Genomic DNA, 55,972 nt, shown 5'->3' with positions numbered 1-55,972 from the left:
TGCCACGCCTATTTATTGGTATGGAATGTCAGGATTACTCAAGAACTTCATTGATCGTTGGTCGGAAAGTCTCGCAACCCATCCACATTTCAAAGAACAAATTGCTGGTAAACAGTTGGTTTTATTGGTAGTGGGTAGCGATAACCCACGGCTGAAAGGCAAGTTAATCGTTTCTGAGTTTGGTTATATTTGTGATTTCTTGAATTGGAAATTAACTGCGGCGGTCATTGCTGAAGGGCACCGACCACGAGATGTGATGGCTGATCAAAAGGCAATGGCGATGTTGAGCCGAATTAACCGACAATTAGTTGGTCTGGTAAAGAAGAAGTGAGGTAATGGGATGAAGGCGTTATTTTTCACTGAGTTTGGCAATAGTTCCGTCTTAAAGTATGGGGAAGTGGCTGATCCAAAAATTTCCCAATCTGAATTATTAGTCAAACCAGATTATATTGGCTTAAACTTTGCTGATATTTATCGTCGGCGAGGGAACTATCATATTGAGCAGCATGATCCATACATAAATGGCTATGAAGCCGCGGGAACGGTTGTCGAGATTGGTAACCAGGTTAAAAATTGGCAGGTTGGCGACCGCGTTTTATTCGTCGATGTGCCGCTGGCTAATGCCGAATTAGTTGCCGTTCCGGTTGATAATGCGATTAAACTTCCGGCAAAAATTTCCACCAAATTAGCGGCAACCATTGGCCTCCAGGGGTTGACCGCTGACTTTTTGGCTCATGATTTAGCCTTAAATAAATCAGGCGATCAAGTTTTTATCCATGGAATTAGTGGTGGCGTTGGTCAGCTACTATCTCAGATCTTAACGGCTGATGGCATTCAAGTATCCGGTTCCGTTTCAACCGAAACGAAACAGCAGTTGGCAATGAAGCAGGGAGCCGATCATGTTTATCTAAGAAAACCGGGTTGGCAACGTGGGTTGAAGGCAACCTTTGATACAGTCTTTGATGGGGTTGGCAGCACCTTGCAACTAAGCCTAAAGATCGCCAAGCGCAAGGGAAAAGTCGTTTTCTTTGGAATGGCTGGAGGCAACCCGCCACGAATTGATTTGCTCGATGTGTTAGGTCAGTCACAGACGATTGCGACTGGTGATTTATGGGATTATTTGACGAGCGCTCAGGAACGAAACCAGCGCAGTACCCGTCTATTTGATTACATTAGCCGTGGAGTGGTTCAGCCGAGCGAGCCAACAATTTTTCCGCTATCTCAAGGCAAACGGGCTCATGATTTTCTTGAATCTGGCCAAAGTATGGGTAAGATTTTATTAGTTCCCAATGAAAATAGTTAATATTTAACTAATGAAAGAAGGATCACAATGGATGACATCATTACCTACCTGTGTTGGACGCTTACCACGGAGGGCTTTGATCTAAAACCGGAACAGTTTGAGATTATAGATTCTGACTTCGGTCAACCCTACATCTGGATCAGTATGCCATTTAGCGTCGAGGCGGTTGTGATTGCGGATCATTTGGGTAAAATGGGCGCCCATTTTGAAATGATCCGGGGATACGACGGCGAGGATCCCGATATGACCAAGTTACCAGATGTGGTTGATTTTCAGATCTTTGGGATTAATGAAGAACTGTTTGGTAAATTTCGGCCGGGGATGAAACAAATTCGCCAGCGAATGGACGATCAATCGAAAAATAAGAAGCATTAAGCCGGCGTCAGCAACATATAAATGAAAAAGCCAAATAGGGTGACTTCAAGGACCAGCCAAATAAGGAAGCCTAAAGGATGATTAGGATTAATGGTGATCCCAACGCCCATCGATTTGGGGACAAATAGATCCTTTGAGTCCCCCTGATAGAATGACTTGAGCTTGAGATAACTTAACGGCATTAAGATTAAGGCAGAAATCATGGCGATAATGCCAATCCAGCGAGCTTGACTGTCGGTTTGAACAAACGGCGTGAACGCGACCGGTAAGAGCGTGAGGGCAAGAACAATTGCCAGAGCGCGGTTCAGCCAGCGACTGTCTTTCTTCTGGTTAATGAGCTGATAGTCTTTCCTGACCTGCTTGATGTAGCGTTCGTCGCCTTTAAGCATGTAGTCCAATGATAAATTGTAGAGTTTGCTGATAGCGACCAAAGTTGGAATATCTGGATAACTCTTCCCAGTTTCCCAATTGGAAATGGTTTGCCGGCGGACATGGAGTTTCTGGGCGACAGCACTTTGGGTGAGTCCTAGTTCAGTTCGTTTTTGTCTTAAAGTATTGGCTAACATGATCTGACCTCTTCTGCATCACAAGTAATGAGCAATTTAATTACCAGTAGTATGACGCTGAAATCTCCGGTCGGCAAGCAATTATTGATTGCTTGCCAAGTTATATCAATGTAAAAATCGCAAACCAATCGATTTCGGTTTGCGCTTGTCGATGGTCATCATCTGATTTGGTATGAGTAACGAAATTTGCAACTACCATCATCATCGGTGTGATTGCCCAAGGGGCTTTACATGGCGCATTTCTGGCTTCAAGATAAGCTAATTTGGCAGAAATAAGCTTCTTAATCAGGTATGATTGAGATACGAGGAGTTGATGAGATGAACATTGGGAATAAAATCAAAACTTATCGAAAAGTTCGGGGCCTTTCCCAGGAAGCTTTAGCAAAGAAAGTCTACGTTTCAAGACAAACTATTTCTAACTGGGAAACCAACAAAGGTTATCCGGACATTCAAAATATTTTACTGCTGAGTGTTCTTTTTGATGTTTCTGTAGACGAACTGGTTAAAGGAGACTTGGATGCCATGAAAGAAAAACTCGCTAATAAGAAAGTCAACGCCCAAATGTCCTTGTACACTTGGATGATGCTAATTGCGGCTGTTCTGGGAGCAATTTCAATCGGCCTGGTATTTTTCTTTGAAGGATCAATGGTCGTCGTGCTCATCCCAATCATTTGTTTTACGATCATGTTTTTTAGCGCAAATCAGGTTGAACGACTCAAAAGCAACCAGAATCTCAAAACGTATGCGGAAATTCTGGCCTTCACAGAGGGACGGGACGTTGATGAACAACGACAAAAGCGGAATAAAGCCAAGGACAAGTGGGAAAAAGGAATGATCGTTGGTGGATTTACCGGGGCTTTTTTATTTATTGTCTTAATTTCGATTGGGATGGCAGCCATTCTTAAGTAAAGGCACATTGAATGATCATACGTAGCTAAAAAAACACCCTAATCGGTTTGCTTAACCTCAAGCACGATTAGGGTATTTTATGTTGCGTCATTATTGATTACTGATCATAGTCAAGCTAAATGCTCAAGAAATCCTTTTGTTTGAACTCTGGATTTGGATAATGATAGAAGCCTTCACCTGATTCTACTCCTAACTTACCTTGGTCAAGGAGGCCCTTTAACGCATCTGCAAGAGGTTGTGTATTTGCCTCAGGGTGAGCTTGAGCCTCTGCTAAAGTAATGTTGTAAGCAGTTCGGATGCCAACAACGTCTAAGATTGCGAATGGTCCCATTGGCGCACCAGTTGCTGCCATCCATGTTCGATCAATCATTTGTGGATCCGCTACGCCTTTTACCCAGAGGTCTTCACCGGCACTGAGAAGTGGAATTAAAAGTGAGTTCAAAATATAACCGGGTTGCTCTTTCTTCAACTGAATTGGAATCATCCCAATATCCCGGGCAAATTGAACAATTTCCTTATAAATTGCTGGATCAGTCTTTGGTGAGCCCATGATTTCTGCCGTGTTGTTCAACCAAACTTGGTTTGCAAAGTGCATGTTTAGGAATTGAGATGGCCGACCGGTATCTTCCATGAACATGCTTGGAACCAATGTTGAAGAATTACTGGTAAAGATCGCACTCTTTGGCGCCATTTTAGCTATTTTTGAATAGAAGTCCTTCTTGATATCTGGACGTTCAGGAATCGCTTCAATAACCAAGTCAGCATTAGCAACTGCTTTTTCCAAATCCCAACTGTAGCTAATATTAGCGAGACCTTTTTCAAAATCTGCATCGGTTGCCGCAATATCGTGTTTATACGAATGCCGCAAGCCCTTGATTCGATCCTTTGCTTTGTTAATTGCATCTTCATTAATGTCATAAACTGTGACGTTAAATCCTTTGAAAGCAGCCTGGAAAGCAATTTGACTGCCTAAAACACCACTACCTGCAACCGTTACGTTTTTAATTGCCATAACGAAAATCCCCCTTAGAATATCAAGACAATACATATATAAAGAAAATAACCACTTGGAACTATAAGAATACGTCCTGCCACTCCTAAAATGTTTTCTCACCGGTTGTGTTAACCATTTCGAAACGCAGCCGTTAATACTAGTGATATGACGAAAAGAATCAAAACAGACGAAATATTTACTTTTCCAAAAATAAAAGTAATAAAGAGAATGATGGTTACCAACCAAATAATTACTAACAAGATTGACATAGACCTTGACATAGATTTTTTCATTCATATCACCCTCAAGCGTATTGAAAGCGCTTGCGCTTACACCATAATTATAAATTAGCTAGGAACAAAAGCAATCAAAGTGATTATTAATTATCCCAATTTATTTAACTAAGTGAGAACCAGATCGGAAACTTTTCCGCAACCATTAGTTGCATCCCCATGCGCCAATGATTCGCGTGCATTTTGATGACAATTAGGTAATGATAAATTGTATCAGATGCCCAATTACTGATTGGCAGTTTAGCCTACACCGCCCTCTTCTTGGCGATCGGATTAGTGTCATTCCGTAGGCAAAATGTGTAGCCAATTGCTTGAATATTGAGGGAATCCATTTGGTTGCTTTTACCCATTATTCGGGTTATATTGACCGCAAATAAGGGGTGATAATTATGTTTAATTGGGAAACATTTGAGCCAGCCGAATACAGTCGCGATGAGAAGCCAAGCTTTGTGGAGTTGACCAAGCGCAGCTACGTGACCGCCGAAGGAGATGCTGATGACCATTCTGCAGATCCTAACTTTTTAAGGTTAGCAGCCGCTGCCGCTCGAATTGCTAAGATAATTAGTGGTGGACCCGACAAAGGGATTCCAGTTTCTGGATTTAAAGAATATGTGCTATATCCAGTTCAAGCGGTCTGGACAGCCCAGGGGAACAATGAACATTTTAAAATTTGGATTAAACAGCCATTATTCATTGATGAAGCTGATTTTTCAGCTGCGATGACCCAAATTGATTTCGATAACTTTGATGAAGATGAGGTTCACTTTGAACATCTGGCAGAAGGAACCGAGATTCAGACGATTAACTATGGTGCAGTCACAGCTGATGCACCAGCGTTCCAAGTCCTAGACGAAGCCATTAAGAGCAGTGACTATCAGCGCCTCCATGCAGATCAACATCGGGAAGTCTACATTGACGGCCTACCAGTTGATGCGGATAAAGTAGTCTTGGTTAGGTTTGAAATCGATCCCAATGGCCACTCACTACCGGGATTGGTTCATAATTAAATAGGAAATTAATTGAGATTCGTTTTGGTAATCCGCTGAAACGGATCTTTTTTTGACGAATTCGTCGCAATTTTAAAAGAGACATGTTATAGTGTAACAGTAAAATATAACACTAGGGAGGTGGCACAATGAAATTCGACGATAAGATCCCGATTTATTATCAAATTAAGAATTACATTTATGGTCAGATTATTACCGGTAAACTGACTCCCGGCGAAAAGATCCCGGCAGTCAGACAACTAGCCATTGATTTGACGGTTAATGTCAATACAGTGCAAAGAGCGTTAGGGGAGCTGATTTCTGAAGGTATTCTGGAATCCAGACGCGGTTTAGGGAACTTTGTAACCGAAGATCAGGCCACTATTGAAGAAATGAAACATAAACTGATTATGGAACGGTTGCATGAGATGTACGAGAATTTACATGACTTAAACGTCACGGATGATGAAATTGTTCAGTATCTTAGACAGTATATAAAGGATAGGAGGACCACTAAAGATGGCCAATACAATTGAGATTGAGAATTTAACGTATCACAAGAATTACCGCCGTATTTTGGAAAATATCAACTTACAGATTGAGCAAGGTAAGACGGTTGGTCTCCTTGGTGAAAATGGGGCTGGGAAAACGACCTTGATGCGATTGATTGCTGGCGTTGCCAAAGGTGCTCATGGAACGGTTAAGATTGACGGTGAAGATCAAGTGGCCGCCAAGAAAGCGGAAGTGAGCTTTAGCGGCCAGCTGGACGGCTTTAACCCAAGCATGCGAATTGACAAAATCATCCGATTCTATGAAGACGTTTATCCAGACTTTTCAACTGACCGATATAATCAAATTGCTGGTTTCCTGCAGATTGATGAGGGGTTGCGGTTATCGGCTTTGTCCAAAGGGATGAAGGAAAAGTTAGTCATTGGCTTGACCTTATCTCGAGATACCAAGGTTTACTTGCTGGATGAGCCCTTTGGCGGCATCGACAGTATGAGCCGCAAGAAGATTATCCAAAGTATCATCAAATGGAAATCCCCGGATTCCGTGATTGTGGTTTCCGATCACTATGTTTCCGAAATTGCCAGTATCCTAGATGAAGTGGTGATTATTAAAGATAAGACGATTTACACTAAGAAAAGCGCTGAAGAAATTCGCGCTCAATACGCAGAAGGCATTGAACAGTATTACGAGAGTATTTATGAAGGGAATGATCTGAATGACTAGTTTTACCAGTATAACCAAAGCACTGGCGCGACCCAAAATTTCAATTATCAATCGGATTTTGGTCGTCGATGTTTTGGCGATTGTGTTGACAATTCTGTTTGAGGTTTACAAAGGGACGTTGAGCGGGATCGATCCCTTACAAATTTCCTTGGCCTATTCAATGATTGCCTACTTTGCGGCATTTGTGCTGCTATCAAGAAATATGGAACATGTTTACATCAGCAGTGCTTATCGACTGATTCCCGTCAGTGATACCAAGTTATATTCCGCTAACCTCTTATCAGGCCTAATTGGAATGCTTTACTTAGGATTAACCCAAGCTGGGTTGGCATTGATTACCTCAGCCCTGAACTTTCCAGAAATTGTGAAGCAAACTCGGCAAATGATTTCTGACACTTATCAACATTCCGACAAAGCCCACTTTGGGGAAAATTTAACTTTCATGATTATCGGGGGCATCCTATTGGCAATCGCGATGGTCTTGCTTCTCTGGGCCACAATCAGTCTAATCCATTTGATTGGTAATTCATTGACGAGTTTCTTGCCAGATGGCCGGCAAAAATTCTTTAAATTTATCCTGTATGTCGTCGTGATTGTTGGCTTCCTGTATTTGTCCTCTTATATTCTTGGCCTGATCGGGTTCTTTACCAACTACTATAAGTTGTTTAACTTTAATAATTTCTATCTGCAATTTTTCCTTGGGATTGGTTACTTTTATGTCATGGCATTAGTGGAGTCAGCGGCCAGTGTTTATCTGTTGAAGCATTGGGTGGAAACTGAAAATTAGGATGATAAAACAACAACCCCGAACGTCTACAAAGTAGAGGTTGGGGGTTGAATCCATAGTAGATGAATATTATATTGTCTTAGCCAACAGGTGTAATTTAGACAATAGATTCAGTATTGGCTTAAGATCGATATTGTAAGACAATTGAGCCAAGAGGATGAAGGTAAGGATCACTCGATGATGTGCAAATCACTTAATAAAAATATGCAAACTACTAGTTTTCGATTTCCGAAAACAGGTTACCTAAATACTTACAAATGTTGATATAGCAACGTTGCTCTAAAGGAAAGCTAGCCAAATGAGGATTTTAGACTTACGTTTAGGGGGATCAAGATGATCGATAGTCATTTTGCTCAAAAACTGAAGAAAACAAGAAGGGATTTGGCGATCACCCAGCAGCAATTGGCCGACCGACTCCATGTCTCCAGAAAAACCGTTTCGGGTTGGGAGACTGGCCGGAATCGACCAGATATTGATATGCTGCGGCAGATGGCCAGAATTTATCATCTGTCCCTCGATGAGTTGGTATCTGGTGCGCAGGTGTCTGAATGGCAAAAGGTTGTAAACAGAGCGCCAATCTCATCAGTTAATCGGCTAACGACCACCTTGCTTGATATTATGCTGGCAATTCTGCTAATTGAGCGGTTCACCCAAGACACAACTCATTATAATGTTTTCATTTTGATTGACTGGATATTTGTCTTTGGCGTGATACTGAGACTGTTGGTCAGTCAGTGGGGGCTAAAATTGATTCACTCTGTCCATTCACCGGTGTTTTTAATTGGGTATGCGCTGTTAATTGCGGTGCTGCTCTATAGCGCCCTTACTAATCTATTTACGATGGGGTTTGTATTTCAGTTTGTGTTCGTGGTCGTTAGCTTGGTGGGAATCATCAATTTCGTGATTATTGGCCGAGATGTGATCATCCACCGCAAATTACAATGAATCCGTCGTGATGTTGAGCAGGTTAAATCGATCACTCTTGTTTTCTTTAGTTAACTGATCCTTAAATTCCAGAATTAGGGATTGGATACTTTAATGAACATGGGGACGATTTTATGCTTAGAGTTCGTCATATCAATACCTTTATTGGTAGAAAGAAAATTATCAAAGACGTTTCGTTTCAAGTAAACCCTGGCTCAATTGTCGGCTTGATTGGACCAAATGGCGCTGGAAAAACAACGATTATGAAGACGATCCTTGGATTAACCAAGTTTACCGGGAACATTTCGGTCGAAGATAAAAATGTCACCGAAAATAACCACGCCGCGCTAACCAGAGTGGGGGCGTTAATTGAACATCCAGCCATCTACCCGTTTTTAACGGGCCTGGAAAACTTAAAGCTGTATTCTTTGGACGAAGCCGATATGAACAACATCGTTTCAATGCTCAAGATGGATACTTATATCAATACCAAGTCGAAGGGGTATTCAATGGGGATGAAGCAAAAATTGGGCATTGCGATTGCCTTGCTTAACAAGCCCCAGCTGGTTATTTTGGATGAACAGATGAATGGCCTCGATATTGAAGCCACCATTTTAATTCGCCAGATTATCAAGCAATATGCAGCTCAGGGATCGGCGTTTCTAATTTCGAGCCACGTCCTCGGTGAATTGCAAAAAGTGATGACTAATGTTCTGCTGATTACCGAGGGAAAAATTATTGTCGATGAACCAATCGATGAATTTAACCGGGTCAGCCGGCAGCAGTACCACTTGTTAACTGAAGATATGCCAGCGACTGAGAAGTTGTTTGCTGAAAATCAAATTCCAGTTACCAAATCAGATGACTATCTGGTAATTCCTCACGAGCTTTCGTATTAAGTTCAAGATCTGCTCTATTCTCACCACATTCGCTTAGTGGAGCTGTCGCCTCAGGGATTGAGTTTCGAGCAAACGGTTGTTAGTTTGCTTCAGCAGCAAAGAAGGCAAAACCATGAAAAATAGTCTAAAGCAGGAACTTTATAAATTTAGGCACCAACGAATTCCGTTGTATGGCGGAATTGCATTGGTCGTTTTGATGTTGTACAGTGCTGTATCATCGTCTAACCCCAGCCGAATGCTGATTGCCCAAGGCTTTGGTGCCGGCCAGTGGCTCACGATTATTATGATTGCAATTGCATCAACCTTTGTGGCGATGGAGTATCAGAACCGCACGATTATGACGTTGTTTTATAAGAACTCTAATAAATCAGCAATTTACTTTGCTAAATTCATTGTAATGCTGATTTACGGCGCCTTAATGTCACTTTTAGGATTGGTTTTGACCTTTGTCTTAAAGGCAGTTATGGTGGGTAGCAAGTATTCGTGGGGCGCAATGTATGGTCAGCATAGTTTGCTGATTGATCTACTTCTGAATACTGCCGGATTTTATATTTATCTGTTATTTATTATTGCCGTCGCCTTTCTCTTAATCACATTGATTCGCGTCAATGCGGCCGTCGTTGGTATTGGGCTCGTAATTATCTTCATGGGCGCTGAATTTTCTTCGCTCGTCATGAGTGCTTTGCCGCATTTTAGCGCAATCATCAAATGGAATCCGCTCAATTTGGTTTTTGTGATTAACCAGTTCGCTAACAGTAGTTATGAGAAATATTCCAACCTCAGTTTGCCACAGATTATCATTGGTAATTTGATTTATGCAGTTATCTTCATTGCCATTGGGGATGTTCTGTTTAAAAGCAGACGGGTTTAGTTGAGGAAGGTGAATATCATGAGTAAAAGTTTATATCGCGAATTTTACAAATTTGGTCATAAGAAGCTGACGTGGTTTGCCCCTTTGTTATTATTAGTGTTCATGATTTTGATCAGCGATTATCCGTCTAACCGCTTGTTGGCCATGTTGACCTACGATTCTCCGGATGCAATTATGATCATTCTGGTGATCGTCGGGACCACTATGTTTTCGATGGAATTTCAGAACAATGCGATTTTAACGTTGCTCTATAAATCACCCAGGATGTTGTCTGTCTATTTAGACAAGTTCATTACGATTTTTATCTATAACTTGATCTTGCACGCCCTGGCAATTATCTTCACCTTTGCCCTCGCCGCAACGATCAACCCAGTTTCCTGGTTTGCGGTTTATCAGTATCATCAGCCGCTAATCGTGAACATGTTTTTGGCAACTGGCGTGGACATTTTAACAACGACACTGATCATTAGTGTGGTATTTTTGATTTCCACCTTGATCAACTCAAATGCGGTGGTGGTAACCGCTGGCTTAGCAGTCATGTTCTTTGGTGAGGCAATCTCAAGCGATTTAACGCGCGGATCTTCTGCGTTGACGCCATTAGCTAAATGGAATCCGTTTAATATGACGATGCTTACTCATCAATATGTTAATTATGCTGGGTATTACGACACCACACTATTATCAAATGCTCAATTAGCAACCGGTGCCCTGGCTTATATTCTCGTATTCTTTGCCTGTGGGTATCTCATATTTAGGAAGAAGCGCTTTTAGAAACCGAAACGGAAACCAAGCTAAAGGTTTGCAAATAATCACTAACCAATAAAGAGATCGTCACTGTTCAGTCAAGTTACTGAGCAGTTTTTTGTCTCTAAAAGTGGCGCCGTTATGCTCAAATTAGCCACGATCAAATAAATTGTTAGTAATTCATCCCAGTTAGTGGTTAAGTAAAGGTGAAACCAGATGAGGAGGCGAATGATCATGGCAGAAACAATTGGGCAACGAATCAAATCTAAACGGATGGAACTGGGGTTAACCCAAAGCGAAGTGGCCGAGAAATTATTTGTGACCCAACAGACGGTTGCCCGTTGGGAAGGTGACAAGCACTTGCCACCCATCACCGCTTTGGAAGATCTGGCGAAGCTCTTTGATGTCGATGTGGCTGACTTCTTTGGGGGTGAAAAAGTCGTGATGCACAAATTTAATTTCTTTGCCTTCTTTGGCAGTATGGTCTTTAATCTGTTGTTCTTCTGGTTGGTAGCCGTTTCGCTTGTCACGATCTTCTTGACCAATTGGGGGATGATCAGCGGCTGCATCATTTCACCGTTAGTCGTCATTTATCAAGCAGTTGCCGATATTCGACCGTTTGAATGGCTGCGGTTTGGGAGCGCCAGTCTCTTAGCTGTTATCGCTGTGGCTGTTCTGCCAATCTGATGGAAACTGAACACCTACATCTGGCGCGTCTTAAAAGCTTACTACCGTTATAACGTCAATTCGATCTTTTATGAGATGACGCCGGTCAAGCGGGCAAAAAAATGACGGTAGATCGAACTGCTGATGAAAGGGATGGTTACCGTGCTCAGGATTACTTGGTTGCAATTTAAACACTCATTTAAAGTGTGGCTGTTAACGTTGCTGCTGTTTGTTGTCACGGGAATTCTGGTTGGGGCTTGTTTAAACGCAGTCTTTGCGATTGCGGACTACTACCCCAACCTGCCTAAAGCCCATAATCCAACCGACTTGTTTTTGTACCCCTTGGTTTTTGGCTTGATTACGGTTTTGCTTGTCTCCAGTGGCGTTGTGAAGCTGGTCATCAATAGCTTGAGTCAAGAGTACGCTTTGTGGACCATTCTGGGGGCCAATCCCCGTCAGCTTGCCGGATTAATTGGCGGGCAAATGGCGCTAATCGCCGCGCTTGGCAGCCTGGTTGGCTTTATCTTATCAGTGCCATTTATGGTGCCAGTTGATCAGTGGTTTGTCGTTACATTGCTCGGCAGCGAGTGGACGTCCAAAATCCCTCAGATACCGCAATCATTCTCGCTGACAGCTTGTCTATTAACCGTTTTGTTTACTGTCGGCGTATCTGGGCTGGCCGGTTATTTACATGCTCATAAGCTATTTGTGAATTCCCAAGATGATTTATTAACCTTTAAGAAGAGCCGGTCTGCTTTTCAGCGCCTTAGCCAAGCATTGTTGATTGTTGCCAGTGCAGCCGGGTTGGCATTTTGCTATTGGAATTCATTGAGCATCACCCCGCAAGCTCAAGCCTATCTTGAAAAGCGTCATTTTTATGAAGCTGGCAAAACCTATATTCCCAATTTAATGTTGATTTTATTGTTTTCAATTATCTTATTCGCCTTGATTGCAAAAATTGTTTTACCTTGGGTGATTCAATTATGGACGTGGCTGCTGCCAAGAAAATCATCGGCAACGGTCAATGATGCATTTTGGAGTACCGTTTTTGACAGGGAATATTTGACTTCCTTGATCTCTCCACTGGTTGCTGGCTCATTTATGTTGACCGGGATTACTTGCATTGCTGGAGAGATCAGTAATGGTGGCCCCAATGCGGCTGCTGCAGCTAATACCCGTGAATCTGTCATTGGTTTTGTTGGGGTGCCCTTATTAATCATCCTCGCTAACGTTTTAACCATTACGATTCTCACCAGTGCCCAAAAACGGGCTGGGATAAGGCAACTCTCTCGATTGGGCTTTGCCCGAAGGAATTTAGTTGTAGAAAAGGTTCAAGAAGCGTTGATTTATGCCACAACATTTTTCATTTGTGCCGTACTGGGAATTTTACCATTTAACCTACTGACGAATCATATTGTGTTGATGACCCATCGGACAATTGCCTTATCAGAGTGGTCGATTTTTACCTGGCCGCTTTGGTTGTGGCTGATTATGATAATTTTTATTGCACTGGTTGGTAGTTGGCAAGTTAGAGTTGTTTCTAACAGATTAATGGATAATTAACCTGGTAATGGAATTCTTGAATAGTTATGCGTTAAGCAACTTAATTGTTATTTCACTGAATAGATGATAGACCAAAAGTGGCCTAATTGATGTCGAATTTAAGCGCAGATTAATAGAAAGGGTGAGCAACATGAACCAACAAGTCATTAGCATTCAAAATATCACGAAAACAGTTACAACTGGTGGCAAGGAGAAAAATTTAGAAATTCTTCATGGTGTTTCGTTAACAGCTAATCAAGGGGAATTTCTAAGTATTGTAGGGCCCTCCGGATCTGGAAAATCGACGCTGTTACATTGTATGTCGGGATTGTCCAAGCCGACTTCTGGTTCGGTGACTATTCTCGGGGTGGATCCTTATAAGCTGCGCCCCGCTAAGTCGGCAATTTTTCGCCGAACCCAAGTTGGTTTTATCTTTCAGTCGTACAATTTAATTCCAGCCCTACCGGCGTTCGACAATATTGTGTTGCCATTAAGACTCTCCCGAAAAAAGGTTGATGAACAAAAGATTGATCAATTATTGAAAGACATTAATTTTAACGCGGATCCAGCCAACTTTGTCACCGCGCTGTCTGGTGGTGAACGACAAAAGGTGGCCATTGCCCGGGTACTGGTTTCCAACTGTCGGGTGATCTTCGCTGATGAACCAACTGGCGCACTGGATTCAGTTTCTGGCAAGATTATCTTCGGATTATTGCGAGATCTGACCAAGCAAGGGGTTTGTGTCGTCATGGTGACCCATGATATTGAAATGGCTGCCCACACGGATCGAGCAATTACCTTACGGGATGGTCAGCTGCGCCAGATACTGGATAAGCCAAACGCGCAAGAGCTGTTTGAAGCATTGAACGCTGAAAAGAAGTGATCGTCATGATTAAGATGATTTGGTTGCAATTTAAATATTCTTGGAGAGCCTGGTTAGGTGCAGGAGTTGTGTTTGTGATCGCCAGTATTTTGATGGGGATGAGCCTGACCGGATTGATTACGTTTGCGATGATGAATCAAGCGGTATTAGGGCCACACAACCCAACACCAGTCTTTATTTTCCCGGCAATCTTTGGGTTGATGACGTTATTTATGGCATTAAGCGGCGTGGTCCGGTTGGTAGTTCAAAGCCTGAGTCGCGAGTACGTTCAGTGGGAAATTCTGGGGACTAACCCACGGCAATTATCGATGATTATTGGTGGCCAGGTTGGCATTGTTGGTGCCATTAGCGGCGTCGTTGGTTATCTGATTTCGGTTCCCGCAATTCAGTCGTTTTACGCTTGGGCGCAAGGGCTGACCGGCAAAGCTTGGTTTCCAGATGGACATCTTACATTCTCGTGGTTAGCGTTTTTGGCCACTGTATTATCAATTGCCATTATTAGTGGTGGGGCGGGGTTTGCCCATTCCCACAAATTATTTGCGAATGCCCGTAATGAGATTCTTAAGTTCAAACAAAGCAGTAATCGACCTTACTCGTGGCTTCGATTGGCAGTTGTGATCATTTCTGGTGTCTTTCTGCTATTAGGATTTCGAAGTTCCTTAACCATCACCCCTTTAATCCGCACCACAATTCGGCACGGGTATCATCTAGAAGCGGTTGCCCAATACGTTGGTCCAGTCATGGAAATCATGTTTTGGGGGATTGTCTTCTTCGTTGCAATTACGCCAATTATCCTGCCTTGGGTAATTAAAGGCTGGACAACTTTACTGCCAAGGAAACGAGTCGCCACCACGAATTTGGCTTATCGCAACACGCTGTTAAATCGGTCTTATGCAGCGTCACTGATTGGTCCACTGTTCGGTGGCTCATTTCTGTTAACGGGGATGACTTACCTGACGATGACTTTTCCGGGAAACGGGAATAAAAACCAATTTATTGATGCGATTCTCTCATTTGCCTTTTATTTAGGGGCGCCAATGATTATTATTTTGGCCAATGTGCTCACCATCACCATGATTGTCAGTAAGCAACAAGCTAATGACTTAGATTTAATGTCATTATTGGGATTCACTCCAGCCGGTCTATTCGTCGAGCGCGTTTGGGAAAGCGTGATCTATTCAGGCACTTTCCTAATTTGTGCCGTGGTGGGCAATTTGCCATTGTATTTAACTGTGAAACAAATTGTGATCAATACCCAAAACACCCGCCAGTTATCGATCGCTTCCACGTGGTATTGGCCAATGTGGTTATTTATTGCGATGCTCGTTTTCATTGTGGCAGTGAATGCTTGGCAAGTGAGGCGGTTTGCTAGGAGAAGTCGCCGCATTGTGGCATAGTTAATGCTGAGGTGAAATTATGAATTTAGGAGAACCGTCTATGAAGTCAGATATCGTGATTTATCCCGTCGTGTTAGTCGAAGATGCAAGCCATTATTTTGTTGAAGCTCCCGATTTTCCTAATGGCTTTACCCAAGGAGATAACATGATCGATGCAATTAAAATGGCGATGGACCTAATCGGTAACTTATTACAAGATAAAATAAACTACCCGAAGCCTTCAGAAATTAGGACTATTAGGCTGAAAGCTAATGAGCAGGTTGTTTATGTTTCAGTTGATCTTACGGAATTTAGAATGCAACATCCAGAAGTGACGAAGATTACTGTTAAGATTCCAGCATACTTGGATCAGTTGGCTCGTGAGCATGAGCTGAATCTGTCACAAGTAACAACAAGTGTTTTGAAAGCTAAGTTTGGTTGTTAAAGAAGGGTTCTTGAGCAGAGTTTTGTTCAAGAACCGTTTTAAAGTCGATAATTTAATTAAAATAATTTTGTGCGTTCGTGCCATTCTGTCCTCAAAACGCCGTACTTCACTGAATCGTAATACCGCCCCTGCCAGAACCTGACCTGACGAATGCGACCCTCGAGCTTCATGCCTACCTTATCACCAAGGGCGATCATCCGTTGATTGCCAGACCAAGTGGTAAAGCCGAGATGTGGTAAGTTGGTGACCTGATTAAAAAGGTGGCTGATCCAGAGTTGGAGGGCGATTTGACCAATGTGTTTGCCCCATAAGTCATCTCGATAAATAACAATGCCCACTTCCAGCCATCGTTTTAAGCGACCGTCTTCAAAATAAGCTGAAACAGAGCCAACTATTTCATCATTAAATGTAATTACCCAGTGAAAATCATTATGAAGCCATTTTTTAGGGCCAATGGTCGTGATAAATTTAGCTTGAGAAGGCAGTTGATCATGAAAGTAGGGTCCATTCCACTTGGTCCATTCAGCATGGGGATTGCTAAAAGCCAATTGCCAAAAGGACTGCAATTCATTAGATTGTAAAGGACGGATTTTAATTTCACTAGTTTCCATGAGGTCACCTTCAAATTTTTCCTTTAGTATAGTGTATCGGTTATCGGATGGCAAAACGAAAACTTAGGTTGTTTAATAACTTTGGGACAAAGCAGAAATGTTTTGTCCTATTTTTTATCTAAATGCCCTTGACATAAATTCTGATCGTGGCATAATTGTAAAACGTAATGATTACTGTTTAAACAAAAATGTAAAAATGGAAGGAGAGGTGGTTGGCATGAGAAAAAATATTGTTCTGGAATGCGTTGAGACCAAAGAGCGAATTTACTTGACCAGCAAGAACCTAACTAACAATCCAGATCGACTCGAACTCAAGAAGTATTCACCAAAATTACGCCGAAAGGCACTTTTTCGAGAAGTTAAATAATTAGGAGGAATGAGTAGTGGCAAAAAAGTCTAAAATTGCAAAAGCAGAAAAACAAAAGCAGTTGATTGCCAAGTACGCGGTATTGAGACGTGAATTAAAGGCAAAGGGCGACTATGAAGCCTTGCGCAAGTTACCTAAGGATTCCAACCCGAACCGGCTTCGCAACCGAGATCATCTAGATGGTCGTCCCCGAGGTTACATGCGCAAGTTTGATATGTCGCGATTGAACTTTAGAAAGTATGCCCACCTTGGTCAAATTCCTGGCGTTCACAAGGCCAGCTGGTAATCGACGACAATCTAATTCATAAGGAGAAAGCAATGGAAAAGCAAGATTTAGCAAGTGCCTACCGGCGACTAAAAAGTCCGAACATCAAGACTCGCAAACGGGCATTGAAGATCATTAAGGAAGTTAAAACGCAAAAGCGCCGTTCCAACCTTGATTAATGGCGGTTTAGAACTAAATAGTGATGACAACTGGGTTAGACAAATGAGCGGTCATTTGTTATTAACCCAGTTTTTGTCGAAATATGTTTAAGCAATAGCTAGTTGAACGCACAAAAAATAATCAAAAGCCCAATTGCTTGACTTGATATAAGATAATTCATAAACTGACATCAAATTATACTTATCGGAAACTAGGATTTTCGTCATGTAAACCAGAAATTGGATAACGTAAACTAATGGTTTCTTGGCTTGAAACCGACAGGTGATACGATAGAAGTAAAGTTTGTTAAGCGATAATGTTTCACAATTAGCTAACACCATTGCTTATTGACGTTACATGCTTAAAGAAGGGTGATTGCCATGAATTTGAAACGAATTTTCTTTTCAATTATATTCGGAATTTTGAACATTACGGCACTCCTACTTTTAATGAGTCCAATCATGGCAATTTTTAATCGTCAGTTCCAAGAGAGCGATTTGTATCAGATTATTCTGGTGGTGACCATCACGTTGGTTCTTGATGTCGGAACGTTTCAACAGATTCAAAACTGAGTCAGTTTGCGCAAACTGGTTAATTGCGGTATCTTTAAAGGCAACAATTAGATTGAGGAGATGGATCACATTAAAAAGCTGATTATTGCCGCAGGCTGCTTTATGTTAGTGATGTGTGCAGAGCTTCACGTCAATGCGGCGACCTATCGAGTTTCGCACGTATCCGCCCTGTCTTGGGAAGCCAAGTATGACGTTACCACTCACGGCAATCGGATTACGGATGTTTCTCATGTGAAGGCGAAAGGGTTAGTGGGGTCAATCGTCAAAAAGTACGTTTCCCAACCCGCCAACAATAAAGTGACGTTACATATGACAAGAAAAGTCGGCAACGTTGTCTATCGCACATACTTGAAGACGAAGGTTGCCGACCATAAAATTCACGTGACCGCTAATTAATTTTGTATATTTTCGTTCCAGATGGATGAATCCAATTATCACTGATAATCACGTAAACGCTAATTAAACTAATTAAGATGACAACAGCCGAAACCACAATAATTGTTTTGTGGAGGCTGTTGTATTTGTTATTCCGCCAAAGCACGTACATTGGCAGAAAAATCCCTACTATTGGTACCAGTGCGGACACCAACGAGAGGATGAGGAGGATAATGCCCTCATCGTTATTTTGATAAAGTTCCATTGATACCGGTTTAGGTTTGTCGTCTCCCATGGGGATGGTTTGCTGTTCCTGAATTTCCTGTTTAAGTTGGTTATTTTTTTGGAGCAGCTGATCCGTTGAAGTTTGATAGATTCGACTTAATGAGACGAGGTTGTCAATGTCTGGGTAGCCACGGCCATTTTCCCATTTAGAGATTGACTGACGGGAGATATGTAGGATGGTTGCGACTTCGTTTTGCGATAACCCGCGATTGATGCGGGCTTTTTTGAGTTGTCTGGCTAAATCCTCCATGTAAATCCCACCTTTCTAAATTCTTCTATATACAATATAGCATTTATTAATAAGTTTTCGAAGAAAAAATTAGATCGCAAACGTAAACCGGATGTAAACCAAGAAGTTCTTTTGTTGGGTTTCCGATTATGATAAGGTTAAAACATTAATTGAATAGAGAAGGGAGGCTAATTTGGTGCTTTGGCTGTTGGTGATTGTGACCCTTGTTGCCGCATTGGTTGGTTTACTGGTAAAGGTGCGTTTTAAGCTTAATCAATTGTCAGTTAAGGGATACTTGCCGTTTTTAATTCTGTCTTCGTCGATTTGTTTAACAATATATATCATCTCGATTCTTCAGCAAAATACATATTGAAGAGGTGGTTTGGATGTTTCCAAAAATTAAGATGACAAAGGGGATCATGATTAGCCTGATTGCCTATGGCATGTTTGTAATCTTGTTATTGATGAGTGCGGTTGGGAAATAGTTCTTTCAACCGCCCATTCATTTAACGTTTAGCGTCTCGCTTGGTTCGTTGATCGACCCAGTCGTGGTTTTGGGCAAGTTGGTCCTCGTTTATTTAGTGGTCTCGCTTATCCCCATAAGATGGATCCTGGTGGTGCCGACATTCTTATTCTATCCAGTTGTTTTGATGGACTTACTGGGGTCAATCATCTTTTTAATAAATGGTAATATTGGCGGCTTGCTGGCAGGACTGTTGCAAATGATCACATTTGCCATGATTCTGTACTTCCTATCGAAGATAACCCTGCGAACCATTCACAATAATCAGTACAGCAAAAGTAGTCATTACGTGATCAGGTGGGTTCGAGCATTAAAGATGTCAATTCCTGAATATTCGCAGCCACTGCTGTTTTGGATGGTTATCCACTAGCTGGCTTTAGCATTTGTTCAAACTAAATAGCCTTAAAAGGACCAACCGAGCAGATAGATCCCGATTAATAGGGTTAGGATAAGTCCAACGACAGCACCAAGCAGCGCCGAGAAAATGATGACAACGGTGCGTTGCTTGGTGCCTGTTTGATTCGGAGCAACCTCACCGGTCTTTAAGTAGTGTAGGATTTGCTGGTAAGTGTTGAGCTCAAAATTTCTGGTTTTGGTGGTTAAGGTAATCGACAGGACAACCCCCAACGGCGCAAAAACAGCGACCAACATCATTGCAATGCCAGCTGGCAACCACCGCATACTTATTAACGAAAGATAGGTGAACAGGACACAAATCAGGATACCGAAAATTTGCCACTGGATGCCACGTTTCAAGAGCTTGCCCCGCATGGATTGAATGTCCCCATTTACTAGATCATCTAATGACACCCCATATAAGTCACAAAGTAATTGGAGACTTTGAATGTCGGGATAGGTGCGCCCATTTTCCCAGTGGGAGACGGTTTGCCTTGAAACGTGGATTTTGTTAGCAACATCAGTTTGGGTGAAACCAAATTGTTTCCGCAAATGAATTAATTGGTTTGTGACATACATGCAAACCTCAGCTCCTTAGTTTCTGGTTGGTTCTCGATTCGAATTATTCGGGTGGTAAAAGCCGTTTACAATTCTCATATCGTTAGTCGGACCACTTCTAATCCTTATCTTATCATGATATCTTGGTGACAAGCATGGATAGGTAGGATGAGGAGTGATCTTATGCAGGAAGATGAAGACTTTTTAACTCGACAAATTCGGGCAATTGGACAGGGACTGGGCGTGGCCATTAGTGGTAAGAATGGTGGGCCAAACCAGATTGTGTTTCCAAAAAAGCAGGCCGAACAATTACCTCATCAGGCTGATTTAAAAAAGCTGATTGCTGACCACCAGTATGGAGAAGCTGCGGAACGCTTATCCCGATTAGAATTTGCGATTCCTCACGAAAGCTACTTTAAGCTTAGTTTGTGGTTTTTCACCCAGCTTAATCAACTAAGTGATGATCAACTGCGACAAGGTGGTTATTCGAAGACGCTGATTTTAATCCACTTGCAATCCATAAAGCGGCAAGGGCAATAAAACGGCAAGGACAATAAAACGGCAAGGACAATAAAACAATCTAAGGATAGCTCTGGCTGAACGTTTACACGTTGCCAGTCGAAGTTACCCTTAGATTGTTTTTAGACCCAGGCATTTTCAAAGCGGCCTTCTTTTCGTAAGGCGTCGATTAATTGGCTTGCCATGTCCTCTGCCTGATCCTCACCCAAATTGGGTTTAATACTGATTAATTCTTGGGAAAGTTCGAAGGCTTCGACGGTGAGTGCTAATGAGTCCTTCAAAGTTAGGTATTGATAAAGGTCTCGGATTTGTTCGTTTGTAAATTCGTAGTTCAAAAAGATGAGGGAACTCACTTTAATGTTGAGTTGACCACAAACTTCGTTAAGGACATCTAGCAGTAAAGACTTTTTTGTATAGCTTTCCATAAGGAAATCCTCCGTTAAAGGTGAAAGAGTGCGCTGACGACAAACAGGGCAATGGTGCATAGAATAAATATCGTAAAAGTACTCAGTAAAACACTGACGATGATCCCCACCCGATGGTTGACCAACCAGGCATTTAGCACATCAATAAAACCTATAAATGCGATTCCGGCAACTGAGAAACCCAAGTTCCGCGTTTGAGAGAATATGATCAAAATTAATGCGATAATGATTAGCGACCAGCAAAGTACCGATAGTCGAAGCGAAAGGGGGCCAATTTTGATGCTTTGTTGGTTAAGCACGGCTTGACGATAATTATCGGCGTGCTGCCTTAGAGAACGATTTACTTTCATCAGTGTGGCCTCCTTATTTAAGAAACCGGTTAACAATCCGCCAACCAATGTAGCCACCAGCTAGCGCTTCACAACCGACTTCAACGAACGTTAATAAATAAAATAACGGTGTTTGCCGAACGGTTCCTTTGTAGTAATCACAAAAGAAGGCGATTGTTAGCAATAAGATGACGAGAAAAACAACCAAGAAGCGATGGGACTTTTCAGCTGCGCGATGGCGACGACTATTTGCTCTTTTCATCCCGTTGGGACCTCCAGAATTCGTAAAAGATAAACAACCAGTAAAGCACTGGCAGAGAAATAACGATCCAACTGACCACGTTGTTGGCAGAAATAGTCCAATTCAAGGCGACAATCCAAGCAATTAAGGCCAAGGTACCGATTGGATGGGTTTTAAATTCAATTAGGAAACGACGCAGTTTAGTCATGATACCGCCTTATTTATGATAATAGTCCTTTTTGCCGATTTCGTAATTTAGCCAGTAAAAAAATAACGCGACCAAAAAGATTACCAACCAACAGGCTAATAGGGTGAGCAAAATGACGCCAAAAATCATGAAGTGATGGTTGCGAACAGCCTGGATGATCATTTGGATAAAGCCAACTAAACTGTTTGATTTATGGAATAGCCAATCAATTGGCATAAAGATAATATTGACAGCAACCACAACTGCAAACCACGTATTAGCGGCTCGGGTGCTTTTCCTGGCTACTTGTTTCATGATGGGGATCCTCCTTAGCGGCCTTTTTGTGACGCTGCCATAGATCTAGGAATATACAAACACTATCAGCAATGGCAGCAAGCCCACAGATGAAGCTCAAAATAATTGACAGTGGGGCGATATGAAGATAGGTGCTGACTAATACAATTGGAATGCAGCTTAACCAGATCCAGCCGAAGATTCCGCTAATCTTGGTGTATTTGGTTGGGCGTTTGGTGATGGGATCTTCCCAGAGTTTCATACGACAGCTCCAATAATGCTAACTGTTTTCGAATGAATCGGTAATATGAATCGCAATCAGTGAAAATATGATAATGGTGGTGGCGGTTAGAAGTGGCGCTTCTGCTGGAAATAAATGAAGCCAAACTTGGCTGAGCCCCCAACTCATAATTGCGAAAACAAACGAAATGGCAAATATGATCCAAAATAGGTGCTTCTTCAAGATGTGAAATGCTCCTTTGAGGTCAAGAAATAATCATAGTATATTTTGACGATAGCATATCAACGATTACTGAACAAGAAGCCAGTAGTTTACATAGGAGAAATCGGAAACCAGTTGCCCCGGTTTCCAATTAGAGGTTATCGATTCAGAAGCTGATAGTCATTCTGCAACCCCTTCTTCGGTTAAAGATAATTACTAACAGCATATCCCATTTTAGGTAATTGGCAATACCTGCTGACGAAAAGAGTATAATTAAGAAAAAGCGATTGCTGTTGGAGGGTATATGAAACTCACTTTAGCAAAATTTAAGGCTAACTATTATTACAAAACTGACTTAATCAAGTTATGTCGAAAATATGGACTGCCCACTTATGGGACTAAAGCAGAATTAAATCACTATATCCTGCAGTACTTATCTGGAATCCCCAAGCGCGATATTCACCAAATTCGGAAACACAACCAACGGCAGCACTTGACCCAAGCAGACATTTCACTGGCGACACCGCTTGTCGGTTCAGGGTTTGTGTTTGATGATGAGGCAAGAAAGTTCTTCGCTAACTATTTTGGGGTGGCAAAGTTCTCGTTTAAAAAGAAGATGGCCGTGATCAAACGTCAGGCTGAAGCAGAGAATGATTTGACAATGACGGTTGGCGATCTTATTCGAGAATATCAGCGAAACGATGATCTGGTCAATCAGACAAAGGAAGAAAAGACCTATCAGTGGAATAACTTTGTGAAGGATTTTTGCGCGGATCCCGCCAGTCAGCAATTCCCAAATAAAATGAAAGTTGCTGCGATTCTCTGGGGTCGGGTTAAGCGGTCAATGGGGCCGAAAGAATATCACCATCAACTGCTCAGTGAGTATGTAAGTGATAATCGGTCATAAGTAGCGCTTAATATTGGCTGAGTGTTCAAGTTTACATTTCAAGATTTCCATGATATATTGATGTTGCAAAGAAATCATGTCAATAAGAACACCAAAGCCCTTAACAGTGACTGGCCAGTTAACTGTTAAGGGCTTTTTTGTGGGCTGATTATCGCCTATTCGCTTTACTTGCGATGCTTGTGACTCAGCCAGTCAACAAACCACGCGGTGATCAATGCTACCGCAAGTGGGGCAAGGAAATCATGAATCAATAAGAACACCTCCTAACTGACGCTAGGTAGGCGACCTTAATAGTATACCAAGTTTATAAAATTGAATGTATGAAAATAATGAACTTAGAAGATGTATAGTCTATATCAGAACCATTATAACTTTAGCATGGGTCAGACCTACAAAGCCAAGCTCACCTTCTGCCAATAACGATAGTAATGCCACAACATAGCAACTGATGGGATAGCAATCACGATCAACGCCACGGCATTGATAATCATTGGTGCGTAAGCGTGAACCAGCAAAATGTAGGCGGCAATTAAACTAGCGCCGACGACGATCGAGCCAAAGGTCACCAAGCCAATTAGCATATTGCCAACGCCTCGGTTAAATAATTGGGTCGCATTGGTCCATGTTAAGTCCAGCAAGCGCCAGTCGCGGGTAAAGTTGTACGAACTTGCCAGAATATTACCAAGAATGACGCCGAGGGCGAGTGTCAAAATATCAAGCCAGGCCAATTTGGTTAAAAGGCCAAGTCCCACTGATAGAACAACCAAGACGGCTCCTTGGAGGCAGGTAATCAGCTTAAATTTCAACCAAAGATAGCTTTTAAACTCGATGGGCAATGATTTAATGAATGCCAAATTTTGGCGGTCTAGGGAAATGAAAATGCCAGCTAACGAACCTTGATTGATAGCCATAATGGCGACAACAATTCCGGCTAAGAAGGTTACGCCAGCATCTTGAGCCGTTAATTCTGACAAATTCAATCCATCTTGAAAGACAAAAATCAGGGTAAAGATACAAACTGGGAAAATGGTCATCGAAAACGACTGCATGAGCAAGGTTGGATTCCCTAAGAGGCCCAAATTATAACGAATGAATTGGCGGTTCATACCAGTTCCCTGATGAGATTTTCGTTTTGGTTTGCGAACCTGTTGAACATTTTCCCCGCTGAGCACTTTTGGTAACAGCACCTTTTGCATAAACAAGCCCAATATCACAACGATTACGAGCATAATTGCAATGGTGATGAGACTTTCCATCCTCAATGGGTCGGCAACTGTTTGGTGAAGTTGCGCGAATCCGGGGATGATGAATGAATTGGTTGATCGGCTGTCATCACCAGTGTTCATGACGAAGATGGCCGCAAACATCGCAATCATTGATAAGCCAGTCATCAAAAAAGTCATTAATTTTTGGTGGCTTCGATAGACTTTGGTTTGCGCAAAACTGAAAATCCCAACGGAACAAATTAAGAACAGGCAAAGATAAAACAGGATGAATATGAAGGTGCCGACTAGGATACTAATGCCGATAAAGCGGCCTGAATGAACACCACCCATCACAAAGAGGATCCACGTTGGCAGTTCCATTGGCAAAATGATCAAAACGACAATCGAAAACTTGGCAATGAACACTGCCCATTGATTTAACGGTAATGGTAGATAATCTTTGAGATCCTTACTTTCAAAGAAGACGTTATCAAGCGCTGTGATGGTTTGTCCCAAGCCAAGAACCGTAAACAAGGCAAGTAGATTAGTGAAAATACCCACATTTTGATACAAATTGGCAACGAGCATGGTGCTGCCAAAAATCAGTATGAAAAGGACACCAATTAAGCCATATTGCAACATCAGCGAGCGGTATAGGGTACCACCGCTCTTGCCCTTCTCCCGTTGGCGCCGAGTAAGCTGGGGATTTGCGTATAGCAGGTTGACCTTCATGAGCTGCCATAACTGGTGATTAATCATTGTGATCGCTCCCCTCAAGATCGTTAACCGTCTGCTGGTCAGCGGCCCTGCCAGCCATCTTGAGGTAAATGGTTTCAAGGGTGGCATTTGGCATCGTACTGAGCAGGTGCTTAACCGAGCCATTATAAATGAGGTCACCGTGGCGAAGAATTGCTAAGTCGTCACAAAGTTCCTGAGCGGTTGCCAAAACGTGGGTTGAAAAGACCACGGTCTTGCCTTTAGCAGCGTGTTTTCGCATGAGTTGTTTGAGGCCGTAAATGGCTTGAGGATCCAAACCGGTCATGGGTTCGTCCAACACCCAAATGTCTGGGTCGGGAAGTAGGGCGCCAATGACGATGGCCTTTTGACGCATGCCATGGGAAAAATCACCGATTGGCGAATCAGCGTGGGCAGTCATGTCAAATAGATCAGTCAGCTCGGATTGTCGTTTGGCCCGCAACTCTTTTGGAATTTGGTAAGCTGATGCGATCAGGTCCCAATAATCGTTAGCAGTGAGTTCCAGAAAAATATCAGGGGAGTCTGGGACGTAACCGATTCGTTTCTTAATTGCCAAGCGGTGGTCGGCCAAACTGATTCCATCAACATTAATGGTGCCTGAAGTTGGTTCGATAACACTAACCAAGCTTTTGAGCGTTGTCGATTTACCAGCACCGTTATGGCCAAGAAAGCCGAAAATTTTGCCATCGGGAATTGTTAAGGATAAATCTCTTAGGGCTACGGTTGAATTGTAAACTTTTTGCAGGTGGTTAAATTCGATCATGGGTGAGTCTCCTTTTCAACAACGAGTGGTTTCTAAAACAGGATACTGTCCCCCGAATAATGATCATTAGCTCCTCAGAATTTTGCTGGTGGATCTCTGGATGGTTTAGAAATCAGTAATAATACTATCAGACGATTGTGTGGTTTGTCGAATCCAATCTGGTAGGAAAGTCCTTCTTGCTAAGCAGAATGTACACCGAAAGTTCCCCGAATACAATGAGTTTGTGGGCTAAGATTTTGAGACAACTGTTAAAGATGGGCTGTGAGACTAAATTTGGTTATCAATAAAGTGTAAATTCAAGATACTAAAAGAAGAAATCAAAATGACTTATTTCGGCTGAGCAAGCACTAGCGCGTAATTATTCTGGATAGTCGTATAGCTGATCGTACTTGGGTAACCAGACTTATCAACTGAAGTTGCAGCGCCGTCATTGATGTAAATACCAACATGGTAGCCCTGACTTATTAAGTTACCTAATTTTTTGCTTGTATATCCTTTAGCTGCAAGCATTCTTTTGACGATAGCTGCTTTACTGGCGTTACTTGCTGCTGGTGACATTAAATAATCATGAACCGTCGTTTTATGAGTAATTAAGCCTTCGGTTGCAGTTCCCTGAATTTTCCCTAAGTCAATGACGTTTTTATAATCGTTGATTTGATTGTTGGCAGCTTGTTGAGATAATCGCAAACTAACTTGTGCATCGGGAATTAGCTTAAGTAATGCTCTAGTTAACTTTTGTGATTTATCGGTGTTTAAATAGTTTGTGTAGTCTTTATTGGAACTAAACCCGTTGATATCTTTGACAACTGCCGGGGTAAGATAACGATTCCAGACATAACCTTGAGCCTTACCGCCGAAGTTACTAATTTTATAATAGACCCGGCTTTTATGAACGAAAGACCGGGTTACATACCAAGTTGTGTATTGATAATGCTTTAAATTATGCAACTTTTTAGTGAAATGATAATTCCAAATATAAGCATTCTTCTTGGTGTTTGTATAGTAGATTGCTGCATCGGACTTTCCAGAACTCCAAGTGTATTTGTTAGTTGATGACCAAGCGTGTGATGTGACTTGTTGCGATCCTAGGCCAATGCCAAAGGCCAGTAAAATAATCGATAAAATTTTAATTTTTCTATTATGCATGATTAGGTCTCCCTTCAATGCGTATATTAATAATCTTTCAGTAACCAATCAACAATATTGATGATTGGGATGCCATCGATTTCCTTAAATTCGTAGTAGTGCTGGGTGATAACCAGTTTGCGGTAATTATCTTTAATATTAAGAAGGTTATCAGTTTCGTGGGTATTGTGCGGGATCTCATAAGTCACTTGGATATACAAGACTTCATCTATTTTTCTAGCAACAAAATCAACTTCTTTGGTGTTCAGTTTGCCAACGTTCACAGTGTAACCCCGACGAATTAATTCCAGATATACGATATTTTCCAACTGACCGCCATAATTTCCAGGGCGCCGGCCGGTCGCATTCCGCCTTAATCCCGCATCCACAATATAGTACTTTCCACTTGTTCTTAGATACTCACGCCCACGAATATCATATTGACGGGCGCGGTAAAAGAGAAAGGCGTTTTCCAGTAGTGATAAATAGCGTTCGACGGTGTGATTACTTGTCTTAATACCCTTGCTAGAAAGCGTTCTGGCAACTTTAGCCGGTTGAATAAGCTGACCAACATTATCTGAGAGGAACGCTACTAACGATTTTAGGATATCGGTGTCTCGGACGTTAGCTCGCATTGAAACATCGTTCAAAATAATGGTGTCGTATATTCCTGATAAAATTGTATCTTTAATTTGGTTATCTGCTAATACGACTGAGGGAAAACCGCCATACTGTTCATATTCATTAAAGGCTGAATCAACTTTTCGGGAGTCGGGGTCGATCTCCTTGGCCTGCAAGAATTCTTTAAAAGAAAATGGGTAAATTGGAATTTCTACATAACGGCCACTGAGGAGGGTTGCTAGTTCCCCAGAAAGCATATGGGCATTTGACCCTGTTAACACGATGTCACTGTTATAGCTTACCCGGACGGCATTGATGACGCGTTGCCAGCCGTCCACCATTTGGATTTCATCTAAAAGCAGATAGGTGCGAACGTTTTTATCTAATCGATTTGCGAGTAACGTTTGCAGTTGATCAGCTGTTTGAACTTTTAGTAGAGAAAAATCTTCAAAATTGAAATAGACGATATTTTTTCCGGAATTCCCTGTGATATGAGATAATCCCGGTAAAGCATCAAAAGGACGGATTTACCAGCACGACGAACACCAGTGATTATTTTAATGTTTTCGTTATCTTTGAACTGAATCAATTTTTTTAAGTAGGTTGGGCGTTGAATCATACGAAATCATCTCCTGTGGAAATATAGTTCTATTATAGATGGGTTGGTAAAAATATGGAAGTATACTTCCATATAATATAAATTTGGTGATAAAAGGAAGCATACTTCTATTTCTGAAATCACATGTGCAAAGAATGCGTAACCGTGTGTAAAGAATGTGTAAATAGTGGCTAAAATCCAGTATTGGCTTGAAGTAGCTGATAATTACGTGTATAAAATATTTTAGAGGTCAGATCGATAACTACCAGTTTTCGGTTTTCAATCATCTTAAATCATACATATATTTCAATTTATAATCACTGAATTCACTAGCCATTGTGTTGATGCTAGCATGAATAGCTTGCCGTCCGGACGGGTTAGCATTACCTTAAGGAGGATCACGATGATCGAACCGTATTTTGCACAACAATTAAAAGTCAGAAGGAGTGAGGCCGCTCTTACACAACAAGAACTGGCAGACAAATTACATGTTTCACGGAAAACAATCTCCAGTTGGGAAACTGGCCGGAATCGACCAGATATTGACACATTAAAACAATTGGCGGCCATTTTTCAAATCTCACTGGATGATTTGTTGGGCAATAATGGCGTTGTAAAGGTACCTGTCAAGCCTAAGGCGATAGGTCAGCACAGGTCGTCAGTGATGATTATTAATGCTTTGATTTTGGTAATTATTGTGGAACGAATTACGCAGCTTTCAACCACCCAAGGCTTAATGTGGATGAATTTGCTGTTGCTGGCAACGATTGGCTTGCGGGTGTTGATCTCTAAGCGCGGCGGGTGGATTGTCAAATCTCAATTAGCTTTTATTATGGCTGAAATGACGATTGGATTTTTGGCACTGATTAGTGGCTGGCTGCATGCCTTTCACATGGGCTTTGGCTTTTACACGACCTGTTGCGTTGTTGGTTGGGTCATGTTGATTGACGTTGCTATTCAACTGAAATGCCGGGTTCGTAATCGGTCCTGGTCGAATGATAATGAGACTGTTTCCAGGGAAAAGTGATTTTGCCAACGATAGATATTTCTATCAAAACCTTTAAAAAGCTTCCACAGATGTTAAAGTGTGATTGATCTATTAATTTGGAAGAAGGAACAATCATGCTATTTTTAAAATTCAAACAGATTTCAACCGCTGAATTGCAGAAAGAATCACCGACGGCGCCAACGATTGTCGATGTTCGTGAAGAAAACGAATTTCAAACCGGGCACATTCCAGGCGCCAAGAACTGGCCGTTATCCCAAATTACCCGTGGCATCGATGAACCAGACTATCCCCAACCTTGGTACCTCATCTGCCATTCAGGCCGTAGAAGTAAAATGGCTGCTAAAATTTTGAGTAAATCCGGCTATCACGTTATTAACGTCAAAGGTGGGATGAACGCTTGGCAGGGTGCGGTTACGAAAGCCAATTAGCCAGGTGTAGCTAAAATGAGATTAATTTGAGGTCTCAAGCGGTCTGGTCATTTGGGCCGGTTTTAGTTTGGTCGGGGCTATTCTTCAGTTGGAATTCGGCAAACATCATCCAAAGAAATTGAGGAACCCATTATGAAACAGAAATCGCTTTTATTGATCTTTAAGGCGGAGTGCCTATTGATCGCAGTCATTGTTACGACGTTATATTTACTGAAACTAGATTATTTAACACTTCACGCTAGTACGCTAATTCCTGTTGGCATCAACTTGTTGGCAGGTAGCTTGTTGATGGGGGCCGATCATAATCAATGGTTGACGTTCATTAATAACGTGTTAAAGCTATTATTAGTTTGCTTGTTTCCCTTTTCGTTAGGCCTCGCCCTTTGTCTGCTGGGATCACCATTAGTTATTAAGCTGGCAGTTTCTAACTGGTTGGTCGTGGTAATTGGGCTGATCTTATTTGGCATCATGTTGTCTCCTTTCTTGAAGGTCGTTTTGTATTCACTTCGGAGAATTGGCTGGCAAATCGCTGGGATGGTTATCTTGATGGTCACGTTTTATTTGGCCGCGTTTAATTCGCAATTTTTAAACTTTCCGGTTAATCAAGGTAATCCCGTTTTATGGTTATCATATTTTGGCTCCTTTGGCATTGCGATTGATGGGATGAATCGATGGGACTACCGGTTCCCTCGATTCCGAATTAATTCAACCGTCAATTATTGGTGGCTGGGATTGGCAGTGGCAACTGCCCTTTTAAATCTAGGGATGACGGCTGGCAGTTGGGTACGATTGTTTACGAAGTTCCAACTCGTTTTGAGCTCCCATTCACTCATCTTTATTGCCGCAACCATTATTTGGGTTGGCATTAAAGAAGAACTTATCTTTAGGTACCTATTTCTCTGGCCATTGTTGACTGTTAAAGGTCAATCGAATCGAAGAAGGATTGTGTGGGCCACTTTAATAAGTTCCGGCGCATTTGGCTTGTTTCATGCCTCAAACCTATTGAGTGGTCAGGGGTTGCTTCCAACCTTGTTGCAAATCTTTGCCGCCTTTGGGATTGGGATGCTGTTTAGCGTTATTACGTTATATACTGGCACAATTTGGATTGGCATCACGCTACATGCCATGATTGATTTAATTGGGTATCCGATGACGAGCGCCGGCGTGTTTGCTGGGGGGATGTCACCATATATGGTCGAATTTATTATCATCACCCGAATCATCGAGCTTATCGTTGTCTTTCTTATTTTGAAGAATCAAAAGAATCAGGCGGCATTTGCACAAACCCTGCAACGGATTCGCAAATAGACGCACCAAGAGAATTGACTTAAATATATTTATGTAATTGAAAACCGCAATCGTTTCCTTAATTAGGAATGATTGCGGTTTTCGTTTGCTCATAAAATCAAATTATTATGAATCTTTTCGATCAATATTCGTCATATCAAGTGGCTTCATCCAGTCATCAAAATCACTTGCATTCACATAGCCTAATTTGATGGCAGCCGTTTTCAGTTTGGTGCCATCTTGGTGAGCCAACTGAGCGATTTCAGCGGCCTTGTGATAGCCAATGTGTGGCGATAATGCGGTGACGGTCATCAATGAATTGTCGACCAAGTCTTGCATGCGATCGGCGTTAACGGTAATACCGGCTACCAACTTATCCGTGAAGTTGTGAATAATGCCGGTTAATAGCGTGGTTGATTCAAGAAAGCTAAAGATAATCACTGGTTTGTAGACATTCATTTCAAAATTCCCCTGACTGGCTGCAACTTCGATTGTCGTGTCGTTACCCATCACCCGGGTGGCGGCCATCGTAATGGCTTCAGCTTGGGTCGGATTAACCTTGCCGGGCATAATCGAGGAACCGGGTTCGTTGGCAGGGATGGTCAACTCACCATAGCCGGCTCGCGGACCACTGGCTAAGAAGCGGATATCGTTGGCGATTTTTAATAGGTCAGCCGCGAGGGTTCGAATGGCGCCGTGAGTAACCGACAACCCAGAATGACTGCTCAACCCGAAGAACTTGTTTTGCGTTCTAAATGGCAGTGAATATTCAGCTGTTAAAGTTTTGACCATTTCGATGTCAAAGCCGGGTAAGGTATTCAAACCAGTTCCCACCGCAGTACCACCGATTGGCAATTCCAACAAGGTATCACTGGTTTCTTGAATATAATGAAGATCGTGTTTCAGGGCACTCACCCAGCCGCTGATTTCTTGGCCAAACGTCAACGGCGTGGCATCTTGAAGATGTGTCCGCCCAATTTTGACGACCTGCCAGTATTGTTTTTGTTTCTGTTGCAAAGTCGCAATCAGGTGTTCGACTTCCGGCTTCAACTTGGTTAGCGCCTGGCTGGCAGAAATATTCATAGCTGTTGGGAAAGTGTCATTGGAACTCTGGGAATGGTTAACGTCATCGTTGGGCAGAATTTCAATATCCGAATTAAGCTGTTTACACAGGTTCGCGATGACTTCATTAACGTTCATGTTGGTTTGCGTTCCAGACCCCGTTTGAAAAACGTGCAACGGAAAATCGGCCATGAGGTCATGATCAGCCAACGAGAGCAATTGGCGGCAAGCTTGTTCAATCAAGGCAGTCTTTTGGGTTGGCAGACCATTCTGCTTTTCGTTTACAGTTGCGGCGGCCAGCTTGATATTAATCAGTGAACGAATTAATTGAACTGGCATGATGGGCCCAGTTGGAAAGTTATTTCGGCTCCGTTCGGTTTGCGGTCCCCATAATGCATCTTTGGGGACTTTTACTTGTCCCAAGGTATCTGCTTCAATTCGATATTCAGTCATGACGAATGCTCCTTATTAGTAGGTTGGTTCCCATTTTACCTCATTGATTGCCGCTGTGACTGACCCAATTGGTTTTTGATTCAATTTTTGACCAACTGCACTTTGCGCCACGGCAGCCGCAACCGTATCCGAAAATTGGTTGAGCTTGGTGACTGGTGGCAAAACAGCAGCTCCGGGTTGGCTAACATCGACAATCCCACCAAGGGAATGGGCGGCCGCCGAAATCATTTGGTCGTTGAGGACTGAAGCCCGAGCGGCGATTGCCCCCAGTCCGAGTCCTGGATAGATTAGGGCATTGTTGGCCTGGCCAATTTGGTAAGTCACACCGCTATAGTCAACGTTAGCCGATGGAATTCCAGTGGCCACTAATGCCTGGCCATTTGTCCACTTGATGAGATCTTCTGCGCTGGCTTCAATTAGCTTAGTGGGATTCGAAATTGGGAAGATGATTGGCCGCTTAGTGTGAGCTGCCATTTCCCTCACAACCGCTTCGGTGAAGGCACCCGGTTGAGTAGAAGTTCCGACCATAATGGTTGGGTGAACGGCTTTGACCACCGCCAGCAAGTTGGTTAACTCATCGGCGTTGGCAAATTCCGTTCGTGAACGGGCGAAGGGCTTCTGCTCAGGGGTGAGATTAGTCATATCGTCAAATAACAATCCCTGTTTATCAACCAAATAGAAGTGTTTTTTGGCTTCTGCAGGGCTTAACCCCGCACTGACCATTTCATCGTAAACCTTGCGGGTGATACCAGCCCCGGCTGTGCCCGCGCCAAAGCAAAGATAGCGCTGATCGGTTAATTGTTGCTTGGAAATATTGAGCGCGCCAATGATCCCAGCCAAGACAATGATTCCAGTTCCTTGGATGTCATCGTTAAAGACCAGGTTGCGTTCTTTGTACTGATTCAAAATTGTTGCTGCGTTGGAACGGCCAAAGTCCTCAAAATGGAGATAGACGTCGGGAAATGTTTTTTCAACGGCGGCCACAAACCGATCGATAAAATCATAATAGCGTTTCCCACGGACTCGTTTAAATTGATTTCCCAGATAAAGGGGATCGTTCAGGAGTTTCTCGTTATTGGTGCCAGCGTCGATCACGACGGGCAATACAGAACTGGGATCGATGCCGGCAGCAGCAGTATAGACCATCAGCTTGCCGACAGTGATATCAACGCCTTGGGTGCCCCAATCGCCGATTCCTAAAATGCCCTCGCCATCGGTCACACAGAGGAGACTAATTTTGCGGCCATTTGCGGCATTTTTGAGGGACGTTTCAATTGAATCGGGGTCGTCGATTGATAAAAAGGCGGCTCCTTGTGGCTGGACGAACAACCGACTGTAATTTTCGACCGTCGTTGCAATGGTTGGATCGTAAACAATTGGCATCAATTCGGCAACGTGCTGGCTGAAGACTTTAAAAAAGAGGACTCGGTTCTCATTAAAGATGGTCATTAAAAACAACCGCTTTTCCAAAGCAGTCGAGCGTTGCTGGTATTGGCGATAGACTTCATCTGCTTGCTCTGCTAAGCTCTGAATCCTCGGTGGCAGCATGCCCACCAAGCCAAATTGTTTGCGTTCGGCTGCTGTAAAGGCGGTACCCTTATTGGTAAATGGATCGGTTAATTTTTCATTTGTCATCTCATCGCACCCTTTGACTTTTCTTAAGGATAATCTTGCCAACTTTGTATAGTCAAAACGCTTATAATTTATTATGATTAGTAATAGTAACTAACAAATATCCGATAAAAGCAGGGTGAATTACGTGAATATTAACGATCTTCAATATTATGTCTCATTATCACAAGAAAAAAACTTTTCAAAAGTTGCTCAGCAATATCATGTTAGCCAGCCAACCGTTTCGGCCGCGATTAAACGTCTTGAAACGCAATTTGCCAGTCAATTGCTGGTTAGAGGTAATCCCCACCAGTCGATCACCTTGACCACAGCTGGGAGACAACTCTTGGCCCACGCTAATGAGATGCTTTATCACTATCGGTTGGCGACCGTTGAGATCCAAAATAGTCACCGGCAGCATTTGGTCATGGGGATGCCACCCATCATTGAGACTAACTATTTTCCCCAGATTGCCAAGCGGCTCCCAAGTCATTATTTAGAGAACTTAGCTACGGTGGAAGAAGGATCGTTATCGGCCTTGAAGGACCTCAAATATGGTAAACTCGATCTTTCCTTTTTGGGATATGTTGGTGAAATTAACGATCCGGAAATCGTGATTGACGAGTTTGACCGCCAACCATTTTCAATCTTGGTGGCTAAACAAAATCCATTGGCAAGGCGTACCACCATTGCCTTTCGAGAACTAAAGGGGCAGCCATTTATTTTGTTTAAAAATAGTTTTGTTCACGATCAGGTATTCCGCACGCTGGCGCAAACAAACCATATGCGGCCACAAGTGATATTTCGGTCAATCGAGACCCAAAGCATTGTTAATTTGGTGGCTCAAAACGTCGGCATTGGTCTGCTCAGCAATGCCGTAAGAGCGACGAATCCCAATGTTGTTCTACTTGAACTGACGGATATCCCTCAACCAACGTTCAAGCTTGGATTAGCGACTCGGAAAAATACCGTTTTTAGTCCTTCCCAAGCAAAAATTATTAAGCAGATTCGAGAAGTGACGTTTAAATTATCGGAAAATTAACTATTTTGTTATAGTAAAATATCTCCGCGTAAATTGACTGTAATGATTGCTATCACGGCGTTTGTAGTAAGTCAAATTATTGGCATTCCTCCTTTGTAAGCGCTACCATTAATGCGTAAACTTATTGCCTTGGATTCGAGGGGGGAGACAATGATGAAAACACATTGGCGAATGTATAAAGATGGCAAGAGGTGGGTTTTCGCTGCAGCGACGATGACTGCGTTAACCCTTGGTCTTGGGACGCTAAATGTTCGTGCTGATGAGCAGCAGGGCCAAATTTCAACGGTAGCGGTACAAGAAAATCAGTCTGGAGATTCTCAGGGGGAACCTTCCTCAGCTGATCAAGATGCTGGTGTGGCGAATGAGCAATCAGTTGAGCAGACGAAGACAACGGACCAAACGGCAGCGACTGTAACCAGTGAGCAATCATCAGCGGTACAGGAGCAAGCAACCAGTCAAAGTCAAACACCTGACCAGCGGCCGGCCGAAACTCAGCCGAGTGCTGGTCAACAAGTGATTGCAGATGAACCGGCAAGCACACAATCAACCCAATCGGCTTCTAGACACGTGCAACAGCCAGCTTCCCAGGCTGCTCAACAGGCACCCGCTCAACCAGAACGGGCGACGACAGCTCAACAGCCACAAGCAAGTGACGTTGAAGAAGCGACTGCCACCAATTCAAATCAGGCAAGTCAATCCAGCAACCAGGCGACTGAGCCGGTACCGGCCAAATCTCAGCCAGAGGATCAGTCTGTTATCGGCCAGTCAGTTGACCAAACGCCAGTTGCCAAATCAGCAACGGCACTAAAAAAGACCAATTCTTCAATGGCAGCAGTTGACATTAATAGCTGGATGCCTGACAAAAATATGCAATCACAGATATTGGCATTGTTGATTTCCGAAAACATTTTGGCAAGCAATGCCACTGTCAATGATATCACCCAGGAAAATGTGGCCCAGATTGTCGGATTACAGTTAGGGGCTCATAAAACAGCGACCTATCATAATCCTTATACGGGTCAAAGTGCCGAATCACCTGATGTTTATACGGCTGATGAGACTCATTCAGTTGCTGACCTGACAGGGATTGGCTATTTTACCGGCCTTAAAGATTTGATCTTGACCGATAATTCGTTTACAACGATTCCTGACGAAATTACCCAGCTCACCAATTTGGAATCGCTGGAAATTACGAGAAACACGAAACTAACTTCAATTGGCGACTTGAGCGGCCTTACCAAATTAACAACGCTCAAAATTACCAACAACCCATTCTTGTCTGCCTTACCTAGTTCAATTAATCAGTTAACGAACCTCAAGGGCACCTTAGCTTTAAATGGTAACAATTTTACCACGTTACCTGACATGTCGGCCCTTCAAGGGATTACGACCCTGGACCTGAACAATAACCGGTTAACCGATGTGAGCCAGGCAGGAATTGAAAAATTGGTTAACCTGACAACGCTGAATGTTGGGAGTTACGACGGCCTTAATTATGCAGAATGGATTAATGGCTTTGGGGCAGATTTGAATACTGGCAATAACCCAGAACAATATGACCCTTATGATCTTGTCCCACAAGGGGAGAATAACGTTCATTTAAATTATGACCCAACCGCAAAAGTCAATAACTTCACCTTGATTGATAACACCGGCAATGGTTTTTATGCTTATGCGGATGTCTTTAACTGGAAAGATATTGAACATTATAATCATTTGACGGCCGTGCCGGACGCTTGGAGCCAGCTGGTTAATTTGACTCATTTGAATTTGATTGGTAATGATTTGGTCGATTTGCCCGCAAGTTATGCGGCCTTAACCAAATTAACTGATCTTCGGCTTGGAAATAACAAATTTAAGATTATTCCAGCAGCCATTGGCGACTTGGTCAAGAACCCAAACTTCTCGGTTAACTTTAATAATTACCTGTCCAACTATCCTTCCTATGGGACTTACCGTAACCAAAATTCAATTCCACAAAACGAGATTTGGGATTCGGTTAATAAAGCGTATGTCTTACCAGGCTGGAATCCAGCTAAGGATCAGGTGCTTAGTCAGGTGATTAAGTTCCCAGATCATTACGTGGTTACGTATAATTCTAATAAGTTCAATATCACTGGCGGCCAACTGGTAAATCCGCTCGATGACCAGAAGATTAACGATTCCCAATTCATTACCTTAAATGATTATTATTACACCGGACCAGGTCATCTTTCAAATGGGCAAACTGATCCAGATGGGATTATTGTGCAACAATTTGTTCATTATCCAACTAATTGGCCTGATGGAACTGATCATACCGGCAAATATACGGCACCAAGTAAAAATTCCTGGAATTATGGGAATGGTTATTGGGGCGGAATGTATGGTGCAACCAATGATGTCTTAACTGTCGGCTATATCACGACTCGTGGACCTGATGGTAAGCCAATGAACGAATATCCCTATCTGGATCCTTATGGTGTTGTTCAAAACGATAGTTATTTAGATCAAGCAACAGTTGCCCGAATGAATGATGGTAGGGGAAATTACTATTATGTTATCCTGCTACCAAGAGAGTGGTCTCCTGATGGCAGTAATCTTGGCAAGACTTATAGTTTGAATTTCAGTGTCGGTGGTCGTTACAATCAAAACGCACCTGATGGGGGCTCAAGTAATGGGACTGGGTCAATGGGTGGCTTCGTTAATCCAGATCAGACCGGTTATTCGATGGTGGCCTCAACCGATGTGACTTTTGTTAATGATGGGATTATTTCAATCTCGGCCAAGAATTCCGAAGTTTTCCAAGGCCATGTTTGGGATCCGAGTTCCGGATTTGATGGGGCAACCATTAACGATGCCAATCAAACGAAGATTACCAGTTATTACGGTCAGAATGGTCAACCTGTTCCAGGACTTGGGGTAACGATACAAGAAGTTACGCTGGTTTATGATAATAATGGCGAAGTAGTTGCGGCGCGACCAATTAGAACGTTTAGAGATGCCGATGATTTCAATAATAATGCCACCACCTGGACTTATACTGATGCAACCAACACAGAATTTGCTAGGGACACGAATGGTAGCAAAATCCCTCGTTATTTTGCGGCCACTTACCACTATGGTGATGCTAGTTCTAATTTGGCATTTATTTACGTTGACGATAACTCTTCAATGACCATTAAGGATGCGACAGTAACGGCCAACGGAACGTGGACAATCTCCGGTTCAGGGGATAATAGTTCCCAGTTAACTGCCAAAGATGCGGATGGCGTGACGGTGGTTAGTGACTCTGATCCCCTGACAAATAAGGATCAAATTCAAGTTGCAATTACAGATGACGCCGATCCAACCAAGGTATTTACTTCCGAAGCTGATTTTAATGCCAATAAGGTCGCCGGGCATACCTATACGGTGAGTGTCATTGAATACGACAAACGATCCGAAGAAGGGTTAACCGGATTGCAGTTTGTCCTCCAAAAGAGCCAGGCAAAAATTACGGTCGCTGACGCCGTGAAAGCCGGCCAAATTAAAGTTGCTTACGTTGATGAACAGGGAAACAACATCGCTCCAAGCGGTACCCCAAATGAAGCAACTTATCCGGACGGCCAATACGATGGCAAAACTTATGAGGCTGATCAATTGACGATTCCTGGATATACGTTCAAAGTGGTGAACGGCAGTGATGGACTTAGCTTCAGTATGAGTGGCAATCAAGTGGTTGGAACCCTCAAAAATGAGGTGACTGGGACGATCACCTTCGTTTATTATCAAAATTCAGCTGGCGTGAAAGTCAATTATGTTGATGAACAACATAACCCGATTGCCCCAGCTGGCAATGCAACTTATCCAGATGGTCAATATACGGGTCATCAATATGAAACCAACCCAATGACAGTTGCCGGCTACACATTTGACAAAATTTCGACTGCTGGATTAGCAGCTAATGGCACTTTGACCAAGGATGGCGGGACGGTTATCTACGTTTATAAGAAGACTGTGACACCGCCAACCCCACCGACTCCTGATACGCCGGTGACGCCAAGCACGCCAGTTAGTCCAACCGTTCCTGACAACCAGACTGTGGCGGTTGAACCCGCAGCAACCATTAAAAAGAAGATCGTGAAATTAGTTTATGCTAAGCAGGCGATCAGGGTTCACAAGAATGCGACTTTCAAGAAAGGTGAGGGCACCTTCTATCAAAAGAAGCCAAGAATTTACGCGCCAGTCTTCAAAGTTACCGGGGTGGCTTACTCGAAGAATGGCCTGCTGCGGTACAAGGTAAAAGGCGGCTACATTACCGCTAATCCGGATTTCGTTGCCCCAGTATATTACAGTGGCAAGCAACGGAAGGTGACCGTTATCAGTCCGAAGGGCATCTACCTACACAAGGGACCGGGTTTTAAGCAAAGTGACCGGAAGAAAGCAACCTTCTTGAAACAAGGAACGACGGTGAAAAATATTGTCAGAGTGGTTCGTCATGGTCAGTTTGCTACCCGGTTCTATTTGGCAAATGGGTCCTATATCACTGGCAATAAGCTATTTGTTTCAACTAAAGCACCATATACGCCTTACAAAGTTTACAATATTAAGGCAATCAATCAATACAAGACTGTTAACTTGAACGGTAAGCTTGGCCATTATGCGAATAAGCCACGAACCCAGCGATGTCAATAAGTGGGATTACTCGCGTGGGGATGTTCGAACTATGCATGGGGTTAAACGGTACAAGGTGAAAGGTGGTTACATTACCGCAAATCCTAAGTATGTTCGGTCACTCTATTACCTGACTAAGCCTAAGACCGTGAAAGTGATTAACAATAAAGGCATTTATTATCACGTTAACAAGAAGTTCGCCAATCGCCAAAAGACAATGCATGTCAAAAAGGGAACCCGAATTAAGATTAAGGCAATCAAGAAGTATGGGAAGATCACTAGATTCTATACTCCTAGTGGTCATTGGATTACCAGTAATAAGAAATTTGTGATTGGAAAGTATTGAGATTGGATGAAAGGCAATTTGATCCCAGGATTTAATTAAGAAATGCCCTGCACGCTGGTTTTTGGAATGCAGGGCATTTCTTTGTCTGAATGGTCGGGATCAGTGGCTGGTCAACCTAAATGGGGACTCAAGTGTTTTTGACATCCAACGATAAATGAGGTATATTGTTGACAAATTCTCATCATTTTATAATTTATTAAAAAACAACCAAATGAAATGACGAAAAAATACATTGATGTGGGTGAAATGATGAAGAAAATATTAGCTTTTAATATTTTGGATTACGAAAAAGAATTCGTTGGTCAATGGGCAGCCGAACATCCCGACGTTCAGGTTGACTTTAACCAAATTGAACTGCACGATGACACGGTTCACCTCGCGGAAGGCTATGATGGGATTGATTACCGTCAGCGCAGCAAGCTCAGTGAGACGCCGGATCTATACCAAAAGTTACATGATTATGGCATTAAGCAGTTGGCATTGCGATCAGCTGGAGTGGATTCCTGCAATTTGAAATGGGCCAAACAATATGGACTGACCATTACCAACGTGCCATCATATTCGCCTGAAGCTGTCGCCGAAATGACGCTCACTCACGCAATGAATTTAGTCCGTCACATCCCCCAGTTCCAAGCGAGAATACATAAAAATGATTATATTGTTGAAGGCTTGAGATCCCGTGAAATGTCTGAAATGACGATTGGAATTATCGGTGTCGGCCGCATCGGCAGTACGGTTGCCAGAATCTTTAGCCGGTTTGGGGCAACCGTGCTTGGCAACGATTTTAAGCAGAATCCTGATTTGAAAGGGATCGTTAAATACACCACTAAGGAAGATATTTATCAGCACGCAGACATTGTGACGATGCATGTGTATATGAGCGAAGACAATTACCATATGGTCAGCACGCATCAGTTCGCGCTGATGAAGCCTTCCGCATTTCTAATCAACTGTTCAAGAGGGCCAGTCGTTGACACAGATGCACTGATTACGGCGTTGAAAAATAAGCAAATTGCCGGTGCCGGTATCGACGTGATCGAAGATGAAACCAAGATTTTCAACCAAACGTTTGAAGGACAGGCTGGCATTCCGTTGAAGGCTTATGAAACTTTAAAGTCATTCGATAACGTCTTCTTGACGCCCCACGTGGCTTTTTATACGGACATTGCGGTTGAAAATATGGTCAAACAGTCGCTGGATGACACGCTGAAACTTATTTCTGGCGAACCCAGTGATCATGTCATTAATGCCGTTTAGTGGATTGAAAAAATTGGGACGAAAAGCGATTTAATCCCAGAGTTTAATGAAAAGGATCAATTATTCCTGATTTTGGAATAGTTGGTCCTTTTGTTAAATGGCCGAGATCAGCCGTTTACTGTAAGCCTTGTTAAACTGTAGCAACTGGTGATGGTCCGCTAGAGATTAATTGTCATTATCTTGATTGGCGGCTTCTTTCTGGTGATGATCAACTCGCTGCAGGAAGTCGCGGAACAGGGCGGCCATTTGTTCATTGCTTTCAAACATAAATTCTGGATGCCACTGAACGGCTAGAATGAGGTCATTATCTTCACTTTCCATGCCTTCGATGACGCCATCTTTGGCCAACGCTGACAATTTGAGCCCTGATGCAAGGGCTTTGACGGCTTCGTGGTGGTGGCTGTTGACCAAATGATCGCCACTACCGACGATCGATTCTAACCGGGTTTCTGGTGTCACGGAAACGCTGTGGGTGCCCTGGTCCATCGGCGCCTTTTGGTAATGCTGGAAGGTCTGGCGATTCCGTTGCTGCTTTAAATCTTGGTAGACGGTGCCACCAAGCGCTACGTTGATAATTTGCATGCCGCGACATAATCCGAGAATGGGGATGCTCTGAATAACGGCAAGCTTAGCCAGTTGAATTTCGCTTTCATCCAATAGTGAATCGGTATCGCCAAGTTCCGGGATGGGTTCCTCGCCGTAAAATATGGGAGCGATATCTGGGCCACCAGGGAACATTAAGCCATCACACAGGCCGATGTAGTTAGCCATTAATTCCGGGTTACGAGTTGGAATTGGTAGCGCAACCCCGCCAGCAGTGGTGATTGCAGCCACATCAGCTTGATTGGCACTATTGCGGTGAAGTCCATTGACGATTCGGTCCTCAGCGGGAATTCCAATAATTGATTTTGTCATAGAATGGCCTCCTTAAAGAGCTGTTTAGTTGAATCGTACTACATTTGAGAATCAAGTGGGTAAATAAGCATTGGCACAGCTTTAATATCATTAGTGATTGCTGGGTGGAAGTTGACAGGTCAGCCGCCAGTGTTTGAGTAAGATTACCTCGTGGAAACGTGGTCAAAAAGCTGACTCCTGCCATTTAAACAGAAAGCGCAACCACTCCAAACCCGGAATGATTGCGTTCTTTACTTAAACTCTGAAATCAGAGCGTCTTTTGACCACGCTATTATTTTAACTTACTCAATTCTTCGTCATACCCATCCAAAAAGTTGGCATACCTTGCCAGTATAAATAGGTAATCAGACAGTCGGTTTAAATAACTCAGACTATCATCGGAAATTTCTTGTTCCTTGTCGTTTAATTCGATGACTTGGCGTTCAGCTTTGCGAGCAAGTGAGCGGGCATATTGGAGAGCTGCACCTGTTTGCATACCACCAGGTAAAATAAAGGCCTTAATCCGGGGAAACTTGGTTGAAATATCATCAATCTCATCTTCAAGCGCTTTGGTTGTCTCAGCCGTAATATTGTGATGCCGTTTAACGGTGATGTCTGCTTGGAGTTCATACAGATTACGCTGCATTTGCTTTAATTTAGGCGCTAGTTCCTGCGTCTTGGGGGACAGAACAGAAATCACGTAGCCAATCCATGATTCCAGTTCATCAAGTGAACCTAGGGCACTAATTTGTAGGTCATACTTTGGCACCATCTTACCGGTAACTTGTTTGGTCTTACCGTGATCGCCAACTTTTGTATAGATTTTAACCATTTTTATCTCCTCCAGTTTCGACTCTATTTTACAAATAAAAGCGGCCAAAAACAAAGGTATTTTGGTCGCTTTTATTTCGTTGAAACAATGGCTGCCATCATTTTAGCCAACGGGGGAGTCAGCTAAAATGACCAGCTGAATTAAAATGTGTGATAACTTAATTGATCGAGATGAGATGAGGGGTCAGCGCTCGATCGTTGGGATTAGTGAACTTGGGAGTTGGATCTAGGCTGCATGGCTGAGGACCGCTCCACCAAGCAGCAATCTGCACATAAGCACCATTAACAAAAATCCAAAACCGGGATTTCTGTTAATGGCAACTTATGCTCCGATTGCTAACCGCTTGGTTCCACTCACTAACGGATTGGGCACGCTCCACCCGCACAATCGGTTTGGTCAACCAATTCAACGTCTTTCTTGTCATGGTTGCCATTTTGTTGGGCGAAGACTTTTGCGACATCTCCTGAGATTTGGAGAACGCGCTTTTCGTATTCTTTTTGATCAATTGGTTCCTTAGGGGCTTGCTTGAAGCCGGCACCTGTGTATGGAAGCAATGAGGTTGATTTGGTTGTGTGACGGTACTGGGTCATCAATGGGGCAATTTGGTCGCCTTCATTTGGTTGGAAGGTAACAGTACAACTAACGGCGTTGTCTGACCAGTATGTCTGCAAGAATGCTTGAGTTGCAAACTGTTCTGCAATTGAGACGTTTCCAGCTGAAGCAAAGTCCTTGCTGTCAGCGTGAGCCGCTCTAACCGGGAATTCAACAACCATCGTGTTCTTGGTATAAACGTCTGGTTCAACGTTATAGCCAACTGCTTTAAGAGCTGGCAACAATGGATCGGTATCTTGGAAGCGGATTCGTTGAATCAAGTAGCCTGCATAGTGGAAATGCATCCCTTCTGAAACACCAGCCAATTTGGCAACCGTTCCTGAAGGCTTAACAGTTGTGTGCTTGATTGATGGGTTGCAGCCCAAAGTTTCAGAGTAATCTTTATCAGCTTTCACAACGGCCTTGTATAAACCATCAAATTCTTTAACAGCACGCTTGTCGTAGATTGGCTTCTTGATTGCTGCACCAGTTTCAGGGTCAGTAGCGTCTTCGTAACCAATAACTACTCGGTTACCAAAGCGTGACAAAATCCAATCCTGAATTCCTGACATTGAGATCCCGATTCGACGGTTCTTTTCGATGGCGTTACGGGAAACTTCCCAATCGTAGTTGCTGAAGGTAACTCGCTTAGAATAACGGGTTCCCAGTGAAAAGGCTTCGTGTAAGTCCCAGCCTTCTTGTTCAGCAACAGTTGGAAAGACTTCGAACAAGTTGCAAGGTTCACCATTGGCAAGGGAAATCTCGCCACATGGGTTGGTGCCTTCAACACTGCCATCGATATTTTCCTGACGACCATCAATCTTCCGGCCGTAGTTTCTGGAAAGTTCCAAGTTAACGATGCCGGGTTCACCATTGTGACGGATAGAATCAGCAACGGGGCCATAATCGGTAAATGAAGAGTCAACGGCAACACTGTTGTTTGATGCCCAACGGTGATGGTAGAGCTTCTCTTTGTCTTGCTTCATCGTAATGAAGGCTTCATCATCGGCTGAACCCAATGCCAGTTCGGCTGAACGACGGACGTTACCGGCAACAACTGTCTTACCAATTAAATTACCAATATCGGTACAGTCAACAGATGACAACTTCTGGCCAACGTGGTCATTTAATAGGTTATTAATATCAAATAGCATTTCGATCAATGGCATTGGGCCTGAAGCCGTTCCACCGAAGCCTTTAATTTTGGCACCCTTTGGACGGATGTCACTCATATCAAGGACAAGATCCAATTGTTGCGTTGGATTAGTTTCATTAAAGTGTTGGTCAATCAAATGCGCGTTTGAAATAACCCAACCTTCACGGGTATCTGGTAGTCGATAGTAACGAACGTCTTTGATTGAATGATTCTTTAACCAGTCTTCCCGGTCAGTAGCGCCCATCTTGAGGGATTCATCGTAAGACTTGCTAGTCTTATCAATTAAAATAGTCAAATTGATTTTGAAATCAACTTGAGGAATCTGTTCAGCATTATCGCGAGTGACAGAAAAACCGACCCCGCCGCCCTTCATCAATTGATCGAACATGAAGGAGTAAGGCATTGAAACAGCCTTTTGACGGCCATTCAAGTATTCTGGAACAATGTGGCTGTCACCGTATGGTTGGGGACGAACGGCGATAAACCAACAGTTGTTCAGAGCATCACCATTACGATCCTGGTAACTTGAGCCAGAAATCCACAGGTTCCGGCCGGATGGGGTAGCACCCAAGCCGTAGATTAACTTGTAAAGCTCTTGCGCTTCTTCAGTCAATTGGTCGATAACTTCTGGATCAACATTGTCTTCATGTAAACGAGGATCAAGGTTAATGTTACCTTCAACGACCCGCTTAACGGTTTCATCCCAGTTTTCTGTTCGTTGCTTTTCTGGAATCCAGCGTGCGTATGTCCGTTTATAGGTCACCCAACCAAGCTCTCCCCAGTGAGGTGTAACTTCATTTTTAATTTTGTTTATAAATTCGTCAGATAGTGAAACTGACGAAAGTTTCATAGCTTGCATATTGCGTTCCTCCAGTACCTATTATAAATCGTTTCGTTTGAATTAACACTATATATAGTATCTCCTACACTCCCAATAAGCAATATATGGTGTTTGACCGCAAATTGCTTGTAGCCAGCATAATGGCGAGCCGACACGGTTTTGGCGGGCTAAAAATTTTTTATTTTTTTGATTTAGGCACCCCAAAATGCCACTTTGCGTTACCTGCTGAGATACTAAAAAACGCTATAACCACAATATCTGGTTATAACGCATTTATGGGAATATAACAATCTGTTTTGCTAATTAGCTGAAATCTTAGCCTTGATTTCGCGGCCTTTTAAGCGGATATAGACAGCAGATACGACATTAAAGAGCATTGCCGCCAATAGGATTATTTGGATGCCCAATCCAACTTGAAATTGTTGCGGCAGAACTTGGGGGATAAACTCATTTAAGAATAGAAATATAAACAATATTGTACTCGACATCGTTGGTCCAAAAAACTGAAACAGCTTATTCCTCGATAGTTCTGCGAGTTGTTCCTTATCCTTATAATCATTCACGATACCAGATCCTTTCACCAATAAATTATCTAGCGAAAGATGATAGAGCTGACTCAGATTGATCAAACTTTCAATATCAGGAAACGTTTTGCCGCGCTCCCAATTAGAAATTGTCTTGGGGGAGACATAAATCTTCTCGGCTAATTGTTCCTGGGTTAAATTGGAAGCCAATCGTTTCTGTTTCAACAAATCATTTAATTTCATCTCTCTGCCTCTCACTTTATGATTTTGGGGATCTGGTCACCACCCAATATACGTTGAATTGGGTTAATCGTCACTAGAAACCTGTTACTAGTCTGCCAAAGTTTGCATTGTTTTTTCATACAGGCCCGCTTAGACCGCTAAATAAGTTAGAGCTTGGGTTACTGCAAACCCATCTGGAAAGTTTGCGTTTTATCGAGAATTAAGTTATTAAGTGTTGATGCAACCATTAAGTGCTACTCGTCTATCATATAATATGTTTATACTGAAATCATCACAAAGGAGGCATCATCTTGAAAATCGCGGAACAGCTTCAAAGGCAACGTCAACTTCATGGGTTATCCCAAGCGGACCTGGCTGATGAACTACACATTTCCCGCCAATCGATTTCTAAATGGGAAAATGGGACAACCCTACCGAGCTTTTCAAATGTGGTGGCAATTAGTGACTTGTTTGGAATTTCGCTTGATGACTTAATTAAAGGAGATGTCCAGTTAATGGAAAGATTAGAGAAGGACAACAGAGTCAATAAGGTTTCAAAGATCATATTATTTGGCATTGTGATTGCCATTGTGGGTTATACGTGTTATCAACTAGTTGGGATCAGTGCGAACACCCTGGAAAGTTGGTTGGTTATACCGGTTATTGTTAGTTTCTTCTTCATGCTCAAATCAGTTAAGTGGCGCGAGTTTAACAAAGCATTAACCAAGCCGACGATTATTTGGGGGGCTATTTGGCTGGGGTTGATCTTGATTCCAGAAATTATTGATTTTGTACAAGGCTTTGTTTCAGGAATGAACGAATAGGATAAAGAGAATGCAAATGATCGCTGTTTTTTCAGAAAATCAGCGATTTTCTATTGCATTATTAGTATATTATTTATATACTAATCAAACTGAAATAAGAAGGTTTTACAAACATAGAAGAAGATAAAGCAGTTCAAGCAACGCTAGATGTGACGACCGAAGCAGCGAAGACAACCAATGTTCAAAGAATCATCTTTGGCCTCGCCTTGATTGGCGCGTTCCTTGGGGTTCTCGACACCTCAATTGTTTATACTGGGACCGTTAAGATGGCGGCCCAGTTACAGCTAAATTCAAATGCATTATCCTGGGTGCAGGTTTCATACGCTTTAACCTATGCCGGTTTCATGCTGGTTGGTGGTAAGCTGGGTGACATCTATGGTCGCAAACGACTGTTTATCACCAGTCTGATTATTTTTGGAATTGGGAGTTTAGCGGTTGGTGCTGCTACGAATGCGCTGACGATGATTAGCTTTCGCGCGTTTCAGGGAATTGGTGCGGCAATTTTGGCCCCAAATTGTTTGGCATTGCTGACGGATACTTTCACAGGTAAAGCTCGCCAGCAGGCAATTGGGTACTACGCCTCGGTAATTGGGGCCGGTGCGGCGGTTGGACTGGTGATTGGCGGGTTGGCTTCTATGTTAATGGGCCGATTGCATTAATCATGGTGATTGTTGCTGGTAGGGTCTTACCGACGGCTCATCAACAGGCTGGAAAAATTGATTGGTTGGGAACCATTCTGTCAATTTTAGCAATGAATTCAATTTCTTATGGTTTGGATGGCAGTCCGTGGCCAATTCCGACAATCCTAATTTCATTATTTCTGTGGGTAGCATTTGTTATTAGCCAAGCCAAGGTTTCACTGCCGACGATGCCATTGGAGATTTTTGCTGATCGAGAACGAATGGCTTCTTATATTAGTTCATTATTATTTAGCGCTGCCGGAATCGGTTTCTGGTTTTACACGCCGCAATTTATGCAGGGGGCATTTGGATTTAGTCCGTTTTTAACTGCCTTAGGGATGTTACCAATGGCAGTGCTATTGTTCATTGTTGCCGTTAAAGCGGGTAAGCTGGTTGAGCGCTGGAATAATTCCATTGTGATGATTCTTGGCTTTGTTGTGGTACTGCTATCTTTGGTGGAACTGGCAATGGTAGCTCACACAACCAATTACTGGCTGCTATTGATTGGAACACTCGGGTTTGCGATTGGGTTTGCACTGGCATTTGCCACCTTGGCGACTTCCGGGTTAGCGCGGATTCGCCTGGCAGTTTCTGGGGCAGCGTCTGGTGTGTACAATACCGCCCGTCAATTCGGTGGTGCCTTGGGGCTGGCAATCTTTGCGGCCACAACAGCGCATTTGACTAAAATTGCCGATGTCTTCGGCCAAGCAATGCTGATTGGGGCCGGACTGACGTTTATCGGCCTCGTGTTAGTGGTTATATTGATCGTACCGGCAGAAAAGCACTGATTGTAACCGGATAATTGGTATAATAGAATATATACAATGAATTAATCGGAGGTATATTCAATGTCCTTTTCGGTTGCTTTCTCACAAGCGTTAGAAATTGCTGGCTATGTGAACGCCAAATCACAGGATGAGCATTTTGATTATTTAGCTATTCAAAAAATTTCTGAAATGCTCAACATTCCGGTTCCCAGCGTTAAAAAGATCTCGGCAACACTCAAAAAGACGGGCATTCTGACATCGAAGACCGGGGTTAACGGTGGGTTACGGCTCGCTAAGGCGCCTCAAGAAATTACGATTTATGATATTCTAGTTGCAATTGAGGGGACAACCCCGTTATTTAAGTTGCCTTCAGAAGTAGATAAGACAGCGTTTGTTAATCAAGGCAAAGTTGAAAATTGGTTGGAAAATAGTTCCAAAGTGCTTAAACAAGCAGAAACGGCAATGCTGGCGACTTTGAAGCAGACGACGCTGGCTGATTTGGATAAGGGTTGAGAATTGGTGGTTGGCTAAAACACTGAAAATAAAAGGACCGAAATCTTATTGTCCGAGATTTCGATCCTTATTATTTTCATGGAGAGATGGTCGCTTATTGATCTTCATCAATTAAATTGTGCTGTTTTCCTGTCCCGTTTTCCAATTGATTGATCGACTTACGCAAGCTCTCCTGGTTTTCTGCCGAGTAAAATGGATCCGATTGTATTTCGAAAGGGATTTTTCCTTCATTAACAATCGCTCTTGAAAATAGAGTGACTGCATCTGAGTAAGTTAACCCCATATTGCTCAACAGCTTTTCAGTTTCTGTTTTTAGGTGGGAGTTTATTCTGACTTTAAGGGTTTCTGTTTTCTTGGCCGCCATCTTTATCACCTCTTTGGCTGATTTTAACCAAAGTTGCTATATAAGTAGTGAAGTTAAGTCATTAAAAATGTTTCATAAGTGAATGAATTCTTTGGCTGAGACCTTAACCGCATTAATCCATCAACTGAATTGACCGCTGAATATTACTGGCTGCTTTGGTAATTTCGTTGGCAGGCACCGAGTAGCCATTTTGATTCAACCACTTCGCCAACCATTGAGTGTTTTCATCAGGACTGGCCTCTTTATGGAAGAGAAAATGTTGCAGGATAGTGGCACTTTCGTCCTGACTCAGCCCAATTGTTAACTGGAAAGGCAATTCAAAGTCTGAGTCAGTTGATTTAAGCTGATCAACGATATCGACCATAGCGCTATTAATTTGAAATAGAACTGCTTGCAATGCCGCCTGACTTTTGGGATTAGGCAACTGAATCTCTTGCCAGTGATTAGGCATGAATTCGACCTCCTCATAGTTAAGCATGAACCATTTTCGATAAGCACGGGTCATTCGGAAAACAAAGTCAGCTGGCATTTCATAAATGTTGTCTTTGAGCCAATTGTTAAGCCAAGATTGATTAGTAATTAGGTTGTCGTGATGGTGGTTGTTAAAAAAGATCGTTAGGGTTTGGTGTTCTGCCTTCGTTAAATGGAGATTTTCGATGAAGAACCCGGGTCGATTGAATTGGAGCTTTTCGGGTTGGATTTCATCAACCAGGCTGCCTAGTCCAACTGTTACTTGATATAGGGCGGCTTGCAGTTTTCCTTCAGATTGGGGGTTGGGTAATTTGACGTCAAGATAGCTGTAAGGCATTAAAGCTACTCCTCTCTATTCAGGATGTGGTGGTAAAGGCATCCTTCACAAAAAACGTGATAACAATCGCAATGGTTCCCGGCCAGTAGGTTTGGGGAACGATGCCGAAAAATAAGTAAAAGGAAACCAGAATGCCGACTGCGGTGAGGCCAGCACCTATTTTGGTGATTTGGTGGTGGTCGGGGTCATAACTGAGATGTTTTTGGTACCAATATTTGAAGCTGAAGTAATGAATTGGCCAGATCATAATGGCAATTAAGAGCAAAATACTAGATATATTGGTTAGCGTTTGGAGACCCTCAACACCGGGAAAAGTCTGGTTGGCCCATTCTTGGACATTTAGGATGCCAAAAATGATGAGGACAGGGATGTTGCGGAGAAGGCTGTATTTCCAAGCCACTCTCATGCGTTTCCCTTCTTTCTAACGGGTGCTTTAAACCCTTCCACGAAAATCATCATGATCGTGAAGACTAGAAAGAACAATTCGCCGTTTTGAAGCAGTGAAAACGAAACGAGAACCGCCAAAATGATCGCCCCAACGATTAGGCTGAAGTTGGCGGCCAACGTGAACGTTCGATTTGTTCGATCGTATTCGGAATGCTGCTTGAAGTATTGTTGGCCAAACGATTTGCTAATGATCACTTCAATAATAGTGGTAGCGGCAATCAGAATGACCAGGTTGATCAGGTCGTTGATCCCGAATAACTGGATAATCGGGTATAAGATTAAAATGACATACAATAAATAGTTCGTGATTAGGGCATATTTTAAATCGAATTTCATAACACTGAACCTCTCTGTAAAAAATTTCCCCAACCCCTCAAAATAGTTGTTAACAGCGTATCATGAATAACCAGATTGTTGCAAACGCCGCAACCGTGGTACACTTTGGGTATTCAAATGAGACGGTGCTATATGCTGAGATGGCGCAGTGCCAATCCCTTTGAACCTGATTTGGTTAATACCAACGTAGGGAAGTGACAGAATTGAGAATGACAGGTACCAAATCCGGTAACGGTTTATTTGAAAATTTTTGCAAGAGGAGTTTCATCCAATGAAATTTTCACAACAGTTACTGGCAGCTGGTCAACCAATTTTGCAGGCAATCTACCAACATCCATTTGTCGAAGGTATCGGCAATGGTAATTTGCCTAAAGAGGCCCTGACATTTTATGTCGGTCAGGATTATAACTACCTGAATGCCTTTATCAAGGTCTACGCGGCGGCCATTGAAAAGTCGGAAACTCGCGCGGACATGGCGATCTTTGCCAAACAAATTGATTTTATCCTAAATAGTGAAATTCACCCCCATCACAATTTCTGTAACGTTGCCGGGGTGAAATACGAAACTTTGCAGCACGAGCCCCAAGCACCCGGCACTTATTTGTACAATGAGCATATGTATCGGGCAGCGCGAACTGGCGACCTGATCGATATTGTGGCCGCCATGACGCCGTGTCCATGGACGTATTTGGAAATCGCAAACCGGTTTGTGAAGCAAGGGAAGAATACTGACGATAATGTCTTCAAACCGTGGATTGATTTTTACGCAGATATGGGCGATAGCGAGGACAGTATTCTCCAGCAAATGTATGATTTGATCGACCGAGAAGCCGTGAAGTACGACCAGCACCGTTTGGACATTGTTAAGGAAGAATTCCTCAAGAGCTGTGAAATGGAGTGGCGGTTCTGGGATCAAGCCTATAAGCAGACGGGTTGGCAGTTTGTGAAACCAATGAAGCAATATTACTAAGCACATAGACTGGGATAATAAGTATTTTGAACCCAGAATCCAACAAGAAAAAACCAGTTATTCCTGAGGCTGGAATAGCTGGTTTTTCTTGTTAAATGGCCCGAATCGGTCGTTTGTCGCAGCTTTTATCTGAGTATCAGTGGTAATCCAAATGATGATCACTGATTGAAAATTAACACATGTCTCAGCCTTTTGTACGAGCATTTAGTTGCGACGACGTCTGAATTTCGCCAAGCCAAGCAATCCTAACATAGACAATCCAAGGACTGCTAACCAGTTTGCGGTGTGCGTGTCACCAGTTTGTGGCAGCATGGACGCTGTCTTGAGTTCTTGATCCTTTTGAGTGGCATTAGTAGAAGCGGACGCTGGTTTAACAGCATCATTGCTACTGTACTTGAAGGTGCTGCCACCCTTAGCGTTCAATGCTTGAAGGCCAGTGCCAGTTGAGCCGGAACCATTTGCACCAGAACCGGGGTTACTCTTGAGGTAGAGCACGCCGTCCTTTTTGCTAGTTGAAGCCTTGCCAGTCTTGTTGCTTGAACTGGTTTTCTTTTTGTCGTTACCTTTCTTGTCATCAGATGGCAAGGCTTGTGGAAGCTCAATGTCATCTTCAGGAGTTGTTGGGGTTTCTGGAGTTGGCGTTTCTGGTGTTGGGGCTTCCGGAGTTGGTGGCGTTACCTCTGGATCAGGGGTTGGATCTGGATCCGGTGTGGATGGGCCTGGACCCGGTCCGGGATCAGGAGGAGTGATTTCATCTTCAATCGTACGAATGCCAAATCGCTCATTTTCTGCGTAAGTGTAAAGAGAATTTTCGGTTTTTGCATAGTTTTCATGTTCGCCATAGACGTACTGAGTTTCACCTTGGATTTTTTGTACACCATAGCTAGTTTTCTCAGCATGATAGTCTTCTGGAATTTGGAGGTTGAAACTCATTTTGAGATTAGAGTGGCCGTGCCCTCTTTCCAGGTAGAAAATCTTGATCTCATGAGAATCGCCGGCATTGCCCCATCCTTGGCCTAACAAATTATCCAAATGTTCTTTCTTTCTTTTTCCTACGGATACTTCCCCATTACTAAAATTAATTGCTCCATCTAGTTTTGAATGGATTCCACCAATATCAAGCACAAGTTTTCCATCGATGAATAACCAAAAGTCATCGTCACCACTGAAATTGAACACCATTGGGATCTTTTTGTCCGTAAGTGAATTACTGTCATCAACCATACCACCTTCAGGGTGCATATAAGAAAACTCCATCTTCATCCCAAGGAAGTGGTTAGGGGCATTCTTGCCTTTTAGATTATAGCCTTGAGCATTGTTTCCATTGAAGAATTTGAAGTCTTTGTCCAAGGGAAAGAATTGGCCACCACTGTTATCATTCGCCTTATTAGCTTTGTTATAAACTAACATATCCCCTAAATTGTTCGGATCATCTGCTTTGTCATCGAATACGGTATGGTATTTACTACTATCGAATGAATAGCCGCCGTGACCATCACTAATGAACATCTTAAGTGGCTGGTTGGTTACGTAATTGTTACTAGAACCAGTAGTACTGCTTCCATCGAATAGGTATGCTAATGATTCCCCGTCAACCGTTGGATACCCATTACTTAGTTCAGAAGCAACGATCTTAGGGTATCCATTAGGATTGCTCTTATTGTATGCTGCAACCCCTGATTTGGTTGATCCACCATCAGAGAATTTTAATTTTTTGTCTTTATTGATTCCGGCATCCCGGACTTCCCTATCGGCTAAGCCATCTTTTCCAACTCCATTATCTCCATCACTTGTACCCGTTACAGTGTAATCTGTTAATGTGATATTGATTCCAGGGTTTGTCACTTCCGTAACTTGCTGAAGACTCTTGGTGGGGTCGGGAATTGTGGTTTTGGGTTTTATGAGAGGCTTGACGAGTGTATAGACTGCGGTGTTGGCAGGTAGACTTGTGCCATCCTTCTTTACAATGTATAATTCATCGCCTATTTGAACAAATCTTGTTTGATCTACGCCAATCTCTTTTCCAAGTGCCTCTTTAATTGCTTGCTGTTCAGGTGTTAGTTCAACATTTGAAGGTGTACCTTCAGAATTCTCTAGGTAGGTGGTTTGTCGGAACTTATCAGGAACATTTGTGTTGAATTCAGTTGTTTCGGTTTCATTGAGTTTGACTAGTGTTTTGTCCTGTGACTCGTCATCAGTATGGATCTTCCAGAGGTTACCGGTATTATCGACGAAAATGGTTTCAATTCCACCATCGTAGTCATCACTATTGTCTGGGTGGAAGTAAACTGTCTTGCCGTCAATGATATATGGAAAGTACTGGGCCTTATTAAGGAAATTCGGTTCTCCATCGCTAGTCATCACCTCGTAATTCCCCCACGTTTCTGGGATTTCCTTGTTATCTTCGACTTCTTCTTTCAAGGATTCGATCAATTCCTCCGGTGCATAGTCAATTGCAAGTGCATCAGCATTGATAGCAGCTGCAACATCGTCGTCCACGTTTGCTGTTTTGTCGAATATTTCACCATTATATTTATAGTAATGTGTCTCATTTCCATCGGTCAATTGGACAACATATACCGGCTCAGCCCCGGATTGGTTATCAGTAATTTTAAAGTACTGCTTAGCTATTAAGGCTGCATTGCTATCCGTTGGGGGATTTTCAGAGTTATAGACAATTTTGTGTTCATCGACATTGTCTAATTTCTGTCCAACAGCAATTTCTAGTGCCTCTTTATCTTTCAGATAGGTTTTGACCTATACCCCCAAAGTTAGGCTCTTCGTCAACTGTTGTTGGTGAAACTAAATTCGAGTTCTAATCACTTTGTGATTAGGGCTCTTTTTGTTTTGACCTTGAAAACGTATAGTACTCGCGTTCTAAATCTCCAGAAACTGCGATAGCCAAAGCTAGCTCGTTTAATAGCTTTGATTTTATTATTAGAACCTTCTAAAGGACCATTTGAATACGGTGTGGTAAAGGTATTATGAATTTCATCGTGATGGGCTTCAAGTGTCTTAAGTGTGTTCTTCATTTCCTCAGAATACGCGGTATGATGCCAAAAAGTGGCATTGTAATTATGCCAATCTTGATGTTGAATAGCCGTCCGCACGTTATTTAAGACTTGATAGGTTTGTTTAAGTTCTGAATCCAAGGATAATAGCTGATCGACCACATCAGTGGCCGGCATTAAATAAGGGAAATTCGTCCATCTTTTAAATTGTTCAAAGTCAAGTTGTTCAGCCGGGACTAATAATAGCTTCCAGTATCGTTTGAGCGCGTGAAATTCCCGAGCGGACGGGGCAAATTTTTTCATCACTTTAATTCTGGTCTTGTTAAACGCCCGATTAAGGGCGTTAATAATGTGAAACTTGTCCATCACCACAATGGCATTGGGGAACACGGTCCGCACAAGCTTAGGGTAAGTATAATTCATATCGGTCACGATAATCTTAACGTTTTCTCTGGCAGCTTGATCAAAACGGTAAAAATACTTCTCCAGTTTATGGATGGTTCGATAAGGGAGT

Annotated in this window: 60 protein-coding genes, 3 pseudogenes and 1 riboswitch (1 of these 64 cut by a window edge); of the genes and pseudogenes, 35 read left to right on the top strand and 28 right to left on the bottom strand. The window is 42.8% G+C overall.

All coding sequences use genetic code 11. From position 1 onward, the window contains the following. The 3 genes in view from QUF07_RS00315 to QUF07_RS00305 are tightly spaced (at most 27 nt apart) and all read left to right on the top strand, a layout consistent with a single transcriptional unit that may run on beyond the window. On the top strand, window positions 1-331 hold the 3' portion of the coding sequence (locus tag QUF07_RS00315; RefSeq protein ID WP_217161443.1) for a flavodoxin family protein. 221 nt of this gene lie to the left of the window's left edge; only the last 331 of its 552 coding nucleotides appear in the window; its start codon lies off the left edge, out of view; the stop codon is at window positions 329-331. A gap of 9 nt (window positions 332-340) precedes the next feature. Beyond that, on the top strand, window positions 341-1,303 hold the full coding sequence (locus QUF07_RS00310) for a zinc-binding dehydrogenase (RefSeq protein WP_217161445.1): 963 nt from the start codon (window positions 341-343) through the stop codon (window positions 1,301-1,303). A 27-nt stretch (window positions 1,304-1,330) separates the two neighbouring features. After that, window positions 1,331-1,678, top strand: coding sequence for a hypothetical protein (locus QUF07_RS00305; protein ID WP_217161446.1), 348 nt, complete (start codon window positions 1,331-1,333; stop codon window positions 1,676-1,678). Here QUF07_RS00305 and QUF07_RS00300 read toward each other — a convergent pair. Next, on the bottom strand, window positions 1,675-2,244 hold the full coding sequence (locus QUF07_RS00300) for a helix-turn-helix transcriptional regulator (RefSeq protein WP_217161447.1): 570 nt from the start codon (window positions 2,242-2,244) through the stop codon (window positions 1,675-1,677). The two genes, QUF07_RS00305 and QUF07_RS00300, sit on opposite strands and share 4 nt — an antisense overlap. Before the next feature lie 318 nt (window positions 2,245-2,562). Here QUF07_RS00300 and QUF07_RS00295 point away from each other — a divergent pair, with 318 nt between their 5' ends. Further along, a complete protein-coding gene (locus QUF07_RS00295; protein ID WP_217161449.1) occupies window positions 2,563-3,153 on the top strand; it encodes a helix-turn-helix domain-containing protein in 591 nt (196 codons plus the stop codon). Between the two features lie 115 nt (window positions 3,154-3,268). Here the strand turns inward: QUF07_RS00295 and QUF07_RS00290 are convergent, their stop codons facing one another. Continuing rightward, a complete protein-coding gene (locus QUF07_RS00290; protein ID WP_217161451.1) occupies window positions 3,269-4,165 on the bottom strand; it encodes a 3-hydroxyacyl-CoA dehydrogenase in 897 nt (298 codons plus the stop codon). Between the two features lie 664 nt (window positions 4,166-4,829). Between QUF07_RS00290 and QUF07_RS00285 the strand changes: the two genes are divergently transcribed. The 13 genes and pseudogenes from QUF07_RS00285 (at window position 4,830) to QUF07_RS00225 (ending at window position 15,796) form a co-directional block, all read left to right on the top strand. Then, window positions 4,830-5,447, top strand: a complete 618-nt coding sequence (locus QUF07_RS00285; RefSeq protein ID WP_289426554.1) for a hypothetical protein — start codon at window positions 4,830-4,832, stop codon at window positions 5,445-5,447. Window positions 5,448-5,575: 128 nt separating this feature from the next. Further along, window positions 5,576-5,962, top strand: coding sequence for a GntR family transcriptional regulator (locus tag QUF07_RS00280; RefSeq protein WP_217161456.1), 387 nt, complete (start codon window positions 5,576-5,578; stop codon window positions 5,960-5,962). Then, window positions 5,946-6,659, top strand: a complete 714-nt coding sequence (locus QUF07_RS00275) for an ABC transporter ATP-binding protein (RefSeq protein WP_217161458.1) — start codon at window positions 5,946-5,948, stop codon at window positions 6,657-6,659. The genes QUF07_RS00280 and QUF07_RS00275 overlap by 17 nt, the downstream gene beginning before the upstream one ends. After that, complete coding sequence (locus tag QUF07_RS00270; protein WP_217161460.1) at window positions 6,652-7,446, top strand: ABC transporter permease; 795 nt, start codon at window positions 6,652-6,654, stop codon at window positions 7,444-7,446. Before QUF07_RS00275 ends, QUF07_RS00270 begins: the two co-directional genes overlap by 8 nt. Before the next feature lie 333 nt (window positions 7,447-7,779). Next, window positions 7,780-8,391 carry a helix-turn-helix domain-containing protein gene (locus QUF07_RS00265; protein ID WP_289426553.1) on the top strand — a complete coding sequence of 204 codons (612 nt, stop codon included), beginning with the start codon at window positions 7,780-7,782 and terminating at the stop codon, window positions 8,389-8,391. Between the two features lie 113 nt (window positions 8,392-8,504). Beyond that, a pseudogene (locus tag QUF07_RS00260) lies at window positions 8,505-9,392 on the top strand (ABC transporter ATP-binding protein). Next, window positions 9,382-10,140: a DUF2705 family protein gene (locus tag QUF07_RS00255; RefSeq protein WP_289426552.1), complete on the top strand. Its 759-nt coding sequence runs from the start codon at window positions 9,382-9,384 to the stop codon at window positions 10,138-10,140. The pseudogene QUF07_RS00260 and the gene QUF07_RS00255 overlap by 11 nt, the downstream one beginning before the upstream one ends. Window positions 10,141-10,158: 18 nt before the next feature. Next, window positions 10,159-10,911 (top strand): ABC-2 transporter permease, encoded by a 753-nt coding sequence (locus QUF07_RS00250; protein ID WP_289426551.1) that lies wholly within the window; start codon window positions 10,159-10,161, stop codon window positions 10,909-10,911. A 207-nt stretch (window positions 10,912-11,118) separates the two neighbouring features. Further along, the gene (locus QUF07_RS00245; protein WP_289426550.1) at window positions 11,119-11,571 is read left to right on the top strand and encodes a helix-turn-helix transcriptional regulator; all 453 of its coding nucleotides are present in this window, start codon (window positions 11,119-11,121) and stop codon (window positions 11,569-11,571) included. Between the two features lie 159 nt (window positions 11,572-11,730). Continuing rightward, on the top strand, window positions 11,731-13,113 hold the full coding sequence (locus QUF07_RS00240) for an ABC transporter permease family protein (RefSeq protein ID WP_217341506.1): 1,383 nt from the start codon (window positions 11,731-11,733) through the stop codon (window positions 13,111-13,113). 130 nt (window positions 13,114-13,243) lie between these two features. Continuing rightward, window positions 13,244-13,975, top strand: a complete 732-nt coding sequence (locus tag QUF07_RS00235) for an ABC transporter ATP-binding protein (RefSeq protein ID WP_289426549.1) — start codon at window positions 13,244-13,246, stop codon at window positions 13,973-13,975. A 5-nt stretch (window positions 13,976-13,980) separates the two neighbouring features. After that, window positions 13,981-15,372: a hypothetical protein gene (locus QUF07_RS00230; RefSeq protein WP_249778558.1), complete on the top strand. Its 1,392-nt coding sequence runs from the start codon at window positions 13,981-13,983 to the stop codon at window positions 15,370-15,372. A 40-nt stretch (window positions 15,373-15,412) separates the two neighbouring features. Further along, window positions 15,413-15,796: a type II toxin-antitoxin system HicB family antitoxin gene (locus tag QUF07_RS00225; protein ID WP_217161475.1), complete on the top strand. Its 384-nt coding sequence runs from the start codon at window positions 15,413-15,415 to the stop codon at window positions 15,794-15,796. A 56-nt stretch (window positions 15,797-15,852) separates the two neighbouring features. Here the strand turns inward: QUF07_RS00225 and QUF07_RS00220 are convergent, their stop codons facing one another. Continuing rightward, on the bottom strand, window positions 15,853-16,407 hold the full coding sequence (locus QUF07_RS00220) for a GNAT family N-acetyltransferase (RefSeq protein WP_217161477.1): 555 nt from the start codon (window positions 16,405-16,407) through the stop codon (window positions 15,853-15,855). Window positions 16,408-16,624: 217 nt separating this feature from the next. Here QUF07_RS00220 and rpmG point away from each other — a divergent pair, with 217 nt between their 5' ends. From rpmG to QUF07_RS00200, 4 genes are all read left to right on the top strand, one after another. After that, window positions 16,625-16,774 carry a 50S ribosomal protein L33 gene (rpmG, locus tag QUF07_RS00215; protein ID WP_217161479.1) on the top strand — a complete coding sequence of 50 codons (150 nt, stop codon included), beginning with the start codon at window positions 16,625-16,627 and terminating at the stop codon, window positions 16,772-16,774. A 16-nt stretch (window positions 16,775-16,790) separates the two neighbouring features. Continuing rightward, complete coding sequence (gene rpsN / locus QUF07_RS00210) at window positions 16,791-17,060, top strand: 30S ribosomal protein S14 (RefSeq protein WP_289426548.1); 270 nt, start codon at window positions 16,791-16,793, stop codon at window positions 17,058-17,060. A gap of 32 nt (window positions 17,061-17,092) precedes the next feature. Then, window positions 17,093-17,218, top strand: a complete 126-nt coding sequence (locus tag QUF07_RS00205; protein ID WP_217161484.1) for a putative metal homeostasis protein — start codon at window positions 17,093-17,095, stop codon at window positions 17,216-17,218. Window positions 17,219-17,830: 612 nt separating this feature from the next. Further along, complete coding sequence (locus QUF07_RS00200; protein WP_217161488.1) at window positions 17,831-18,166, top strand: DUF5626 family protein; 336 nt, start codon at window positions 17,831-17,833, stop codon at window positions 18,164-18,166. Here the strand turns inward: QUF07_RS00200 and QUF07_RS00195 are convergent. After that, a complete protein-coding gene (locus tag QUF07_RS00195) occupies window positions 18,159-18,680 on the bottom strand; it encodes a helix-turn-helix domain-containing protein (protein ID WP_289426547.1) in 522 nt (173 codons plus the stop codon). The genes QUF07_RS00200 and QUF07_RS00195 overlap by 8 nt on opposite strands. Before the next feature lie 596 nt (window positions 18,681-19,276). Between QUF07_RS00195 and QUF07_RS00190 the strand changes: the two genes are divergently transcribed. After that, window positions 19,277-19,552, top strand: a complete 276-nt coding sequence (locus QUF07_RS00190; RefSeq protein WP_289426546.1) for a hypothetical protein — start codon at window positions 19,277-19,279, stop codon at window positions 19,550-19,552. Between the two features lie 32 nt (window positions 19,553-19,584). Here QUF07_RS00190 and QUF07_RS00185 read toward each other — a convergent pair whose 3' ends face one another. Further along, window positions 19,585-20,157, bottom strand: a complete 573-nt coding sequence (locus QUF07_RS00185) for a helix-turn-helix transcriptional regulator (RefSeq protein ID WP_289426545.1) — start codon at window positions 20,155-20,157, stop codon at window positions 19,585-19,587. 162 nt (window positions 20,158-20,319) lie between these two features. On the opposite strand from QUF07_RS00185, the gene QUF07_RS00180 reads away from it, so the two are divergent. Further along, window positions 20,320-20,676, top strand: coding sequence for a DUF6483 family protein (locus tag QUF07_RS00180; RefSeq protein ID WP_289426544.1), 357 nt, complete (start codon window positions 20,320-20,322; stop codon window positions 20,674-20,676). Window positions 20,677-20,777: 101 nt separating this feature from the next. Here QUF07_RS00180 and QUF07_RS00175 read toward each other — a convergent pair whose 3' ends face one another. Genes QUF07_RS00175 through QUF07_RS00145 form a run of 7 tightly spaced genes read right to left on the bottom strand, consistent with a single transcriptional unit; the run spans window position 20,778 to window position 22,594 of the window. Next, entirely contained in the window at window positions 20,778-21,080 is a 303-nt protein-coding gene (locus tag QUF07_RS00175) for a hypothetical protein (RefSeq protein ID WP_217161493.1), read from the bottom strand. 14 nt (window positions 21,081-21,094) lie between these two features. Beyond that, window positions 21,095-21,430 carry a hypothetical protein gene (locus tag QUF07_RS00170; RefSeq protein WP_217341510.1) on the bottom strand — a complete coding sequence of 112 codons (336 nt, stop codon included), beginning with the start codon at window positions 21,428-21,430 and terminating at the stop codon, window positions 21,095-21,097. A 13-nt stretch (window positions 21,431-21,443) separates the two neighbouring features. Further along, window positions 21,444-21,671 carry a hypothetical protein gene (locus tag QUF07_RS00165; protein ID WP_217161495.1) on the bottom strand — a complete coding sequence of 76 codons (228 nt, stop codon included), beginning with the start codon at window positions 21,669-21,671 and terminating at the stop codon, window positions 21,444-21,446. Continuing rightward, window positions 21,655-21,858, bottom strand: a complete 204-nt coding sequence (locus QUF07_RS00160; protein WP_217161497.1) for a hypothetical protein — start codon at window positions 21,856-21,858, stop codon at window positions 21,655-21,657. Before QUF07_RS00160 ends, QUF07_RS00165 begins: the two co-directional genes overlap by 17 nt. A gap of 9 nt (window positions 21,859-21,867) precedes the next feature. Then, on the bottom strand, window positions 21,868-22,152 hold the full coding sequence (locus tag QUF07_RS00155) for a hypothetical protein (RefSeq protein ID WP_217341511.1): 285 nt from the start codon (window positions 22,150-22,152) through the stop codon (window positions 21,868-21,870). Further along, window positions 22,115-22,393, bottom strand: coding sequence for a hypothetical protein (locus QUF07_RS00150; RefSeq protein WP_217341512.1), 279 nt, complete (start codon window positions 22,391-22,393; stop codon window positions 22,115-22,117). The genes QUF07_RS00155 and QUF07_RS00150 overlap by 38 nt, the downstream gene beginning before the upstream one ends. 18 nt (window positions 22,394-22,411) lie before the next feature. Next, window positions 22,412-22,594, bottom strand: a complete 183-nt coding sequence (locus QUF07_RS00145) for a hypothetical protein (RefSeq protein ID WP_217341513.1) — start codon at window positions 22,592-22,594, stop codon at window positions 22,412-22,414. Window positions 22,595-22,877: 283 nt separating this feature from the next. Here QUF07_RS00145 and QUF07_RS00140 point away from each other — a divergent pair, with 283 nt between their 5' ends. Further along, on the top strand, window positions 22,878-23,480 hold the full coding sequence (locus QUF07_RS00140) for an SAP domain-containing protein (RefSeq protein WP_217341514.1): 603 nt from the start codon (window positions 22,878-22,880) through the stop codon (window positions 23,478-23,480). A gap of 389 nt (window positions 23,481-23,869) precedes the next feature. Here the strand turns inward: QUF07_RS00140 and QUF07_RS00135 are convergent, their stop codons facing one another. From QUF07_RS00135 to QUF07_RS00120, 4 genes and pseudogenes are all read right to left on the bottom strand, one after another. Beyond that, window positions 23,870-25,444: an ABC transporter permease family protein gene (locus QUF07_RS00135; RefSeq protein WP_289426543.1), complete on the bottom strand. Its 1,575-nt coding sequence runs from the start codon at window positions 25,442-25,444 to the stop codon at window positions 23,870-23,872. Beyond that, window positions 25,437-26,204 (bottom strand): ABC transporter ATP-binding protein, encoded by a 768-nt coding sequence (locus QUF07_RS00130; protein ID WP_289426542.1) that lies wholly within the window; start codon window positions 26,202-26,204, stop codon window positions 25,437-25,439. Before QUF07_RS00130 ends, QUF07_RS00135 begins: the two co-directional genes overlap by 8 nt. 327 nt (window positions 26,205-26,531) lie before the next feature. Further along, window positions 26,532-27,350 (bottom strand): D-alanyl-D-alanine carboxypeptidase, encoded by an 819-nt coding sequence (locus tag QUF07_RS00125; RefSeq protein ID WP_217161509.1) that lies wholly within the window; start codon window positions 27,348-27,350, stop codon window positions 26,532-26,534. Window positions 27,351-27,376: 26 nt separating this feature from the next. Then, window positions 27,377-28,569, bottom strand: a pseudogene (locus QUF07_RS00120) (ATP-binding protein). A 382-nt stretch (window positions 28,570-28,951) separates the two neighbouring features. Between QUF07_RS00120 and QUF07_RS00115 the strand changes: the two are divergent. The 3 genes from QUF07_RS00115 (at window position 28,952) to QUF07_RS00105 (ending at window position 31,293) form a co-directional block, all read left to right on the top strand. Beyond that, window positions 28,952-29,575 (top strand): helix-turn-helix transcriptional regulator, encoded by a 624-nt coding sequence (locus QUF07_RS00115; protein ID WP_289426541.1) that lies wholly within the window; start codon window positions 28,952-28,954, stop codon window positions 29,573-29,575. A gap of 95 nt (window positions 29,576-29,670) precedes the next feature. After that, window positions 29,671-29,985 (top strand): rhodanese-like domain-containing protein, encoded by a 315-nt coding sequence (locus QUF07_RS00110; RefSeq protein ID WP_217161514.1) that lies wholly within the window; start codon window positions 29,671-29,673, stop codon window positions 29,983-29,985. Between the two features lie 132 nt (window positions 29,986-30,117). After that, window positions 30,118-31,293, top strand: a complete 1,176-nt coding sequence (locus tag QUF07_RS00105) for a CPBP family intramembrane glutamic endopeptidase (protein ID WP_249778559.1) — start codon at window positions 30,118-30,120, stop codon at window positions 31,291-31,293. Between the two features lie 105 nt (window positions 31,294-31,398). Here QUF07_RS00105 and QUF07_RS00100 read toward each other — a convergent pair whose 3' ends face one another. Both QUF07_RS00100 and QUF07_RS00095 read right to left on the bottom strand, forming a co-directional pair. Further along, window positions 31,399-32,787, bottom strand: coding sequence for a class II fumarate hydratase (locus QUF07_RS00100; protein WP_217161516.1), 1,389 nt, complete (start codon window positions 32,785-32,787; stop codon window positions 31,399-31,401). A gap of 15 nt (window positions 32,788-32,802) precedes the next feature. Beyond that, entirely contained in the window at window positions 32,803-34,422 is a 1,620-nt protein-coding gene (locus tag QUF07_RS00095) for a malolactic enzyme (protein ID WP_217161519.1), read from the bottom strand. 124 nt (window positions 34,423-34,546) lie between these two features. On the opposite strand from QUF07_RS00095, the gene QUF07_RS00090 reads away from it, so the two are divergent. The 4 genes from QUF07_RS00090 (at window position 34,547) to QUF07_RS00075 (ending at window position 41,678) form a co-directional block, all read left to right on the top strand. Next, window positions 34,547-35,440, top strand: a complete 894-nt coding sequence (locus QUF07_RS00090; protein WP_217161521.1) for a LysR family transcriptional regulator — start codon at window positions 34,547-34,549, stop codon at window positions 35,438-35,440. Between the two features lie 150 nt (window positions 35,441-35,590). Beyond that, window positions 35,591-40,096 carry a DUF5776 domain-containing protein gene (locus QUF07_RS00085; RefSeq protein WP_289426540.1) on the top strand — a complete coding sequence of 1,502 codons (4,506 nt, stop codon included), beginning with the start codon at window positions 35,591-35,593 and terminating at the stop codon, window positions 40,094-40,096. Window positions 40,097-40,127: 31 nt separating this feature from the next. Then, complete coding sequence (locus QUF07_RS00080) at window positions 40,128-40,421, top strand: DUF5776 domain-containing protein (RefSeq protein ID WP_289426539.1); 294 nt, start codon at window positions 40,128-40,130, stop codon at window positions 40,419-40,421. A 249-nt stretch (window positions 40,422-40,670) separates the two neighbouring features. Beyond that, complete coding sequence (locus QUF07_RS00075; protein ID WP_289426538.1) at window positions 40,671-41,678, top strand: D-2-hydroxyacid dehydrogenase; 1,008 nt, start codon at window positions 40,671-40,673, stop codon at window positions 41,676-41,678. A 165-nt stretch (window positions 41,679-41,843) separates the two neighbouring features. Here the strand turns inward: QUF07_RS00075 and QUF07_RS00070 are convergent, their stop codons facing one another. From QUF07_RS00070 to QUF07_RS00055, 4 genes are all read right to left on the bottom strand, one after another. Next, entirely contained in the window at window positions 41,844-42,593 is a 750-nt protein-coding gene (locus QUF07_RS00070) for a gamma-glutamyl-gamma-aminobutyrate hydrolase family protein (protein WP_289426537.1), read from the bottom strand. 271 nt (window positions 42,594-42,864) lie between these two features. After that, on the bottom strand, window positions 42,865-43,404 hold the full coding sequence (locus QUF07_RS00065; RefSeq protein WP_217161536.1) for a cob(I)yrinic acid a,c-diamide adenosyltransferase: 540 nt from the start codon (window positions 43,402-43,404) through the stop codon (window positions 42,865-42,867). Between the two features lie 356 nt (window positions 43,405-43,760). Next, a complete protein-coding gene (gene nrdJ / locus QUF07_RS00060) occupies window positions 43,761-46,010 on the bottom strand; it encodes a ribonucleoside-triphosphate reductase, adenosylcobalamin-dependent (RefSeq protein WP_289426536.1) in 2,250 nt (749 codons plus the stop codon). Between the two features lie 281 nt (window positions 46,011-46,291). Then, complete coding sequence (locus QUF07_RS00055) at window positions 46,292-46,759, bottom strand: helix-turn-helix domain-containing protein (protein WP_217161540.1); 468 nt, start codon at window positions 46,757-46,759, stop codon at window positions 46,292-46,294. A 290-nt stretch (window positions 46,760-47,049) separates the two neighbouring features. Between QUF07_RS00055 and QUF07_RS00050 the strand changes: the two genes are divergently transcribed. The 3 genes and pseudogenes from QUF07_RS00050 to QUF07_RS00040 all read left to right on the top strand — a co-directional run bounded on the left by QUF07_RS00050 (window position 47,050) and on the right by QUF07_RS00040 (window position 49,522). Further along, complete coding sequence (locus QUF07_RS00050) at window positions 47,050-47,562, top strand: helix-turn-helix domain-containing protein (protein WP_217161542.1); 513 nt, start codon at window positions 47,050-47,052, stop codon at window positions 47,560-47,562. Between the two features lie 242 nt (window positions 47,563-47,804). Further along, window positions 47,805-49,030, top strand: a pseudogene (locus QUF07_RS00045) (MFS transporter). A gap of 60 nt (window positions 49,031-49,090) precedes the next feature. Beyond that, window positions 49,091-49,522, top strand: coding sequence for an RrF2 family transcriptional regulator (locus QUF07_RS00040; RefSeq protein ID WP_217161544.1), 432 nt, complete (start codon window positions 49,091-49,093; stop codon window positions 49,520-49,522). 94 nt (window positions 49,523-49,616) lie between these two features. Here the strand turns inward: QUF07_RS00040 and QUF07_RS00035 are convergent, their stop codons facing one another. From QUF07_RS00035 to QUF07_RS00020, 4 genes are all read right to left on the bottom strand, one after another. Next, window positions 49,617-49,886 (bottom strand): type II toxin-antitoxin system RelB/DinJ family antitoxin, encoded by a 270-nt coding sequence (locus QUF07_RS00035; RefSeq protein ID WP_217161546.1) that lies wholly within the window; start codon window positions 49,884-49,886, stop codon window positions 49,617-49,619. Window positions 49,887-49,998: 112 nt separating this feature from the next. Continuing rightward, window positions 49,999-50,694 carry a hypothetical protein gene (locus QUF07_RS00030; protein WP_217161548.1) on the bottom strand — a complete coding sequence of 232 codons (696 nt, stop codon included), beginning with the start codon at window positions 50,692-50,694 and terminating at the stop codon, window positions 49,999-50,001. A 19-nt stretch (window positions 50,695-50,713) separates the two neighbouring features. Next, window positions 50,714-51,100, bottom strand: coding sequence for a hypothetical protein (locus tag QUF07_RS00025; protein ID WP_217161549.1), 387 nt, complete (start codon window positions 51,098-51,100; stop codon window positions 50,714-50,716). Next, window positions 51,097-51,477 (bottom strand): hypothetical protein, encoded by a 381-nt coding sequence (locus QUF07_RS00020; protein ID WP_217161550.1) that lies wholly within the window; start codon window positions 51,475-51,477, stop codon window positions 51,097-51,099. The genes QUF07_RS00025 and QUF07_RS00020 overlap by 4 nt, the downstream gene beginning before the upstream one ends. A 95-nt stretch (window positions 51,478-51,572) precedes the next feature. After that, a riboswitch (TPP riboswitch) is annotated at window positions 51,573-51,687 on the top strand. A 61-nt stretch (window positions 51,688-51,748) separates the two neighbouring features. On the opposite strand from QUF07_RS00020, the gene tenA reads away from it, so the two are divergent. Further along, window positions 51,749-52,447: a thiaminase II gene (gene tenA, locus QUF07_RS00015; protein ID WP_217161551.1), complete on the top strand. Its 699-nt coding sequence runs from the start codon at window positions 51,749-51,751 to the stop codon at window positions 52,445-52,447. A 204-nt stretch (window positions 52,448-52,651) separates the two neighbouring features. On the opposite strand, the gene QUF07_RS00010 is transcribed toward tenA, so the two are convergent. Both QUF07_RS00010 and QUF07_RS00005 read right to left on the bottom strand, forming a co-directional pair. Beyond that, window positions 52,652-55,012 carry a fibro-slime domain-containing protein gene (locus tag QUF07_RS00010; RefSeq protein ID WP_289426535.1) on the bottom strand — a complete coding sequence of 787 codons (2,361 nt, stop codon included), beginning with the start codon at window positions 55,010-55,012 and terminating at the stop codon, window positions 52,652-52,654. Window positions 55,013-55,266: 254 nt separating this feature from the next. Beyond that, window positions 55,267-55,972 (bottom strand): ISL3 family transposase (locus QUF07_RS00005; protein ID WP_289426534.1); only part of this gene is annotated, 706 nt, incomplete at its 5' end.

The sequence above is a fragment of the Lentilactobacillus sp. TOM.63 genome (genome assembly GCF_030361045.1).
Lineage (GTDB): Bacteria > Bacillota > Bacilli > Lactobacillales > Lactobacillaceae > Lentilactobacillus > Lentilactobacillus dabitei.
The sequence above is the reverse complement of the archived record's forward strand: the minus strand, read 5'-3'. Positions and strand labels throughout refer to the sequence as shown.

What these genes read in the sequence shown, in the direction of transcription:
- QUF07_RS00310 (WP_217161445.1), top strand. Translation starts at nt 341, where the DNA reads ATGAAGGCGTTATTTTTCACTGAGTTTGGCAATAGTTCCGTCTTAAAG.
- QUF07_RS00305 (WP_217161446.1), top strand. Translation starts at nt 1,331, where the DNA reads ATGGATGACATCATTACCTACCTGTGTTGGACGCTTACCACGGAGGGC.
- QUF07_RS00300 (WP_217161447.1), bottom strand. Translation starts at nt 2,244, where the DNA reads ATGTTAGCCAATACTTTAAGACAAAAACGAACTGAACTAGGACTCACC.
- QUF07_RS00295 (WP_217161449.1), top strand. Translation starts at nt 2,563, where the DNA reads ATGAACATTGGGAATAAAATCAAAACTTATCGAAAAGTTCGGGGCCTT.
- QUF07_RS00290 (WP_217161451.1), bottom strand. Translation starts at nt 4,165, where the DNA reads ATGGCAATTAAAAACGTAACGGTTGCAGGTAGTGGTGTTTTAGGCAGT.
- QUF07_RS00285 (WP_289426554.1), top strand. Translation starts at nt 4,830, where the DNA reads ATGTTTAATTGGGAAACATTTGAGCCAGCCGAATACAGTCGCGATGAG.
- QUF07_RS00280 (WP_217161456.1), top strand. Translation starts at nt 5,576, where the DNA reads ATGAAATTCGACGATAAGATCCCGATTTATTATCAAATTAAGAATTAC.
- QUF07_RS00275 (WP_217161458.1), top strand. Translation starts at nt 5,946, where the DNA reads ATGGCCAATACAATTGAGATTGAGAATTTAACGTATCACAAGAATTAC.
- QUF07_RS00270 (WP_217161460.1), top strand. Translation starts at nt 6,652, where the DNA reads ATGACTAGTTTTACCAGTATAACCAAAGCACTGGCGCGACCCAAAATT.
- QUF07_RS00265 (WP_289426553.1), top strand. Translation starts at nt 7,780, where the DNA reads ATGATCGATAGTCATTTTGCTCAAAAACTGAAGAAAACAAGAAGGGAT.
- QUF07_RS00255 (WP_289426552.1), top strand. Translation starts at nt 9,382, where the DNA reads ATGAAAAATAGTCTAAAGCAGGAACTTTATAAATTTAGGCACCAACGA.
- QUF07_RS00250 (WP_289426551.1), top strand. Translation starts at nt 10,159, where the DNA reads ATGAGTAAAAGTTTATATCGCGAATTTTACAAATTTGGTCATAAGAAG.
- QUF07_RS00245 (WP_289426550.1), top strand. Translation starts at nt 11,119, where the DNA reads ATGGCAGAAACAATTGGGCAACGAATCAAATCTAAACGGATGGAACTG.
- QUF07_RS00235 (WP_289426549.1), top strand. Translation starts at nt 13,244, where the DNA reads ATGAACCAACAAGTCATTAGCATTCAAAATATCACGAAAACAGTTACA.
- QUF07_RS00230 (WP_249778558.1), top strand. Translation starts at nt 13,981, where the DNA reads ATGATTAAGATGATTTGGTTGCAATTTAAATATTCTTGGAGAGCCTGG.
- QUF07_RS00225 (WP_217161475.1), top strand. Translation starts at nt 15,413, where the DNA reads ATGAAGTCAGATATCGTGATTTATCCCGTCGTGTTAGTCGAAGATGCA.
- QUF07_RS00220 (WP_217161477.1), bottom strand. Translation starts at nt 16,407, where the DNA reads ATGGAAACTAGTGAAATTAAAATCCGTCCTTTACAATCTAATGAATTG.
- rpmG (WP_217161479.1), top strand. Translation starts at nt 16,625, where the DNA reads ATGAGAAAAAATATTGTTCTGGAATGCGTTGAGACCAAAGAGCGAATT.
- QUF07_RS00205 (WP_217161484.1), top strand. Translation starts at nt 17,093, where the DNA reads ATGGAAAAGCAAGATTTAGCAAGTGCCTACCGGCGACTAAAAAGTCCG.
- QUF07_RS00200 (WP_217161488.1), top strand. Translation starts at nt 17,831, where the DNA reads ATGGATCACATTAAAAAGCTGATTATTGCCGCAGGCTGCTTTATGTTA.
- QUF07_RS00195 (WP_289426547.1), bottom strand. Translation starts at nt 18,680, where the DNA reads ATGGAGGATTTAGCCAGACAACTCAAAAAAGCCCGCATCAATCGCGGG.
- QUF07_RS00185 (WP_289426545.1), bottom strand. Translation starts at nt 20,157, where the DNA reads ATGTATGTCACAAACCAATTAATTCATTTGCGGAAACAATTTGGTTTC.
- QUF07_RS00180 (WP_289426544.1), top strand. Translation starts at nt 20,320, where the DNA reads ATGCAGGAAGATGAAGACTTTTTAACTCGACAAATTCGGGCAATTGGA.
- QUF07_RS00175 (WP_217161493.1), bottom strand. Translation starts at nt 21,080, where the DNA reads ATGGAAAGCTATACAAAAAAGTCTTTACTGCTAGATGTCCTTAACGAA.
- QUF07_RS00170 (WP_217341510.1), bottom strand. Translation starts at nt 21,430, where the DNA reads ATGAAAGTAAATCGTTCTCTAAGGCAGCACGCCGATAATTATCGTCAA.
- QUF07_RS00165 (WP_217161495.1), bottom strand. Translation starts at nt 21,671, where the DNA reads ATGAAAAGAGCAAATAGTCGTCGCCATCGCGCAGCTGAAAAGTCCCAT.
- QUF07_RS00160 (WP_217161497.1), bottom strand. Translation starts at nt 21,858, where the DNA reads ATGACTAAACTGCGTCGTTTCCTAATTGAATTTAAAACCCATCCAATC.
- QUF07_RS00155 (WP_217341511.1), bottom strand. Translation starts at nt 22,152, where the DNA reads ATGAAACAAGTAGCCAGGAAAAGCACCCGAGCCGCTAATACGTGGTTT.
- QUF07_RS00150 (WP_217341512.1), bottom strand. Translation starts at nt 22,393, where the DNA reads ATGAAACTCTGGGAAGATCCCATCACCAAACGCCCAACCAAATACACC.
- QUF07_RS00140 (WP_217341514.1), top strand. Translation starts at nt 22,878, where the DNA reads ATGAAACTCACTTTAGCAAAATTTAAGGCTAACTATTATTACAAAACT.
- QUF07_RS00135 (WP_289426543.1), bottom strand. Translation starts at nt 25,444, where the DNA reads ATGATTAATCACCAGTTATGGCAGCTCATGAAGGTCAACCTGCTATAC.
- QUF07_RS00130 (WP_289426542.1), bottom strand. Translation starts at nt 26,204, where the DNA reads ATGATCGAATTTAACCACCTGCAAAAAGTTTACAATTCAACCGTAGCC.
- QUF07_RS00125 (WP_217161509.1), bottom strand. Translation starts at nt 27,350, where the DNA reads ATGCATAATAGAAAAATTAAAATTTTATCGATTATTTTACTGGCCTTT.
- QUF07_RS00115 (WP_289426541.1), top strand. Translation starts at nt 28,952, where the DNA reads ATGATCGAACCGTATTTTGCACAACAATTAAAAGTCAGAAGGAGTGAG.
- QUF07_RS00110 (WP_217161514.1), top strand. Translation starts at nt 29,671, where the DNA reads ATGCTATTTTTAAAATTCAAACAGATTTCAACCGCTGAATTGCAGAAA.
- QUF07_RS00105 (WP_249778559.1), top strand. Translation starts at nt 30,118, where the DNA reads ATGAAACAGAAATCGCTTTTATTGATCTTTAAGGCGGAGTGCCTATTG.
- QUF07_RS00100 (WP_217161516.1), bottom strand. Translation starts at nt 32,787, where the DNA reads ATGACTGAATATCGAATTGAAGCAGATACCTTGGGACAAGTAAAAGTC.
- QUF07_RS00095 (WP_217161519.1), bottom strand. Translation starts at nt 34,422, where the DNA reads ATGACAAATGAAAAATTAACCGATCCATTTACCAATAAGGGTACCGCC.
- QUF07_RS00085 (WP_289426540.1), top strand. Translation starts at nt 35,591, where the DNA reads ATGATGAAAACACATTGGCGAATGTATAAAGATGGCAAGAGGTGGGTT.
- QUF07_RS00080 (WP_289426539.1), top strand. Translation starts at nt 40,128, where the DNA reads ATGCATGGGGTTAAACGGTACAAGGTGAAAGGTGGTTACATTACCGCA.
- QUF07_RS00075 (WP_289426538.1), top strand. Translation starts at nt 40,671, where the DNA reads ATGAAGAAAATATTAGCTTTTAATATTTTGGATTACGAAAAAGAATTC.
- QUF07_RS00070 (WP_289426537.1), bottom strand. Translation starts at nt 42,593, where the DNA reads ATGACAAAATCAATTATTGGAATTCCCGCTGAGGACCGAATCGTCAAT.
- QUF07_RS00065 (WP_217161536.1), bottom strand. Translation starts at nt 43,404, where the DNA reads ATGGTTAAAATCTATACAAAAGTTGGCGATCACGGTAAGACCAAACAA.
- nrdJ (WP_289426536.1), bottom strand. Translation starts at nt 46,010, where the DNA reads ATGCAAGCTATGAAACTTTCGTCAGTTTCACTATCTGACGAATTTATA.
- QUF07_RS00055 (WP_217161540.1), bottom strand. Translation starts at nt 46,759, where the DNA reads ATGAAATTAAATGATTTGTTGAAACAGAAACGATTGGCTTCCAATTTA.
- QUF07_RS00040 (WP_217161544.1), top strand. Translation starts at nt 49,091, where the DNA reads ATGTCCTTTTCGGTTGCTTTCTCACAAGCGTTAGAAATTGCTGGCTAT.
- QUF07_RS00035 (WP_217161546.1), bottom strand. Translation starts at nt 49,886, where the DNA reads ATGGCGGCCAAGAAAACAGAAACCCTTAAAGTCAGAATAAACTCCCAC.
- QUF07_RS00030 (WP_217161548.1), bottom strand. Translation starts at nt 50,694, where the DNA reads ATGCCTTACAGCTATCTTGACGTCAAATTACCCAACCCCCAATCTGAA.
- QUF07_RS00025 (WP_217161549.1), bottom strand. Translation starts at nt 51,100, where the DNA reads ATGAGAGTGGCTTGGAAATACAGCCTTCTCCGCAACATCCCTGTCCTC.
- QUF07_RS00020 (WP_217161550.1), bottom strand. Translation starts at nt 51,477, where the DNA reads ATGAAATTCGATTTAAAATATGCCCTAATCACGAACTATTTATTGTAT.
- tenA (WP_217161551.1), top strand. Translation starts at nt 51,749, where the DNA reads ATGAAATTTTCACAACAGTTACTGGCAGCTGGTCAACCAATTTTGCAG.